Annotated in this window: 43 protein-coding genes and 1 tRNA gene (1 of these 44 running past the window's edge); 18 read left to right on the top strand and 26 right to left on the bottom strand. The window is 46.1% G+C overall.

The features are described from left to right. Positions 1-121: 121 nt before the first annotated feature. Entirely contained in the window at positions 122-1255 is a 1134-nt protein-coding gene (locus AAKU64_RS08950) for a M14 family metallopeptidase (protein ID WP_354330852.1), read from the bottom strand. 263 nt (positions 1256-1518) lie between these two features. Here AAKU64_RS08950 and AAKU64_RS08945 point away from each other — a divergent pair. Then, positions 1519-1595, top strand: a tRNA-Pro gene (locus tag AAKU64_RS08945). 577 nt (positions 1596-2172) lie between these two features. After that, entirely contained in the window at positions 2173-3003 is an 831-nt protein-coding gene (locus AAKU64_RS08940; RefSeq protein ID WP_354330854.1) for a hypothetical protein, read from the top strand. Positions 3004-3080: 77 nt separating this feature from the next. Here the strand turns inward: AAKU64_RS08940 and AAKU64_RS08935 are convergent, their stop codons facing one another. Continuing rightward, positions 3081-4088 carry a hypothetical protein gene (locus tag AAKU64_RS08935; RefSeq protein ID WP_354330856.1) on the bottom strand — a complete coding sequence of 336 codons (1008 nt, stop codon included), beginning with the start codon at positions 4086-4088 and terminating at the stop codon, positions 3081-3083. Positions 4089-4634: 546 nt separating this feature from the next. Between AAKU64_RS08935 and AAKU64_RS08930 the strand changes: the two genes are divergently transcribed. After that, entirely contained in the window at positions 4635-5843 is a 1209-nt protein-coding gene (locus tag AAKU64_RS08930; protein WP_354330858.1) for an MFS transporter, read from the top strand. Between the two features lie 339 nt (positions 5844-6182). Here the strand turns inward: AAKU64_RS08930 and AAKU64_RS08925 are convergent, their stop codons facing one another. From AAKU64_RS08925 to AAKU64_RS08910, 4 genes are all read right to left on the bottom strand, one after another. Continuing rightward, a complete protein-coding gene (locus tag AAKU64_RS08925; protein WP_354330859.1) occupies positions 6183-7340 on the bottom strand; it encodes an HlyD family secretion protein in 1158 nt (385 codons plus the stop codon). 112 nt (positions 7341-7452) lie between these two features. Then, the gene (locus tag AAKU64_RS08920; RefSeq protein ID WP_354362026.1) at positions 7453-8934 is read right to left on the bottom strand and encodes an efflux transporter outer membrane subunit; all 1482 of its coding nucleotides are present in this window, start codon (positions 8932-8934) and stop codon (positions 7453-7455) included. 85 nt (positions 8935-9019) lie between these two features. Further along, on the bottom strand, positions 9020-10600 hold the full coding sequence (locus tag AAKU64_RS08915; protein ID WP_503012697.1) for an MDR family MFS transporter: 1581 nt from the start codon (positions 10598-10600) through the stop codon (positions 9020-9022). Continuing rightward, on the bottom strand, positions 10600-11031 hold the full coding sequence (locus AAKU64_RS08910) for a MarR family winged helix-turn-helix transcriptional regulator (RefSeq protein WP_354330863.1): 432 nt from the start codon (positions 11029-11031) through the stop codon (positions 10600-10602). The genes AAKU64_RS08915 and AAKU64_RS08910 overlap by 1 nt, the downstream gene beginning before the upstream one ends. 465 nt (positions 11032-11496) lie before the next feature. Here AAKU64_RS08910 and AAKU64_RS08905 point away from each other — a divergent pair, with 465 nt between their 5' ends. From AAKU64_RS08905 to AAKU64_RS08890, 4 genes are all read left to right on the top strand, one after another. Continuing rightward, positions 11497-11931: an EamA family transporter gene (locus AAKU64_RS08905; protein WP_354362025.1), complete on the top strand. Its 435-nt coding sequence runs from the start codon at positions 11497-11499 to the stop codon at positions 11929-11931. A gap of 102 nt (positions 11932-12033) precedes the next feature. Then, positions 12034-12297 carry a hypothetical protein gene (locus AAKU64_RS08900; RefSeq protein ID WP_354330867.1) on the top strand — a complete coding sequence of 88 codons (264 nt, stop codon included), beginning with the start codon at positions 12034-12036 and terminating at the stop codon, positions 12295-12297. 90 nt (positions 12298-12387) lie between these two features. Further along, entirely contained in the window at positions 12388-13695 is a 1308-nt protein-coding gene (gene rhlE1, locus AAKU64_RS08895; protein ID WP_354362024.1) for an RNA helicase RhlE1, read from the top strand. Between the two features lie 242 nt (positions 13696-13937). Beyond that, the gene (locus AAKU64_RS08890; protein WP_354362023.1) at positions 13938-14264 is read left to right on the top strand and encodes a FlxA-like family protein; all 327 of its coding nucleotides are present in this window, start codon (positions 13938-13940) and stop codon (positions 14262-14264) included. A gap of 5 nt (positions 14265-14269) precedes the next feature. Here the strand turns inward: AAKU64_RS08890 and AAKU64_RS08885 are convergent, their stop codons facing one another. Continuing rightward, the gene (locus tag AAKU64_RS08885) at positions 14270-15160 is read right to left on the bottom strand and encodes a LysR family transcriptional regulator (RefSeq protein WP_354362022.1); all 891 of its coding nucleotides are present in this window, start codon (positions 15158-15160) and stop codon (positions 14270-14272) included. A gap of 130 nt (positions 15161-15290) precedes the next feature. Between AAKU64_RS08885 and AAKU64_RS08880 the strand changes: the two genes are divergently transcribed. Then, the gene (locus AAKU64_RS08880; RefSeq protein ID WP_354362021.1) at positions 15291-16157 is read left to right on the top strand and encodes an MBL fold metallo-hydrolase; all 867 of its coding nucleotides are present in this window, start codon (positions 15291-15293) and stop codon (positions 16155-16157) included. Positions 16158-16495: 338 nt separating this feature from the next. Here the strand turns inward: AAKU64_RS08880 and AAKU64_RS08875 are convergent, their stop codons facing one another. Beyond that, a complete protein-coding gene (locus tag AAKU64_RS08875) occupies positions 16496-21823 on the bottom strand; it encodes a hypothetical protein (protein ID WP_354362020.1) in 5328 nt (1775 codons plus the stop codon). A 78-nt stretch (positions 21824-21901) separates the two neighbouring features. Between AAKU64_RS08875 and AAKU64_RS08870 the strand changes: the two genes are divergently transcribed. The 5 genes from AAKU64_RS08870 (at position 21902) to AAKU64_RS08850 (ending at position 25292) form a co-directional block, all read left to right on the top strand. Continuing rightward, entirely contained in the window at positions 21902-22036 is a 135-nt protein-coding gene (locus AAKU64_RS08870) for a hypothetical protein (protein ID WP_322118986.1), read from the top strand. Positions 22037-22136: 100 nt separating this feature from the next. Then, on the top strand, positions 22137-22772 hold the full coding sequence (gene upp / locus AAKU64_RS08865) for a uracil phosphoribosyltransferase (RefSeq protein ID WP_354330976.1): 636 nt from the start codon (positions 22137-22139) through the stop codon (positions 22770-22772). Positions 22773-22894: 122 nt separating this feature from the next. Then, positions 22895-24064: a pyridoxal phosphate-dependent aminotransferase gene (locus AAKU64_RS08860; RefSeq protein ID WP_354330876.1), complete on the top strand. Its 1170-nt coding sequence runs from the start codon at positions 22895-22897 to the stop codon at positions 24062-24064. Between the two features lie 245 nt (positions 24065-24309). Beyond that, positions 24310-25158 (top strand): alpha/beta fold hydrolase, encoded by an 849-nt coding sequence (locus AAKU64_RS08855; RefSeq protein ID WP_354362019.1) that lies wholly within the window; start codon positions 24310-24312, stop codon positions 25156-25158. Further along, positions 25155-25292: a hypothetical protein gene (locus AAKU64_RS08850; RefSeq protein WP_503012590.1), complete on the top strand. Its 138-nt coding sequence runs from the start codon at positions 25155-25157 to the stop codon at positions 25290-25292. Before AAKU64_RS08855 ends, AAKU64_RS08850 begins: the two co-directional genes overlap by 4 nt. Positions 25293-25656: 364 nt before the next feature. On the opposite strand, the gene AAKU64_RS08845 is transcribed toward AAKU64_RS08850, so the two are convergent. From AAKU64_RS08845 to AAKU64_RS08785, 13 genes are all read right to left on the bottom strand, one after another. Next, complete coding sequence (locus AAKU64_RS08845; protein ID WP_354330882.1) at positions 25657-26106, bottom strand: hypothetical protein; 450 nt, start codon at positions 26104-26106, stop codon at positions 25657-25659. Positions 26107-26127: 21 nt separating this feature from the next. Next, entirely contained in the window at positions 26128-27225 is a 1098-nt protein-coding gene (gene zapE, locus AAKU64_RS08840; RefSeq protein WP_354330883.1) for a cell division protein ZapE, read from the bottom strand. An 80-nt stretch (positions 27226-27305) separates the two neighbouring features. Then, positions 27306-28733, bottom strand: a complete 1428-nt coding sequence (gene lpdA, locus AAKU64_RS08835) for a dihydrolipoyl dehydrogenase (RefSeq protein ID WP_354330885.1) — start codon at positions 28731-28733, stop codon at positions 27306-27308. A gap of 39 nt (positions 28734-28772) precedes the next feature. Continuing rightward, positions 28773-29108: a PspC domain-containing protein gene (locus AAKU64_RS08830; protein WP_322118993.1), complete on the bottom strand. Its 336-nt coding sequence runs from the start codon at positions 29106-29108 to the stop codon at positions 28773-28775. A gap of 1 nt (position 29109) precedes the next feature. Then, positions 29110-30378, bottom strand: coding sequence for a 2-oxoglutarate dehydrogenase complex dihydrolipoyllysine-residue succinyltransferase (gene odhB, locus AAKU64_RS08825; protein ID WP_354330887.1), 1269 nt, complete (start codon positions 30376-30378; stop codon positions 29110-29112). 105 nt (positions 30379-30483) lie between these two features. Continuing rightward, positions 30484-33339, bottom strand: a complete 2856-nt coding sequence (locus AAKU64_RS08820) for a 2-oxoglutarate dehydrogenase E1 component (RefSeq protein WP_354362018.1) — start codon at positions 33337-33339, stop codon at positions 30484-30486. A 277-nt stretch (positions 33340-33616) separates the two neighbouring features. Then, entirely contained in the window at positions 33617-34924 is a 1308-nt protein-coding gene (gene gltA, locus AAKU64_RS08815) for a citrate synthase (RefSeq protein ID WP_322118996.1), read from the bottom strand. 78 nt (positions 34925-35002) lie between these two features. Next, on the bottom strand, positions 35003-35308 hold the full coding sequence (locus AAKU64_RS08810; protein ID WP_503012591.1) for an FAD assembly factor SdhE: 306 nt from the start codon (positions 35306-35308) through the stop codon (positions 35003-35005). Between the two features lie 133 nt (positions 35309-35441). Then, on the bottom strand, positions 35442-36152 hold the full coding sequence (locus tag AAKU64_RS08805; protein WP_322118997.1) for a succinate dehydrogenase iron-sulfur subunit: 711 nt from the start codon (positions 36150-36152) through the stop codon (positions 35442-35444). A gap of 19 nt (positions 36153-36171) precedes the next feature. Beyond that, entirely contained in the window at positions 36172-37950 is a 1779-nt protein-coding gene (gene sdhA, locus AAKU64_RS08800; RefSeq protein ID WP_354330891.1) for a succinate dehydrogenase flavoprotein subunit, read from the bottom strand. A gap of 2 nt (positions 37951-37952) precedes the next feature. Beyond that, complete coding sequence (gene sdhD, locus AAKU64_RS08795; RefSeq protein WP_354330893.1) at positions 37953-38321, bottom strand: succinate dehydrogenase, hydrophobic membrane anchor protein; 369 nt, start codon at positions 38319-38321, stop codon at positions 37953-37955. Next, positions 38322-38729, bottom strand: coding sequence for a succinate dehydrogenase, cytochrome b556 subunit (gene sdhC / locus AAKU64_RS08790; protein WP_354330895.1), 408 nt, complete (start codon positions 38727-38729; stop codon positions 38322-38324). Positions 38730-38898: 169 nt separating this feature from the next. Next, positions 38899-39711, bottom strand: coding sequence for a GntR family transcriptional regulator (locus tag AAKU64_RS08785; RefSeq protein WP_354330897.1), 813 nt, complete (start codon positions 39709-39711; stop codon positions 38899-38901). 397 nt (positions 39712-40108) lie between these two features. On the opposite strand from AAKU64_RS08785, the gene AAKU64_RS08780 reads away from it, so the two are divergent. The 4 genes from AAKU64_RS08780 to acnA all read left to right on the top strand — a co-directional run bounded on the left by AAKU64_RS08780 (position 40109) and on the right by acnA (position 45524). Beyond that, positions 40109-41098 (top strand): malate dehydrogenase, encoded by a 990-nt coding sequence (locus AAKU64_RS08780; protein ID WP_354362017.1) that lies wholly within the window; start codon positions 40109-40111, stop codon positions 41096-41098. A 72-nt stretch (positions 41099-41170) separates the two neighbouring features. After that, positions 41171-42142, top strand: a complete 972-nt coding sequence (locus AAKU64_RS08775) for an HpcH/HpaI aldolase/citrate lyase family protein (protein ID WP_354362016.1) — start codon at positions 41171-41173, stop codon at positions 42140-42142. A 62-nt stretch (positions 42143-42204) separates the two neighbouring features. Further along, positions 42205-42699: a hypothetical protein gene (locus AAKU64_RS08770; protein WP_354330903.1), complete on the top strand. Its 495-nt coding sequence runs from the start codon at positions 42205-42207 to the stop codon at positions 42697-42699. 89 nt (positions 42700-42788) lie between these two features. Next, positions 42789-45524: an aconitate hydratase AcnA gene (gene acnA / locus AAKU64_RS08765; protein WP_322119005.1), complete on the top strand. Its 2736-nt coding sequence runs from the start codon at positions 42789-42791 to the stop codon at positions 45522-45524. A gap of 257 nt (positions 45525-45781) precedes the next feature. On the opposite strand, the gene AAKU64_RS08760 is transcribed toward acnA, so the two are convergent. From AAKU64_RS08760 to ltrA, 5 genes are all read right to left on the bottom strand, one after another. Further along, positions 45782-46282, bottom strand: a complete 501-nt coding sequence (locus AAKU64_RS08760) for a hypothetical protein (RefSeq protein WP_354330905.1) — start codon at positions 46280-46282, stop codon at positions 45782-45784. A gap of 56 nt (positions 46283-46338) precedes the next feature. Next, positions 46339-47505 (bottom strand): cystathionine beta-lyase, encoded by a 1167-nt coding sequence (locus AAKU64_RS08755; RefSeq protein ID WP_354330907.1) that lies wholly within the window; start codon positions 47503-47505, stop codon positions 46339-46341. 201 nt (positions 47506-47706) lie between these two features. Then, positions 47707-48228 (bottom strand): hypothetical protein, encoded by a 522-nt coding sequence (locus tag AAKU64_RS08750; protein ID WP_354330909.1) that lies wholly within the window; start codon positions 48226-48228, stop codon positions 47707-47709. 4 nt (positions 48229-48232) lie between these two features. Next, a complete protein-coding gene (rimO, locus tag AAKU64_RS08745; protein WP_354330911.1) occupies positions 48233-49621 on the bottom strand; it encodes a 30S ribosomal protein S12 methylthiotransferase RimO in 1389 nt (462 codons plus the stop codon). Between the two features lie 132 nt (positions 49622-49753). Beyond that, on the bottom strand, positions 49754-51466 hold the full coding sequence (ltrA, locus tag AAKU64_RS08740) for a group II intron reverse transcriptase/maturase (protein ID WP_354330913.1): 1713 nt from the start codon (positions 51464-51466) through the stop codon (positions 49754-49756). Between the two features lie 824 nt (positions 51467-52290). On the opposite strand from ltrA, the gene AAKU64_RS08735 reads away from it, so the two are divergent. Continuing rightward, positions 52291-52324, top strand: the 5' end (the start) of a protein-coding gene (locus tag AAKU64_RS08735; protein ID WP_354330915.1) for a hypothetical protein. Its footprint extends 266 nt past the window's final position; the window shows 34 of its 300 coding nt (coding positions 1-34); its start codon is at positions 52291-52293; its stop codon lies beyond the right edge, outside the window.

Genomic DNA, 52324 nt, shown 5'->3' with positions numbered 1-52324 from the left:
ACTTTCATCTTGCCAGAAATGGCCGCTCCTTTCTCATCTATTTTGCGCTTCTCGCAATAAAATTACTCTCCGGTGTTTCGTTTTGCAAGAACCTCCTTAGTTTTAAACTTAGTTTTAAAGCTTACTTCGTCACATTGTTTAAGGCGGTCAACATCGGCTGCAACATTGCTTCACCCAATTTCATACTACGCGCGCCATCCCAGCCGACTTCTAAATCTGGCAAATTAGCGTTGTCTTTAAATGGTAATTCCAAGGTTAGAGATACACATTTAAAAGTATGGCCGATGTATTTGGATGCCAGTTTCAATACGTCTTCATTGTATTTGCTCGCCTCGTAACCAAACTTGGTTTGGAAATCTGGGCTAGCGGCCACAAAACTATCTACAAATGCTTGCTGATCAGCCGCCTGTTTTTCACTGAAGCCCGCCAACATTTCGCTGCCAGCGACAAAGTTATATGGCAAGGCTTCATCACCATGGATATCCAAAAACAAATCACAACCAATTTCATGGATTTTATTTTTCACATGAAAAACTTCCGGACTAGTTTCTAACGATGGGGTCATCCACTCGCGGTTCAAATTAGCGCCCGCTGCATTGGTGCGCAGGTTACCGCGTACAGAACCATCTGGATTCATATTCGGCACAATATATAAAACTGCCTGATCCAAGATACGGCGCGCAATCGGATTCGCAACATCGATCAAGGCGTTTAAAGTGCCCTCTACCAGCCACTCGGCCATTGTCTCGCCCGGATGCTGACGTGCGATGATCCAGACTTTTTTAGTGGCAGCAGGATCACCGACCACGATCATATTCAAATCGCGGCCATCGACCGTGCTGCCTAAATCCTCTACACGAACCAAAGGTGATTGCTCAACGCTACCCAATACCGCCAAATGGCGTTCCCAGCTGTACGGCTCAAAATAAGCGTAATACACGCTATCAAATTCGGGGGAGTGACTGATCGTCATCACTTTACCGTCGAACTCGGTGTCCACACGGAACCAGTTCTCGCGGTCGTAGCTTGCTACCGCACGATAATTTTGCCAACCCGCCGGGTAAGTAGAGTCGCCCGCGTTCAATACACGCATCACCACATCCTGATCACGTGCCCCTTGCAACCGAAAGTAAAACCATTGTGCGATATCAGCATGCGAATCTTTACGCAACTTCAATTCAATCGCATCAGCCTGCACCGCGCTCACAACCTCAATAGCACCTGCGTCAAAGTTTTGACTAATTTTGATGGACATACTTTGTTCTACACTTTCATATTTAAAATTGATCGGCTAGGGCCGCAACATAGATGCAGCAATAAGATCACTATTGTCACAGGTTTTGCTTAAGTGTGAAAATAATTTAGTCAAATTTAGATAAATATCGACTCACGCAATAGCATGCGAGAGCATATCAAGGTAATTCAAGTCTTTACCATTCATAAACTACACCGCATAAAACGACCATAATTTTCCATGGAAAAAAACCTAAGCATGCACTATAATCCTTCGCTTAGTGTCGGGGCGTAGCGCAGCCTGGTAGCGTACGTGCATGGGGTGCACGGGGTCGAGTGTTCGAATCACTCCGTCCCGACCAATTAGAACAAGGACTACAGATTTATTTCTGTTAGTCCTTTTTTATTTTTCAATTTTTTACTCTACTTTGCCCCCAGATTGAAAAACATATGTTGAATAAGAAAAAATATTGCTCATCGATTTGACCGAGATACAAATAACCAATCTAAAACAAACCCTGCTACATCTAGCAGTCATGGACAAGTTTGTAACAAAATTCCAAAAAATAAACCAGCCAGCGAATTATTTAAAATGCATCCAGGCTGAGAAAGTTAGGTGAGCTTCCCTTAGTTTTGTGGACATTTCTTAACTCCTATCTACTCAGATTAAGGATGATTAAAATTTCAAAAACAAACAGAATCCAAAGTCGTAAAAATAATAACTTGTAAAAATTGTAAGCTGGTTTTTTTAATGTTCTTCACCGAAAGTTATAAATTCATCACCACCTCATTTAATTGCCATATTAATAATTTAAATTTAGGCCTAGACAATGTGAGTAGGGTCGAACAGTTATGTTATTATTTAGTAAATACTTATTTAATAAGCAATTATGATTAATCACATTACTCAAAAAACACTCATACAACTTCAGGAAAAATATGTTCCAAGTAAGATTTTCTAAAATAACCATTTCTATGGTTTTCAGCCTTATCCTTACCTCTTGTGGTGGTGGCAGTGACACAAAATCCCAACCAGACCCTTTTGCTCTTGTTGGAGCTGAAGGCTTATATGATGGAATGTCAATATCAGAAAAATCCAAAGTTTCCAAACTAATCTTGAACGATGGTACGTTTTATATAGTCCAATTCGCTTATCAAGATTCATCAACTATTGCTTATTTCGCTACAGGAAAAGGTAGTTTATCTGACGGCGTTTTTAGGTCAAATTATTTTCGATTCGTAAGCGTATCCGACAAGGGTTATACCCCCAACCCTGTTTATTCTTTTCAAGGATCTATAGTTACCTCAAGTTATGGCATTAATGGCCCTAGATTACTTAGCAGCTCGATAAATCATTTACCCCTTGCATTTACTGTTGATTTTGATGTTTTAAGTTATGAGCCACAATATCAACAAGTAGCTAATTTACTGGATGTCGTCGGAAGTTATAGCGGAGCTATTTCGTTTGGAAGCTCTGATTATCAAGCAACACTACCGCCAAGTAGAGATTTAACCACTCTCACAGTAGATGCAAGTGGCGCTCTCAAAGGCACAACTAACAACGGATGTACTTTCTCTGGATCTTTCGCGCCTTATCAGAGGGGAAATGTATTCAATGCAAGTATTATTTTTGACGACGTGCCATGTACTTTTGCAAAAATCAATGTTACCGGTCACGCATATTTTGAACCAAATACCAAACGCTTATATGTCTTGACCATGCAGCCCGATGGAGTCGAGGGTGCTGTATTTACAGGCTTTAAAAATTAGATTGACTTTGGAAACATCGCGCAGATATAGCGAAAAGTCAATCTCACAAATGCTCAGTACCTGAATGGGATATACAGCTACTTTTGCATTGTAGTCATTGCTCGCTGTAAGTTGGATAAATTAGTCTGTAGTGTTGGTAAAACCGGACCATTTTGAATCATATAATCTGCGATAGATTTATCATGCGCAGATCGCAGGTTCGCTATCTTTTGAACGACAGCTGGATCTAAAACTATCGTCGAACCCTCTCGAATTTGGGCCACACTTTTAGGTGAGATTAATTTAGTTGTACTTGGTCCACCTTGACCTAGAACAGAACTTTTTGACGCCGTTCTAAACGCGACAAAATTGAGGCCATTGCCTGATAATGTAGTGCCCTTGAGAAATGTCCATGTCGTTCCTTCCATTCGATTAAACCCAGTAAATTGAAAACTAAAATATTCATAGTAGTTGGTTGAAGAATCGACAAGGACACCCCAAGTTTTATTTGAAGGACTATAGCTGCATAATGCGATGTTATTAGCTCCGGAAGCTCCAGCCCGATTGCCGGACAAATAAGTGGTTCCACCAGAGTTATATACATTCTGAAATCTCATGCGTTCACCATAATAAACTGGGAAAGAAGCGTTACCCATCGTAGCTGCCCATTCTCCATAGCAAGCATTTGGATAGTTGGTATTATCACCATTTACGAAATCAAATCGCGTTATGTTAGTTGTAAATCCAAGTATGTTTAGGGTCGCATCTTTCCCACCATTAAAGTTAATTGACATTGACCCTACGTCCAAACTCTGCGGCGCTCCTTCTGAGCAGCCAAAACATGCACCGTTGACAGCTTTTACGACACGTCCTGAGTAAGAAGAATCTCCCGTCAATGTTCCTGAGCTGTAGTACCACACCGGCTGTTTATTTGAATCATATGAATAGGCGGCAAAAAACAATTGATTATCTTGAATTTCTATTGAGTACCCTCTGCCGCCTTCAGCAGGATTCCACCACCAACCTGACTCAGGGGAGTTTGCCCGAGCAATTCCCGTGAAAAGGCTAAAAAAAACAAGCACCATGTAAAAATGTTTAAAACGCATCTAGTTCTCCGAAGGCTTTGTTATGTAAAGTTGCAATTGTACAATAATAAAATTTATCACTTTAATTCGCTAATATTTGGCCTTTAAATCTTACTCAACCTATTATTGCGCTAGATGAAATACTTAGGAGCAAAATTATATTGAGAGTTAATTTCAATTATTGAAATTTCTTCATCCATGCCTAGGTCGGCAAAGTATTTTTTTATCGTCCGAAGAGGTACTTTTGAGTAGGCAAAATTTTGTTTGCTCAAAGTTATGCCGCTAAGTCATCTGCATTCTGAAAAAAGCGATATCGCATAAGTGATCATAAAATTTTGTAGGTACTATAAAAATCATCTTATTTAGTTAGCAATGACCACATAACTATTTCACAATTTTTGCAGGGCAGTTCTGTAACTGACCAGTCAACGCCAAATTGCTGATTCGAGTATTCTAGAGTGCATTGAACCAGTTGCGTTCTAACTCTTTTTTGTAGGACTGATGCAAAGCTGACCACATGGCTTTGCATCAGTCCTACATTTTTATATCAGACATATCGGCACTTCCATGACCAGCTCATCGTATTCTTCCAACCAAAACACGCCCGTTAAACCAGTACTGACCAAAAATTTAGTGATGTTCTTCGCATTCTGTTGTGGTGCGATAGTCTCTAATATTTATTATTCTCAACCGTTGATTGAGCTGATTGCGCCAGAAATCGGCTTGACCGATAGCGTTGCCAGCTTGATCGTATCTCTGACGCAAGCAGGTTATGCGCTTGGGATGTTGTTGCTGGTACCGCTCGGTGATTTGCTGGAAAACCGTAAGCTCATGGTCAGCACTTTGGTCGTTGCGATGGTGAGTCTGGTGGGTGCGGCGACCGCACATAGCCCCAATGTTTTTTTATTCTTTTCTATCCTCATCGGATTTAGCTCCGTGTCGGTGCAAATGATCGTACCGCTGGCGGCGCATATGGCGGATGAATCTACCCGTGGTCGCGTGGTCGGTAGTGTCATGAGTGGCCTGTTGTTCGGTATTTTGCTATCGCGTCCAATTGCGAGTCTGATCGCTGATCACTTCGGCTGGCGCGCCGTATTTTTGATGGCCAGCGTATTAATGGTGCTGATTGTTGTGTTGCTGCTGGTGACAATGCCTAAACGCCAGCCAGCACATTCTGCCACTTACTTTCAGTTATTGCGCTCTTTACTGACACTATTTCGTTACCAGCCGGTGTTGCGACAAAGAGCGTTTTATCAAGCGAGCATGTTTGGCTCTATGGCCTTATTCTGGACGGTTGCACCGGTGGAGCTGGCGCGTCACTTTAGTTTTTCTCAAACGCAGATAGCCCTGTTTGCTTTGGTAGGCGCTGCCGGTGCATTTGCTGCGCCGTTTGCTGGCAGGCTTGCAGATGCGGGACATGGGCGCATCGGTAGTTTGATGGCGATGATCGGTGCCATTTTGAGTTTTTGGCCTTCGCTTATGATCCCCGCTTTAGGTGTGATCGGATTGGGAATCACTGCCGTATTGCTGGATCTATGCGTGCAAATCAGTATGGTGATTGGTCAGCGGGAAGTGTATGCGCTAGACCCGGCTAGTCGAAGTCGCATCAACAGTATTTACATGACTTGTATTTTTGCCGGTGGTGCAACCGGATCGGGTATTGGCAGTAGCTTGTACGTTAACGGTGGCTGGATGTGGGTCGGCACCGTCGGCAGTTTGATCGCCAGCATTGCGTTGATGAAGTTTTTATTTGATCAGCGTAAAAGTAAATCGTAGTTGAAACTGCCGGTTGAATCGAAGGTGAGAATAGTAGGAAAATCAATATACTCCCCCTAATTTTTTAATAATATGTCTTATTGTCCAATGATTATATGGACAATTAAATATACTTACCCTTAGTATATTTAACGTCATCAATTGAACTCTGATTAGCCTGCGAGCTTTACGGTTGGCAAACTCTTGGTAAGCTCAATGTAAAAACGCAGACCATAGAGGACTTTTCCTATGCACTGCGCTCTGCTATTTCAGCTTGATACTAAGATTGGTCTGCATATTCAACACCGACCGACTTCGGTTAAATCGCTTCCGATCATCAAGCTGATCTACGGCCTTGATTTACTTCGCCAAATTCTTTTTGATAATCGCGTCGGCGGCGGATTCTGCCTCTTGCACAGGCTGACTTAACGTTTGGGTCGCATATACCGGCGCTGCGGGCATTGGTGCGCCTAATGTTGCGCCATCGAGATGACTCACATCCAAAGTGACCAACGTTGATAAGCCGATGCGCAAAGGGTGTTCTGCCAATTCTTTTGGATCCAGGGAGATACGCACTGGTACCCGCTGGACGACTTTAATCCAGTTGCCCGTGGCATTTTGTGCAGGCAGCAAGGAGAAAGCGCTGCCAGTACCTGCGGATAATCCAACCACTTTGCCGTGGTACACCACTTTGCTGCCATACACATCTGCCTCGATCCGGGCAGCTTGTCCCAGACGGATATTTTGCAATTCTGATTCTTTAAAATTGGCATCAACCCATAGCTGATCCAGCGGCACTATCGACATCAATGTTGTACCCGGAGTGACGCGACTACCCACTTGAACACTGCGTTTGGCAATGTAGCCAGTAACCGGCGCTAGTACCGCGTTGCGGCGAGCCGCGAGCCAGGCTTGTACATAATCCGCTTTTGCAGATAAGACGCTAGGATTATCCACCAGACTCACTCCGGCGACCGCAGCACGGCTGGCATCTGCCTGCTTGATTGCTACGTCGAGCGAAGCTTTCGCGTTATCGACAGCTTGCTTTGCATGTGCGACTTCTTCACCGGACAAGGTATGGTCAGCGGCCAAAGGCTGGCGACGCGCCAGATCATCTGCTGCATCTTTTAAGCTCAACTTTTTAAGCTCGATAGTCGCCTCGTATTGCGCCACATTGGAATACCGTTCACGCAGCTGTCTTACTGTCGTACCAAGGCGAGCTTCTGCCTGACTCAGTGCGACATTGGCGTCAATCGGATCGAGCTTTAATATCTCTGCGCCTGCTTTCACCAACTGGGTTTCATCTGCACGAATCTCTTGCACATTGCCCGTGACTTGCGAAGACAGCGTGACCAAATTGCCGCCGACGTAGGCGTTATCGGTATCTACTTCTTTCGATAAAACCAAAGTGTAATAAATGGCGTAGGCAATACCTGCCAAAATAAAAAATAAGGTGATCCCTAATAAAACGAACTTACGTTTATTAGAATTCGGTAGATTGTCGTTGTCGGTCGTCATGGCGAATATTCCGTTGATTTCTGTTGATTTTGTTAGTTACAGTGAGTGCTGATCTGTTTTACTTTGGGCTAATTTTTTAAAAACATTTGACTGAAGAGTAATGACTTATGTATCAATGACTCTGAGCCGCTTGCTGATGGAAGTTTGTATTCAGCGTTACTGGATCAGCCTGATAGCCGCCACCCAGTGCTTTAATCAAAGACACCTCTGCCTGCAGTTGCTGATTTTTCAGTTGCAACATATCGTCCTGCTGCCTTAACAAGGCAAGTTCTGCGCTGATGACTGTTCCGCGCTCTGCTAGACCTTGTTTTAACTTAGCCTGCGCTGAGCGGAGCATTTCTGCATTGGTCTGTACTATTTTTTGCTGTTGTTGCAGCTTGCTATCGATGCCGCGCACATTGATCGCTTGTTGTGCAACGTCACGCACAGCAATGAAAACGCTTTGGTTGTAATCGGCAATCACCTCATTGCGTTGCGAACGACTGGCACCAAGCTGGGCCTGAATACGTTCGCTATCAAACAACGGCAAGGATATGGTCGGACCAATGTATAAAGTGCGGCTGGCAAATTTCAGCAAATCGCCTAGCGATAAAGAATCTAAACCTAAGGAACCGGTTAAATTGATATCTGGATAAAACGCCGCCTGCGACGCCTCTACCCGGCTCAAGGATGCTTCGACACGCCAGCGCGATGCTTGTAAATCCGGTCTTCTGGCTAATAAGTCCATGCCTAATTTAGCGGGTAGCGCGTGAGAAATATCATGCAACTCTTGCGGTTTTAAATCAGCTAATGCTGTGCTATCGCCACCAATCAAAGCGCGCAAAGCTTCGCGTTCTCCGCCAATTTGCGCTTCGATCTGTGCAATCTGTCCATTCATACGACTGAGTTCTGCATCGGCCATCCGCTGGTCATCCGCGGTTGCCAAACCATGTTGAACACGCTTCGCTTTATCTGCCACGATGTCGCCTTGTTTAGCGACGCTTTTTTGCATGCTGGCGAGCAGCACCCATTGACTTTGCAAGTTGAAATAACTTTGCGTAATCGCTGTCGCTAAAGTTAACTCAGCTTGCGCATAATCGGCACGACGCGCATTGACTTCACCCACTGCCGCGACGATTTGTGCCCGATGCTTTCCCCACCAGTCAAAGTCATATCGCGCCTGCACTTGTAGAATCGTTTCCGTGTAATAGCTGCCACCAATCGGTTTTGGAAACAAGCCATTGGAGGAATAACGTTGCCGGGTTTCCTGTCCGTTAAAATTAATCTCGGGTGCCAGATCAGCACTATTGATCTTCAACGCTGCGTTGGCAGAACCAATACGCGCGGCAGTCATACCCAGACTTGGACTATTGGTCAGGGCTTGGGTAATCAGGCGATTTAATTGTGCGTCGCCATACTGCGTCCACCATTGCTTGTCCGGCCACCCTTCGCTTGCCAATTTAATGTCTGATGCCAGCTGCGCGCTTGCGATATCTTTTTGCGGAAACAGATTTTGATCTGGTGGAATACTGGCACAGCCAGCAATAGCCCACATCAGCGCAAGCGGCGCAGCTCTTTTGAGTAAAAAAGAAGTTTTCACAGTCGTATTTTTCACGATTTGAGATGAGTTAAAGCAGATTGTTAATCTGGTTTGAAAATAAGTGATTGCCATTTTTTTAGCAGTGTTCATCGCCATGTCCTTAGTCCATCGCCGCGTGATCAATCTCTATCGGCGCATTCTTTTTCGGCGGACGAATCAAAATTAAAAGTGGGATCACCATCAGGGTCATGATCATCATCAACCAGTAGTCATTGACGTAAGCGATCATCGATGCTTGCCGCGTGATTTCGCCGTTTAATGTCGTCAGGCTGGTGGTTGTCGCCAGGTTATAGACCGAGGCGACTGTGCTGTCCTGAAAAGCCGCACTCGTGCTGGTGACTTTTTCGACCAGCGAAGAATGGGCGATTTGGGTATTGCGCACTAACAGCGTTTGCACCAGAGCGATGCCAATACTGCTGCCGATATTACGAACCAAACTATAAATCGCGGTACCGTCAGCGCGCATTTCTGGCGTAAGTGTGGCAAAAGTCGCGGCACTCAAAGGCACGAATACCAAGCCCAGTCCAATCCCCTGAATCACGCCGGGCCAGACAATATCGCTTTGCGATAGCACCAAGGTATAACGGGTCATTTGCCATAGCGAGAATGCGGTGATGGAGAAGCCAACACCCAATAAAATTCGCAGATCAACTTTGCCCACCAGGCGCCCTACGATCATCATCGCCAACATGGTGCCAAGACCGCTAGGGGCGGTAACAAGGCCTGCAATTTTGGCGGGGTAATCCATCAGGCCTTGCAACATAGATGGTGCCAGAGCCCGCGTTGCAAACAGCACCATACCAACGATAAAAATAAATAGCAGGCCCGTCACATAATTAGGATTTTTTAGCAGCCGATAATCGAGGAACGATTTACCCGCCGGCCGTAACGCGGCATGCGCTACAAAATAGCTAAAACTCATCGCCAGAATAATCGCTTCTACCCAAGTCTCGGTAGAAGAAAACCAATCGTTCTGCTCGCCTCTGTCCAACAGCATTTGCAAAGAACCAATCGCGATACTCAAGGTGGCAAAACCAAACATATCAAAACTCATGCGGCGTGCTGCCGGCGTTTTGTGGATGTATTTCCAGATACCGTAAAACGCCATCGTGCCCAGCGGCACATTGATAAAAAACACCCAGCGCCAGTTATAACTATCCGTCAGCCAGCCACCCAACGTCGGGCCAAGAATCGGCCCTATCATCACACCCATGCCCCAAACGGCCATGGCAGAACCATGCTTTTCGCGCGGATTAATATCCAGCAAAACCGCTTGCGACAGAGGCACCAGCGCTGCCCCAAATACCCCCTGTAACAAGCGTGCAGCAACGATCTGCCCTAGCGAACCGGACAAACCACACAAGACTGAGGCGAGCGTAAAACCAGCGACAGAAATCAAGAAAATATTCTTTTGACCAAAGCGATCACACAACCAGCCAGTCAAAGGCGTAGTAATGGCGACCGCTACAATAAATGAGGTTAATACCCAAGTGATTTGATCTTGCGACGCTGATAAGCTGCCCTGCATATGCGGTAACGCGACATTGGCAATGGTGCCATCCAGCGCCTGAATAATCGTCGCCAGCATGATAGAAATCGTGATCATGAAACGATTGACGCTGGGATCGTCAACTGCGGGGATAGTCGCTCCGCCCGAGGCGGCAGAAGATGCACTGCTCATTACGCCAACTCCGCCGCCGCTTGCAATGCTTCTAATAATTCGGTCGCAGCGATCAGTTTTTCCTGATCAATCTTAGACAAAAATTCAGCCCGAAACGCGTCCGCTTCGGCTTTCACTTTCAGATAAATCTCATTACCGGCATCGGTTAGTACCACTTGCTTTACCCGCCGATCAGTTTGCGATGGCACCCGATTGACCAAACCTGCTTTGACCAAGCGATCAATCATCGCAACCATGGTCGGATCTTCCACGGCCAGCAAATTGGCTAACTCGGTTTGCGATAAAGGCTTACCGGCCTTGGCGATACTCGCAATCGCCATCCAGCTTGCTTGGCCAACACCCAAATACTTTAAACGCCGGTCCAGCGCTTGCCGCCAAGTACGCGCTGTATTGTGTAGTGCGGCGGAAAATCGTTCTTCGATAGAGGGCATAAGATAAGTAGACTAATAGTTAGATAGCGAACTATAAGATAGCACATGTTTTGCAGTGCGGCAAGGTGAAATGTTTGGGAAATGTTTAGGAAATGTCTTCGGGTTTGGCGTTGGATGAAGCTAAATACTTTGGTCTGATTGAGTCATGCTGCGTACATGCAGATTACCAATGTAGGTTAAATCAATCTCTGTAAATAAATATACTCATAGTAAGTATATTTTAATTGTCCATATATTCTTTGGACAATCAGACATTTTTAATAAATTTTATGGGGAGTATATTGCTAGCAACTATACTCAACCAGTATCCATCTTATTTGGACTGACGCCCTGATTATGCTTGGCGTGAAGAACGGGTTCGCTAAAACGTCTTACTTTCCTTGCCCTAAATGAGCGGAGTAATTTTTTGTCAATGCTGCGTATGGTTTAGATTTATGATGGATAAACCTTTAAAAGGAGAAAAACATGGCCTCATCCACAGGCTGGTTCTATTGGGCGATCCTCTCCGCTGTATTTGCGGCATTGACCGCTATTTTTGCGAAGATAGGCATTCAGGGGGTGGATTCTGATCTGGCCACATTAATCCGCACTGCGATCATCATTGTTGTACTAACCGCATTCGTCGCCTATACCGGCAAATGGTCAAATCCCTTTGAGCTGTCCTCGAAAACCTGGTTATTCCTGATTTTGTCTGGCCTCGCTACTGGCGCATCCTGGGTATGTTACTTCCGGGCGCTAAAAATAGGCGACGCATCCAAGGTCGCGCCGGTTGATAAGTTGAGTCTGGTGTTAGTGGTTGTTTTCGCATTTATATTCCTGGATGAACGTCCTTCCCTGCGCGAATGGGCAGGTATTACCATGGTCGCTGGCGGAGTTTTACTGCTGGCTTTTAAACGCTGATCTAGGCGGCAATATCAAGATTGGAATATCAAATCAAAACAAACAGCCCGCCCCACCACATACTGCGTAAAATGCGTCCTTTAAATTAACAAGGCAATCAAAGTGAAAAAAACTGGAATGGCAAAGAGCGATGCCAAAAAATTGATGGGTAAGATGGACGCGCCGGGTGCTGCTTTTGGCAAAACCGATGCGGTCGTTATCGATAAGCGCGAACAGCGCAAACTTGATCAGGCTTTGGGTCTGGTGCCATTCGCCGTCAAGCTCAATAGCGATCTGGTCGCACAATTACATGCGTTGGCAAAAGAGCGCGACGTTGGTTTGAACGAACTGGTCGCCAGTATGTTAAGTAAGGGCATGGCAGCATAATCAACCTGAGTCTGGCTTTGATTGTATGCCTCGCCAGATCCTTGTTCGGCGACGTCCTTTAGTCACCACGAGTAATTACTATTTTCTTCTATGACTTTTGCTTCCCTCGGCTTAATCGACGCGCTGCAAAGCACGCTCGATACTCTCGGTTATAAAACCCCTACTCCGGTTCAGGCGCGGGCTATTCCTGCTGTGTTAGCCGGTCGTGATTTGATGGCAGCGGCGCAAACCGGCACGGGTAAAACCGCAGGCTTTGCACTGCCGCTATTGCAGCGACTGACCATGGAAGGCCCGCAAGTTGCCAGCAATTCTGTGCGTGTTTTGGTACTCGTGCCCACGCGTGAACTGGCCGAGCAAGTGTATGAAAGCTTTTGCGATTATGGTAGCAGTTTGCCATTACGTATGGCAGTCGCTTATGGCGGTATCAGCATCAATCCGCAGATGATGAAGTTGCGTAAGGGGCTGGATGTCTTAGTGGCGACGCCGGGGCGCTTACTAGATTTACAAAGCCAAAACGCAGTGAAGTTTGATCAACTGCAAACCTTGGTACTGGACGAAGCAGATCGCATGCTGGATCTGGGATTTTCGCGCGAATTAGATGCCATCATGGCGACGCTGCCAAAGCGCCGCCAGACTTTGCTGTTCTCTGCCACATTTTCAGACGCTATTCGCACCCTAGCAAAAGGCTTGCTGAACGATCCACTGAGTATTGAAGTCAGTCCGCGCAATACCACAGTAAAAAGTGTCAAGCAGTGGATGATCCCAGTCGACAAAAAACGCAAGGCGGAATTGTTTTGCCATCTGCTCAAAAAGCGGCGCTGGGGTCAGGTGCTGGTCTTTGTCAAAACCCGCAAAGGTGTGGATGAACTGGTCGATACTTTAATCGCCAAAGGCACTAAAGCAGATGCCATCCATGGCGACAAACCACAACCTGCCCGCCTCCGTGCCTTAAACAGTTTTAAGGCCGGCGAGATACAAATCCTGGTAGCAACCGATGTCGCAGCACGTGGATTAGATATCGACGACTTGCCACAAGTCGTCAATTTTGATTTACCGACGGTAGCAGAAGACTACATCCATCGCATCGGCCGCACTGGCAGAGCTGGCGCCACAGGCGAGGCGATTTCTATCGTCTGCGCGGACGAGGTGGAGCTACTGGCAGCGATAGAAATACTGACGAAAAATACCTTACAGAGAATAGAAGAACCAGGCTTTGAAGCCGAGCACCGGGTACCCGTCACCAATACGGCTGGACAGGTGTTGAAAAAACCGAAGAAGCTAAAAAAACCTAAAGTATTTACAAATCTCGTCGCTAAAACTCCAATAAAGACTAAAGTAAAAAATCCGGCCAATAATAATGGTGGACGCAATGCGGGTAATGGCAAACGTAAGGTATAAAAACTAATATTGCTGATCAACAGGACTTACGCAAAACCGCCCAGCTTTGTCGCTAGCCTTACTGGGACAATTTTTCGCAAGTCCCAATCAAGATTAAAAAGCTAGATTCGGCCAAAATTGCGTTTTTTAAAATAGGTATGATTTTTTGCTCTCGCGTATAGGTATAGTTCAGCACTAACAATGGTGTTTGATATCAATGAATATGAATGGGGACGCACATGGTCAGATCGGTGGGATCGGGCATGATAACGGCCGCAGCTGGCAACGGTTCGGATAGCAGTAGCGCGATTGCGGCGCTACAAAAGCGGCTTGTCGGTCTCATGAAGGAATTAAGAGGTGTGTCCCAAGATACCACCCCAGGAGCGAAGGAAAAGCTGAAGCTATTGCAGATACAAATACAAGCAGTAGAAATGCAGATCCAACAATTGCAGGCGCTCGATGCACAAAAGGCTGCATTAGAACAACTTAAACGCCAGCAAGAACCGGAGACAGCCAATTCAGCATCCGATTCCGATAGGACAAAATCTCGCAACTCCACTTTGGGCCTTGTGGTTGATACCAGCGCTTGACTTGACTACCAAGGCACCGTCGCAAACCGCTCCACCAAAAAATCCAGAAACGCCCTCACCGCTGGCGACAAATGCTTACGTGAAGGATACAGCGCGTAAACCGCCATTTCTGGCAGATTCCAGTCGGGAAGCAGCGCTTGCAAACTGCCGTCAAGCAGATGCGGGTTTGCTAAATATGTAGGCTGTAGTGCAACGCCGCCACCGGCCAAAGTAGCACGCAATAAGGCGGTGGCCTCATTGGCGCTGAAGTAGCTGCTTAAACTGACCTGAACTTGCTCCTCACCACGACTCAGCTTCCACACACTTTTACCGAAGTTGGCATAACTTAGGCAGCGATGCGCAACCAAATCTACGGGAGCTTTCGGTGTGCCATTGGCAGCCAGATACGCGGGTGATGCCACCAGTACCGAGATGCAAGTTGCTAACCTGCGACCAATCAATGTTGGGTCAGGCGCTGCACTGATGCGGATAGCCAGATCGATGCGTGCTTCTACCAGATTAAGCGAGCCTTCGCTGGCATTCAGGTCAATTTTGAGCTGTGGATAAAGCTTCAAAAAATCGACCACCGCAGCAGCCATCTGCGCATAAGCAAACGAGACACTACAGGTGATGCGCAACTGTCCGCGCAAAGTGCCATCGTGCTCACCGGTCTCTTCTTCCACGTTTTCCATCAAGGCCAACATTTGCTGGCTGCGACGCAAACAGTTCTCACCAGCATCGGTCAGCGTGACGCTACGGGTGGTGCGCTGTAACAGACGTGCATCCAACCAACGCTCAAGCTCACCCACATAGCGAGTCACCATGGCACGGGACATGTCGAGCTTGTCGGCCGTAGCGCTAAAACTACCGCTATTGGCGACCTCGACAAATACTTGCATTGCGGTTAATCGATCCATAATTTGCTCGATTTAAGAAACAGTAATGGGCGGATTATCCCATTTATCTGCTCATTTTTAGCAACTATAGTGTAATCCAACGCTACCAGGCGTCCCATTCAATGATTCATTTATTCGACAGGAGTTCACCATGATCCGCACTACCGTTATCGCTGCCTCGCTCGCTATTAGCTTCACTTCAGCTCAAGCGGCACAAGCTCTCACCGTCAAGGTGTACAACGCCGACGGCAACAGTTTTAATGTTAACTCCACGCTCGTTTATGGAGAAAAAGAGGCAATGGTGATTGATGCGGGCTTCACCCGCGCCGACGCACTGCGTATCGCCGCTAACGTGCTCGACAGTGGTAAGCAACTGACCATCATCTACGTGAGTCAAGCTGATCCTGATTACTACTTTGGAGTAGAGACACTGAAAGAATTTTTTCCACAGGCTGACGTGGTGACGACGCCTGCCGTTCTGGAGAAGCTCTCATCCAAGATAGCCGGTAAGCTCGCATTCTGGGGGCCAAAAATGGGAGCAAATGCGCCGCGCAAGCCAGTAGTACCGCGTGCACTGGAAGGTAATATATTGAAGCTGGAAGGTCAGACAATTGAAATACGTGGCACCACCGGTATTCTGGCGCACCGCCCCTACACCTGGATTCCATCGATCAAGACGATCGTCGGCAACATTGGTGTATTCGGCAATATGCATGTATGGACGGCAGATACGCAAACCGCCGCTGAACGCGCTGCCTGGATAGCACAGTTAGATGAAATGTCTGCACTGAAGCCAAAGCTGGTAGTCCCTGGTCACATGAGTGCTGGAACTAAGGTAGATGCCAGCACAATCGCTTTCACTAAAAGCTATCTGCAGACTTTTGAGAAAAATCTGGCCTCCAGTAAAGATAGCGCAAGCCTGATCAACGCCATGAAACAGTCCTATCCACAAGTGACGGATGGCGGTATGTCGCTGGATATCGGTGCCAAGGTCAACAAAGGCGAAATGAAGTGGTGATACTAATATCTAAGCTTAAATACCTTCGCTGAGATTCATCTATTGCCGAATAGCATAATTGCTCGCCCGCTTGCTGTCGGGGCGATGTAAATTAACAATAAAAAAATAGACCGTTGCTGGTCTATTTTTTCTTTTAATTTATAAAAAATTAAGGGAGATTCTATATACTCCCCTATATTTTTTAAATTTACGCCATATAGTCCATTGATTACCTGGACAACTAATATATACCTACCCCAAGTATATTTACATCCACCATGAAATAATTTACTAAAAGCTTCAGCAGCAATCTGATCGTTATCCCGGTAGTTCTCCCAAAACCTGACGCTGGCTTATGTTTACTTTGCTGCTTTATCTACGCTCGCAATTTGATACGACATACGCAAAGACGCATCCGGTTTTTGTATTTTTTGTGCTAACTGACTGACTTGGCTAGTTTGGCGGGTTTGGCTAACCACCGGTGCATTATTTTTTACTACTGCCGCTTGTGACGTTTGTTGAAAACTGAGCGTGCCCCAAGTCGCTGCAGTTGCAACTCCAGCGAAAGCCAATACGCCTGCCACAACAGAGGTGCGTAAGCGGAACGGTGGCAATGTTTGGCTCGGCGCTGCTGCCATCTCCGGCATGACAACAGCAACTGGCGCTTGCAACAACATCTCTTGAGCGCGCTGACGCCACACTGCGCTGGTCGCCTGATTTTGCGATAAACGGCTGATCAGTTCATTGGCTACTATTTCTGCCTGTTGATGCTCTTGCTGTAATTGCAGGCGCAGTTGTTCTGCTTGCTGCTCGGTTAATTGTTCAGCCAGTTGCAACTCTTGTTGAAATTGCTCTTTGAGTAAATCAGCGTCGGCCTGTGCTTGTTGCAGACGTGTTGCCACTAGCTCTGCCGCTTGCTGCACTGCTTGTTGCGCCTGAACAGCGGCAGCATCAGCGATGATCGTAGCCTGATTTTCAGCCATCAATTTCTCTTGAAGCAAGTCATTGGTTTTTTGTTCTTGTGCAATCCGACGCAGCATTTTTTGATGCATTTCTTCATTAATGGCTTGCTGACTTTGTAGTGCCTGGTCAATCGCCTGATTTTCTTGCATCAACTCTTGCAAACGATTTTGCTCTGCCTCGACCAATTTTGCATCCAACTCAGTTTGCAAGCTGGTTTGATGATTCAACTCAGCCTCAAGATTGGCACGTGCGTTGATGATATCTTGTGCCGCATGGCTCAATGTTTGTTCCATTGCTAGTTTTTCTTGTGCGGCGATACTAGCAGCTTGCTCTAAGGCGACTCGCTCTGCACTTTGCTGACACAATTCTTGTTCGATACGAAGACGTTGCTCTGCCTCTGCAGCGAGTACTTTTTCAAATTCCATTTTTTGGCTGATGGCCTCCATTGCCAATTGATTTTGTTTGATGGTGACTGCTTGTAATTGCGCTTGCTCTTCCATTGCCAGCAATTTAATTTGCGCCAGCTCTGCTGCTTGTAATTCTGCATGCTGCAAAACCAATAATTGGTCAGCATGAGCTTGCGCCAGGTTGGCATTGTGTTCTTGTGTTCTTGCATATTGCTGCGCAAATGTAGCGGCTTCTTGCTCTGCTTCTTGTTTTGCCTGTATTGCAGCTTTTGCCTCTTGTTCTGCCAAGGCTTTGGCAGTGCACAAGGCCAAGTAGGTTTGCTCGATTTGCACTCTTTGTGCGGCTTCGTCCGCAGCGATTTGTTCTGCTGCACGTTTTTGTTGGATCAGGCTTAATGCCAGCAATTCGTTGGCGGCTTTTTCATTTTCTAAACGAGCTAACTCGCTAGCTTCCTGCGCTTTTAATTCTGCGGTACGGACTGCTTCACGCTGCGCATCTGCGTGATCAGCAGATGCGGCAAACAACGCCTGCTGAGTCGCCAGTAATTGTTGTACCTCTGCTGCGGCCTGGGCTTCTTGTTCTGCAATATCAATGGCTGTTTGTGCCAACTGTGCTTCTGCTTGCAGTCGTTGTTGTACAAAAACATGCGCCTGTTGTTCTGCCTCTAATTTTTTCTGTAGCTGTTGTGCTAGCTCGCGCTCTGCCTCTAAACGTACTTGCTCTGCTGCGCTGGAGTCAATCAGCAATTGTGTTTTTTCATGTAAGGCAGTAGCAGCCTGCCGCTTGACCATTGACTCTTCTACCGAGATTGTCAGCCATTGTTTTTCATGGAAATTGAATTGCTCTACGCTGAGCTTGGCCTCTTGCTCTGCTTGCAAACGTGCTTGTACTAAGACATTTTTTTCTTCTTCCGCCAACTGGCGTTGCTCTGCGATGAGCAACACTTGTATCTCTGCATCTTGTCTTTGCTGGATAGAGATTTGTGTCGCTTGCTCTGCTGCCTGACGTTGTGCGATCAGTGCAGATAAAGCTTGTTGTTCTTGCAGATTTTGTTCAGCGAGTTGTTGTACCAACTGTTGCGCATCGGCCTGAGCGGCAGCCTCCTGATACAAGAGTTGCGTGGTGATCAAGTTGGCTTCGATAGCGGTTCTGGCGAGATTTTCTGCCTCTTGTTTTGCCTGTGCAAACTGAGTCAGGGCTTGCTCTGCATTGTGCCTGGCGGTAGTTTCTTGCAAGGCCTGTTGCTCTGTTTGTATTTTTGCTTCAGTTGCTGCTACCAGTGCTGCATCTGCTTCTAGCCGCTGACGTGCAACGTGCTCTAAGTCAGATAGTTTGCGCGATTTTTCTATAGTAAGTTGATGTGCTTTGTGCTTGGTATCGGCATAGATTCTGACATTTTCATGCAGCTCTTTTTCTGCCTGCAAATTAGCTTCTGCCAATTCTTTTGCTTGCTGTTCTGCGATCACTCTGGCTTGCGCCAGCACATTGGCCTGGCGCTCTGCTTCTGCTTTTGCGATTGCGGCTTCGGTGGCGATTTTTTCTGCAGCGAGGCGATCTTGCTGCAATTGCTTTTCTTCTTGTACTGCTTTGGATTTTTTCTCTTCTAAAATCAGTTTGTCTTGCAGCGCAGCCAAAGCACTTTGTTGTGCCAGAGCTTTTTCTTTTTCTAAACGTGACAAATGAGTTGCAGCAACGGCACGCGCCTCTGCGGCAATGGCGGATTGTTGCTCTGCCTCTGCTTGCGCCTTCGCTTGTACTAATTGTTCTTGTTCGGCTTTGGCTTGTGCTTCTATTGCTATTTTTGCTTGTTGCTCTGTTTGCAAACGGGCCGAGTGCGCTTCTTTTTGCTCTTGCTCTAGTTTGATTTTGGCATCAATTTCAGCCAATAATTGTTTTTCTACCTGTAATTTTTGTTGCACGATATCCAGCGCTTTTTGCTCGGATTCTGAACGTTGCTGCAAGGTTTTTTGCAGCTCGGCTAATTCAGCCACTTTTAGTTGTGCATTGGCAGCGGTCTGTTTTTGTAAGGCAGCGTGTTCAGTGATTTTTTGTAAGCGTAACTGCTCTGCCTCGATCAATGCCTGACGTGCTTCACGCGCTTGCACTTCTTGCTCCTGACGCGCTTGTAACAAGGACGCATGCTGGCGATCGGCGCTGGCACGGGCAATGATTTCTTCTGCAGTTTTTTTCTCGGCTTCGAGTTTTTCTTGTGCTGCTAATGCGGCGTCGCGTTCTGCTTCAAAACGGATTTGTTCAGCCTTGGTTTGCTCTACTACCTGGCGGGTTTTGACCAGCGCAATTTTGGCCGCCTGGCGTTGCATTTCCGTTTGTACACGGACTTGTTCTAACGCATATTTTTCTGCTGTAGCAGATGCTTCTAAGGCCAGTCGTTGCTCGCGCTCGGATTGTTCTTTGGCTTGCGCTACGGCTTTGGCTTCTTGTTCTGCGCGTATGCGTGATTCTGTCTCAATCTGGGCGACCTGTTCAATTACTAATTTTTCTTGCGTCAGCTTTAATACTTGCTGAACTGCGTCAGCACGTTTGCGCTCGACGATGAGTTTTTCTTGTACTGCATCGAGTGCTTTTAGCTCGTTATCATTGCGTTGCTGTTGAACCCGAACCAGCTCGCTGGCTTCTTGTTCTTTTTTGAGATTAACGGCAGCAAGCTGTTGTTGCAAGGCGACTTGTTCCATGGTTTTTTCCAAGGTTAACTTCTCTGCCGTGCAGCTAGTCTCTGCCGCAATACGGGCAGTTTGCTCGGCTTCTTGCTGCATGATTAAAATAGCGGCGCGGGCTTGCTCTGCTTGCGCACGGGCATTGGCTGTTTCTATTTTTTGTTGCTCTGCCTGGAGTTTTTGCTGCAACGCCAAGGCTGCTTTTTGTTCGGCATCTGCTCTTAATTTTTCTGCCTGCGCCAATTCCAATGCACTCTTGGCTTTTTGCTGCGCGACGACATAGGTTTGCTTTAAGACGGTGGCTTGAAACGTTGCTGCCTTCAACGCTTGTTGTTCTGCATCGGCTTGTTCGCGGGCGAGTTGTTCAGCTTGCTGGTCAATGCTGGCGCGCTGTTTAGCCAACATGACGGCACGCTGTTCTTCTTGCATGCGTTGCTGGGCTAACTTGGTGGCATGCAGTTCTGCAATACGGCGCTGTTTGGCCTGTTCGGTCGCTTGTGCTTCTGCTTCTAATCTGATGCGGTTTTCTGCATCGGCTTGTTGCTCTTCTTCGATACGGATCAGGGCCTTGGACTGTAGCTCTTTTTCGGTTTGTATCCTTTGTTGGGTAACTTGCTCTATCCGTTCTTCCGCATCACGACGGGCTTGGGCTGTGGTGGCGGCGACGACTTCAGTTTGCTCCCTTCTGGCGGACGCATTACGCAATTCCAGCTCGGATTGCATGCGTAATTGTATGGCTGCAGTGGCACGCCGATCTGATTCTGCTCGGGCTTGGGCAATAGCTTCATGCTCTTGTTCTACGGCGACGCGGGCAAGTGCATCTTCGCGTGCGCGGACTTCTGCCGGAGCACGGTTGATGGCAAATTCGAGCGCCATGGCTTCTGCTTGTTCGCGCTCTTTGCTGACTTGCAGTGCTTCGCTACGGACTTTGGCGAGCATTTCTGTGGTTTCGCGTGCTTCTTTATCGCGCCGCTCACGCTCACGAGCTAGCTCGACCATCCGCGCATCGGCACGTGCACGTTCTTCGGCCTCGTTTTTAGCTGCCTGGGATGCGGCAAAACGTTCTGCCGCCCAGTTGCGAGCATTTTGGCTTTCTTTGGCTAATCGTTCTGCAGCTGCTTTGGCTTTGGCGTTAATTTCGGTATCGGCTTGCAATTGTTCGCTGGCGCGTTGTGTGGCTTCTAGCTCTAGCTTAGAACGCTTTTCTGCTTGCTCGCGCGCCAGGGTATCTAATCTGGTGCGCTCTTGCATGTCTTGTGTTTCTTGGCTATCGGCGGCAATTCTGGCCTGACTGGCGGCACGCGATTGACGCTCTGCCTGCAAGCGGGCATGGCTACTGGCACTGGCTTCTTCTTCTAACTGTAATTTCTCTTGCGCCAGATTGGCTGACTCTGCCTCGGCTTCGGCACGGGCTTCTGCCAGCGCGCGGGCGCGGGCTTCGGCTTGTGTCCTTGCCTCCGTAGCGACGGTGGCTCTAGCTTCTGCCTCTACGCGGGCGATGGCTTCGCGTATGCCTTTTACGTCGATGCGAGAATGCGACTCCAGCGCGGCATCCGAGGTATGGAAATCGTCTCGTTGTCCAGCGTCCATCGGGTACGACCCTAAGGATAATCTGTTTAACAATGTTTGATTTGCGTCCATGCCATGCTCCTGATTGTCTGACCGCTCCTTTGGCACTGTGGATAGCGCCCTACCGGAACTTCTTAACATGGATTATCAATGAACGATTTGCAAACAATTGCCGGAGTAGAAGCGGAAAAGTCCTTCATTTCCAATTTTTACGAAGGCGGGATCAAATCAGAGCTAGTTATTGATGAAGATAAACAGAAACAATTCCATTGCCGGCGCCCATGAATGCGCTTGGGGACGTAAAATAACGGCTGGTTCAATTTGGACACGCTAGGGTCTGTCATCTGTGACTCAACTCAGACCCCCGACCTCATTACGGAGAATTATCTTGTCAGACTATGTGACCGAAATCAGACACCCTCTGATGCAACACAAACTCACTCTCATGCGCAGCAAAGAAACGACCACGGATAACTTCCGCCGTCTGTTGCGTGAAATTAGCCAGATGCTGGCGTATGAAGTCACCCGCGACTTGCCCTTAGAAAAAGTGACGATAGAAACCCCGATGGCGACCATCGAGGCGCCGACTATCAGCGGCAAAAAGCTGTGCGTCATCTCAGTACTGCGCGCTGGTAACGGTATTTTGGATGGCATGCTGGATTTGTTACCGGCGGCACGCGTTGGTCATATTGGTTTGTACCGCGACCCTGAAACATTGGAGCCGGTCGAGTACTACTTTAAAGTGCCAGAAGATATCGCAGAACGTTTAGTGATCGTCGTCGATCCTATGCTGGCAACCGGCAATTCGGCAGCAGCGGCGATCACTCGCATCAAACAAAGTGGCGCGACGTCAATCAAATTTGTTTGCTTGCTGGCTGCACCCGAAGGCATCAAAGTGATGCAAGCGGCGCATCCTGATGTGTCTATCCTGACAGCATCGATAGACGATTGCCTGAATGAACATGGCTACATCATCCCTGGTCTTGGTGATGCGGGTGATCGTTTATTCGGAACTAAGTAAATTTATTCAATGCAATATTAAGAACACTAAACTAGTCTAATTTAGTACCCAAGAGCAATGCCGCTAACTAATCTGACTAGTTGGTATTGCTCTTCTTGATCACACCTTTCAATCTGATTCAGATGACTTCTTTCAATCCCACATTGCAACTCAGCTCTAAATTGCCCGACGTCGGCATGACGATTTTTTCGATTATGTCGGCTTTGGCTGCGGAGAAAAATGCGGTCAATCTGGGGCAAGGCTTTCCTGATTTTGATTGCAATCCCGCTTTACTGGATGCAGTCAGTAGTGCGATGCGTCATGGGCATAATCAGTACCCTCCAATGCCTGGTCTGCCGCTATTACGAGCCGAAATCGCTAAAAAAATCCACACAATTTATGGCCATAGCTACGATCCGGTAACAGAAATCACCGTCACTGCGGGTGCAACTCAGGGCATATTGACGATTTTTCTGGCTTGCGTACACGCCGGTGACGAAGTGATCGTGATTGAACCTGCCTATGACAGCTATGTGCCAGCCATCCGCTTAGCTGGTGGCGTGCCGGTATTGGTGTCAATGGAACTAGGGCCGGACGGTTACAGCATTCCCTGGGACAAGCTAGCTGCCAAGATCACGGATAAAACCCGTCTGATTATGCTGAACTCGCCGCACAATCCCACCGGATTTGTACTGAGCACGACCGATATTGAATCGCTGACAGCAATAGTGCGCAACACCAAGGTGCTGATTGCATCGGATGAAGTGTATGAGCATATGGTATTTGACGGCTTGCGTCATGAATCACTGGCGCGTTACGAAGAACTGGCGGCGCGCAGCTTTATTATCTCCAGCTTCGGCAAAACCTATCATGTCACTGGCTGGAAAGTAGGTTATGTCACCGCCCCGGCCGCACTGATGCAAGAATTCCGCAAAGTGCATCAATTTAATGTATTCACTGTCAATACGCCAATGCAGTTGGGACTGGCGCACTATTTGGCAAATCCTGCACCCTATCTGGACTTGCCTGCGTTTTATCAGCAAAAACGGGATTTTTTCCGCGACGGTTTAAAAAACTCCCGCTTTAAGTTGCTGCCAGCACAAGGAACTTACTTCCAATGTGTCGATTATTCAGCAATTTCTGATCAGTCAGAGCTAGATTTTGCACGCTGGCTGACTAGCGAAATAGGTGTGGCAACGATTCCACTGTCCGGCTTTTACCAGCAAGCAAACGAATCCGGCATAGTACGGTTTTGCTTTGCTAAGCAAGAGCAGACCTTGCATGCCGCATTGCAACGCCTGCAGGAAATATAAATACTTAGATAGAGTATATTTACGGCACCTAGTATATACATGGACGTAGGTGCTATATTTAACCATACTCCCTATTTTTTTAATTCCTCTTCTATTTCCCTTTAGCTTTTCTGCTGGTTTTCACCAATACGGGCTATCGGTCAAATATTGCATTTCATCCCGAAGATTTTGTGCTTTGTCGCTTCACATCTAATTTCAAATTGTCATTCGTATAATCTCAGGATTTTCAACCTGTGGATTCAATTATGCTATTACGCTTAACTCTCGCTTTCGTCGCATTCGCCATATCACTCAATACATATGCACAAAGCAGAATCGAAAAGATCAACAATCACAATATTGAAGTGTTGCAGATTGAGACTACCAAATCCAAAGCCATCGTCGTATTTGAAAACGGATCACGCGAAACTCTGGATAAGTGGAGCAAAGTTATTGAAGATATTAAAAACGAGGCGACCATATTTGCCTACAACCGTCCCGGCTATGGCAAAAGTGATGAAACGGAAGCGCTACGTGATGGCCGAACGATTGTGGAAGAACTACGCAAGACTTTGCAACACCAAGGCTTAAAACCACCTTATCTGCTGGTTGGTCATTCATTAGGCGGGTTGTACATGCAACTATTTGCCCGGATGTATCCCCAGGACGTTGCGGGTGTTGTTCTGGTTGATGCCGTCTATCCTGGCGTCATCAAAAAAACTGCCGACTTCCCGCTTTATACCAGAATTGCCAAACGGATCTTTTTTAGTAAGGTAATTAATCAAGAGATAGACCAAATCTTCAATACCGGCGAAGAAGTTCTTGCATTACCATGGGCAAATAAAATTCCTGTAGAGCGACTGTTTAACGTCCCCAAATCAGCAGGCGCAATTGCTGTCGATTTCGGCGTTACTGATTCTGGCTCCAAACTAGCCGCTATGGTCGAGGGACTTTACCCAAACGCCAACACGACTATCGTCGATTCTGACCATCAAATACAAGTCGCCAATCCAGAGGTCGTTGTAGCAGCCATTCGTAGAATAATGACTGCAAAAGCGATCAAGGAACCGATTGTCAAAACACAGTTAAACGGCACCAGAATCACCGTCTATTGAGTAATCGTGATGTGACAGCAATTCTGCTATCGGGCTTTTACCAGCAAGCAAACGAATCCGGCATAGTACGGTTTTGCTTTGCTAAGCAAGAGCAGACCTTGCAAGAGGCGCTGACTCGTTTGAGTGAGATTTGAATTTGCGCCTGAATTTGCGCCTGAATTTGCGCCTGAATTCGCACCTGAATTCGCACCTGAATTCGCACCTGAATTCGCACCTGAATTCGCACCTGAATTCGCACCTAAGTTAGCATTGAATTAAACATTAGATTGGCGCTATAGCTGACGCCTAAACCGGCGTTTAGACAGCACATATACTTACCCATAGTATATTTTAACGTCCATGTTTATTATGGACATTGAGACTATTTTTGGCACATACTCCCCTTTTTTTAGATATTTTAGGGGATTTATTTATATTGATCTCGCTATTTAAGCAGCGCAACAATAACGCGGTATTCGGTGCCAACCCGGCAACACCATGCATTGCGCATTATCATTGCTATTGCTTTTTCTGCTCGTCCAACTGTTTTTGCTCATTTTTTAATTTCAACTCAGCATCTAGTTCTTCAATATGCTCTTTGCGTTTATAAGCTTTTGCTTCTACTGAGATACGCTGCAAAATAACAGAATGCTTGCGGCGACTAAGCTTGGCGTTGTCCAGACAAGAGTTGACGAAAAAACGTTCGTAACAGGTGTGTTGAGTGCGAATATACCAAGCTTGCAATTGTCTTTGGGTTGGCTCTACTTGGGCTAATGCGGCATCGGCAGCTTCGACGGTTTGAATGGCTTTTGGTGCATACGTCTGATCCAATTTTCCGACAACACTAGCCAACTCATCTAGCGTCAAAGGTGGATCTTGTATCTGAGCAGAGGATACTGAGCAAAAACTGAATAAACCAATAGCCAGGACAGACGACAAATAAGTAAATCTGCGGTGAAACGGTGTCATAGATCAAGCTTTCAGAATAAGTTAAGTAAGAGTATCAGTACTGTGCCGCTGATCGGTTTCCATGTATTCACGCGATTGCATCTCGATAATACGCGATACGGTGCGGTGAAACTCATTCGATAATGTACCTTGTGTGTACAACTCTTCTGCAGGCACTTCAGCCGACATAATCAGCTTGACCTTGTTATCGTAAAACACATCAATCAACCAGGTAAAGCGACGTGCCTCAGACGACATTGCTGCCGACATGCGCGGAACCGAGGACAATATCACGGTATGAAAACGGCTGGCAATTTCAAGATAATCATTCTGCGAACGGGGGCCGCCACAAAGCGTGCTGAAATCAAACCACACCGCAGTACCGGCACGACGTAAGGCTTTGATGTCCCTGCCCTCAATATTGACTCTGGAGTCCTCATCTGCGGTGTCTGCCAGTTTGGCAAATGCTGTCCGTAACGCTTTATCGGTCGCTGCATTGAGCGGTGTAAGATAAGCATCAACCTGTTCCAGCGCACGCTTGCGGTAATCGTTACCCGAATCGACATTTAAGACATCCAGCTTGTCTTTCAATAACGCAATGGTGGGTAACATACGATCGCGATGCAGTCCGTCTGGATATAAAGTGTCGGGCTGATAGTTGGATGTCATGACAAATGAGACACCGTTTTCAAACAAGGCGTTCAGCAGATTGTATAGGAGCATGGCATCAGCCACGTCGGACACGTGGAACTCATCAAAGCAAATCAGACGGTATTTTTTAGCAATGCGACGTGCGACTTCATCCAGCGGATCTGCTACACCAGTCAACTCATCCAATTGCCGATGGACTGCACGCATAAATTCATGAAAGTGCTGACGAGTTTTACGCACAACTGGCACGACAGAATAAAAGCTATCCATCAAAAACGATTTGCCACGCCCTACCCCTCCCCACATATACACGCCGCGTGGTACATCGGGACGGGTGATCAAACGGGTGAACTTGTTGGCGCGCTTGGATTTGTATTCCACCCATTCATCATAGGATTGTTGCAGCCGATCGACTGCGAGTTGTTGTGCAGCATCCGCTTGAAAACCACGCTTGGTCAGGGCTTCTTGATAAAACTCTAGAACATTCATTTTTTACCGCTTAGGAATAAATACGCCGCTGAGAGGATATTTATCCCATCAGCGGCGTCATGTTCAAAAATCGTTCTGGACTAGAAGTTCAACGAACGTTTGTCTACTGCCAACGCCGCCTCTTTAGTCGCTTCCGACAAAGAAGGATGTGCGTGACAAATACGGGCGATATCTTCTGATGAGGCTTTAAATTCCATTGCTACAACAGCTTCTGCGATCAACTCCGATGCCATTGGACCGACAATGTGTACACCTAAGATTTCATCCGTCGTCGCATCCGCCAAGAATTTGACCATCCCGGACGTATCACCTAAAGCACGGGCGCGACCATTAGCCATAAATGGGAATGTGCCAGCTTTGTAAGCGACACCATCTGCCTTCAACTGTTGCTCGGTGCGACCAACCCAGGCGATCTCAGGTGAAGTATAAATAACCCAGGGAATCGTATTAAAGTTGACATGACCATGCTGACCAGCGATGCGCTCAGCAACTGCAACGCCTTCCTCTTCTGCCTTGTGTGCCAGCATAGGGCCACGCACGACGTCACCAACCGCCCAGACATTTGGCAAATTAGTTTTGCAATCACCATCAACCGCGATAAAACCACGCTCATCGAGTTTCAAACCAACGCCATCCGCATTCAAGCCGTTAGTGTTAGGTGTACGACCGATAGAGATGATCAATTTATCGAATACCGCTACATGTACAGTACCTTTGTCATCACTGTAATTGACGGTAACGTCGTTCTTACCTTTGACGATCTCGCCAATCTTTACGCCGAGATTGATGGACAAACCTTGTTTCACAAACAGTTTGTGCGCTTCTTTTGCGATTTGCTCATCCACTGCACCAAGGAAGGTTGGCAAAGCTTCTAACACAGTCACATCAGCACCCAGACGACGCCAGACGCTACCCATTTCCAAACCGATTACACCGGCACCGATGACGCCCAGTTTTTTCGGTACTGCTGGCAACTCTAAGGCGCCAGTGTTGGACAGAATCAATTCTTCATCAAACTCCGCACCCGGCAAAGCACGTGCATTAGAACCCGTCGCCAGAACGATATGCTTGCCAACGATGCTCTCTTCTGTTTTACCTACGACTTTGATTTCATAGCCGCCTTCAACTGCCTTGGTAAAAGACCCGTGACCGTGGAAAAACGTTACTTTGTTCTTCTTAAAGAGATACACAATACCGTCATTATTTTGCTTAACGATGGTGTTCTTACGTGCCAGCATTTGGCCGATGTTAAGCGCCAGGCCTTTGACTTCGATACCATGATCTGCAAAGGAATGGCCGGCATGCTCATAATGCTCGGATGATTGCAGCAAAGCTTTGGAAGGAATGCAACCAACATTGGTGCAGGTGCCGCCTAATGCTGGCGTACCTTTATCAGTACTCCATGCATCGATACATGCGGTGGAAAAACCGAGCTGTGCTGCACGGATCGCTGCTATATAGCCGCCAGGGCCGCCGCCGATAACGACGACATCAAATTGTTTACTCATGAATATTTTCCTGATGTGTTCAGATTGTGTTCGCTCTATTTATTCTTCTTCCGGGATAAATATCCATGCAAGGATATAAGCCACCAGACCAGAACCAAAATAGAAAGTGAACATAACGAAAAGCAAACGCCAGATCCAGGATTCGACTCCGGTAAGTTTGCCAAGACCACCACAAATGCCACCTAGCCATTGATCTTTTCTGGACCGGCGGAACTGATTTAATTGATTGATCGTTTGATCAGTGCCAGACCATGATTGTTCAGCACTTTCATTCGACGCCAGCAACTTAGCCTTGGCTTGCGCGAATTCGGCATCAGTCAGTGCGCCCGACTGATGTAGTTCGTGCAGACGTTTGATTTCGTCAGCGAAGTTCATATTACAGATCTAGCAACAAGCGAGCTGGATCTTCCAATGCTTCTTTCATTGCGACCAAACCTAAAACTGCTTCGCGGCCGTCAATGATACGGTGGTCGTAAGACATCGCAAGATAGTTCATCGGGCGGATTACAATTTGACCGTTTTCAACAACAGCACGGTCTTTAGTTGCATGCACACCTAAGATTGCGGATTGCGGTGGATTAATAATCGGTGTGGACAACATCGATCCGAAAGTACCACCGTTGGAGATGGAGAACGTACCGCCAGTCAAATCTTCCAGTGTCAGTTTGCCGTCTTTGGCTTTTGCACCAAATTCACCAATTTTCTTCTCAATCTCAGCAATCGACATTTGATCCGCATTGCGCAAGATAGGTACCACTAAACCACGTGGGGAACCGACTGCAATACCGATATCAAAATAGCCGTGGTACACGATGTCATTGCCATCAACAGAAGCATTAATAACCGGATATTTTTTCAAAGCAGCAACGGCAGCTTTGACGAAGAAAGACATAAAACCCAGCTTAACGCCATGTTCTTTTTCAAATTTGTCTTTGTACTTATTGCGCAATTCCATGACTGGTGCCATGTTGACTTCATTGAAGGTCGTCAAAATTGCATTCATCGATTGAGATTGCAACAAGCGCTCTGCAATACGGGCGCGCAAACGGCTCATTGGCACGCGCTCTTCAGGGCGATCACCTAAGTTCATTGCCGGCGCATTGACTTGCTGCAAAGCTGGCTTGCTTGCAACCGGTGCTGCGATTGGCGCAACTACTGGTGCGGTCGCTGCAACGGCAGGTTTTGCAACTGCGGCTAAGGCGTCGCCTTTGGTAACGCGACCGTCTTTGCCTGTGCCATCAATTGCACTGGCAGACATATTGTTTTCAGAGAGAATTTTTGCAGCAGCTGGCATTGCAACACCGGCAGATTTAGCAGCAAGACTATTGATTGCATCAGTTACTGGATCAGTTGTTAAAGCAACTGGGAGTGCGGTGACTTGGAGCGGACTAACCTTGGCAGATGCGTCAGTATCCAAAATGGCGATGATTTCACCAGCGACGACGGTACTACCGTCTGGTTTGATGATTTGAGTAATGATACCGGCTTCTGGCGCAGGTAACTCCAGAACAACTTTATCCGTTTCTACATCAATCAAATTCTCGTCACGCTCGACGGACTCACCAACTTTTTTATGCCATGTGAGCAAAGTTGCCTCTGCAACTGACTCGGATAACTGCGGTACTTTTACTTCGATAATTGCCATGTTTTTTCTCCGTTTCGGATATCTGTTGGGCGCAGCAGCTTCTGCTGCGCCACGGATCACTAATTGATTTATGCGTAATGAATATGCACAGTCAATACAAGATCGTTATTTAGTCAGGACGTAGCCTTTGAGTTTAGAAAATGCCGTATCCAGCAATGCTTTTTGTTGTGCGTAGTGCTTGTCGTAGTAACCTACAGCAGGCGATGCGCTAGCTGGACGACCGGCATATGCCAGTTTTTGACCTTCATCCAGACTTTCAAAAATATTGTGCTGAATCTGGAACCAAGGTCCCTGATTTTGCGGCTCATCTTGTGCCCAAACCAATTCAGCCAATTGTGGGAATTTTTTCAACTCAGCTGAGAAGCTCTTATGTGGGAACGGATATAACTGCTCCACACGGATAATCGCCGTATCAGTCTGACCACGCTCTTTACGTGCATTGACCAGATCGTAGTAAATCTTGCCTGAACAAGCGATCACACGCTTCACTTTTTTGGCATCGATCTTGTCATCCACTTCGCCAATCACTGTATGGAAACTGCCTTTTGCTAATTCAGACAACGGAGACCCCGCATCTTTATTACGCAGCAAGGACTTCGGCGTCATGATGACCAAAGGCTTACGGAACTGACGGATCATCTGACGACGCAAGAGATGGAAAATTTGCGCAGCATTCGTCGGCTGAACTACTTGCATATTATTGTCAGCGCACAACTGTAAGAAACGTTCAGGACGTGCAGATGAATGCTCTGGACCTTGGCCTTCGTAACCATGCGGCAACATCAGCACCAAACCAGAAGCACGACCCCATTTCACTTCGCCGGAGCTGATGAATTGGTCGATAACAACTTGAGCACCGTTAGCGAAATCGCCGAATTGCGCTTCCCAGATTGTCAATGTATTTGGTTCTGCAGTGGAATAACCATATTCAAATGCCAATACAGCTTCTTCTGACAATACAGAATCAATCACGACGAATGGAGCTTGCTTGTCTGAAATGTTTTGCAAAGGAATATAAGTACCTGCATCCCAACGCTCACGATTTTGATCATGCAAAACCGCGTGGCGATGTACAAATGTACCGCGACCGGCATCTTGACCCGTCAAACGAATTGCATAACCAGACGCAACTAAAGATGCATAGGCAAGATGCTCGCCCATACCCCAGTCAAGATTTAATTCACCGCGACCCATGGTTGCGCGGTCGCCCAGAACTTTTTCAACCAGACTATGCGGCTTGAAGCTTTCTGGTACCGTCGTAATACGCTCAGCTAAACGCTTCAACTCAGAAAGAGGTACTGCTGTATCTGCTGCATCAGTCCATTTACGGTTTAGGAAAGGAATCCAATCCACTGCATATTTGTTCTTGAAGTTGGAGATGACCGGATCAACCGTATGCTTACCTGCATCCATAGCATCACGGAAAGCCTTGACCATCGTATCGCCACCATCAGCTGGGATCGTACCTTGCGCTGCCAATTTATCGGCGTACATTTTACGAGTACCAGGGTGCTGAGCAATTTTTTTATACATCAGAGGCTGCGTCAGCGCTGGTGTATCTTGCTCGTTGTGACCTAGCTTGCGGTAGCAAATAATATCAACAACGACATCCTTCTTGAACTCCATACGGTAGTCCAAAGCGATCTGCGTTGCCAGAACAACGGCTTCAGGATCATCTGCATTGACGTGCAATACAGGTGCCTCGATCATTTTTACGACGTCGGAACAATACAAAGTAGAACGGGAATCGCGCGGATCAGATGTGGTAAAACCAATCTGATTGTTGATCACGATATGCACCGTTCCGCCAGTACCATAACCACGTGTTTGCGCGAGGTTCAGCGTTTCCATGACAACGCCTTGCCCTGCAAACGCAGCATCACCGTGGACTAAGATTGGCAAAACTTGAGAACCATCCTTGTCGCCACGACGCTCCATACGCGCCTTAACCGAACCCTCAACTACTGGATTAACGATTTCAAGATGGGATGGATTGAATGCAAGGGACAAATGGACTGGTCCGCCCGGAGTGGAAATATCTGATGAGAAGCCTTGGTGGTATTTAACGTCACCTGCTGGCAGATCGTCACCATGTTTGCCTTCAAATTCAGCAAACAAATCTTGTGGCATCTTACCCAGAGTATTGACCAGCACGTTCAAACGACCACGATGCGCCATACCGATAACGATCTCTTCAACACCACGTTCACCGGCACGTTGAATAGTCTCATCCATGGAGGCGATAAAACTCTCACCACCTTCAAGTGAGAAACGTTTTTGACCAACGTAACGAGTATGAAGGTAGCGCTCTAAACCTTCTGCTGCGGTCAAGCGATCAAGAATATGTTTTTTCTTTTCAGCGGAAAAACTTGGAGTCGAACGAATGGACTCCAGCTTTTGTTGTAACCAACGCTTTTCAGTTGGGTCGCTGATATACATAAATTCAGCACCGATCGAACGACAATAAGTATCGCGCAAAGAATTCAGCAAATCGCGCAATGATGCGGTTTCTGGCCCAAAATAAGTATTGCTAATATTGAACTGGATATCCATATCAGCGTCTGTAAAGCCATAAAAACTAGCTTCAAGTTCTGGGATATTAGGGCGTTCTTGGCGTTGCAAAGGATCCAAATTCGCCCAGTGGCTACCTAAGAAGCGATAGGCAGCAATCAATTGCTGTGCAGCGACACGTTTACGACCCATTTCGGCGTCGGCACTCGCACTGACTGTACGAATAGGACCTTGTTTGGCTCGCTCAGCAAACGAAGCAATCACAGGTGCGTGCGCTACGTCCGGTTTACTTGAGCCATCGACCGCAGGAACGTTTTGCATCGCGTCAAAATACGCGCGCCAGTTATCAGGAACAGATCCGGGATTGTTTAGATACGCTTCGTAAAGTTCTTCTACGTACGGCGCGTTGCCGCCGAACAAATACGAGTTAGCGTTATATTGTTGCATCATCTTGCTCACCTTTCTTCGCGTTTCGCGAGATTAGCGGGTTAATCTAACCTTCCGCGACACGGCCTGACCGGTTAGCGGATTGCACATCAAGTTGTGGGGAAGGGCTGGTTTCTAACTACTCCACTTTTAAATCAAAACTGTCATTCGTATATTTAAAAAAATAACTTTTTTGAATTAAAAATGAATTTACATCTAAAAATCTATTTACTAATTGAAGCATAGCATATTTAATGTAAAAAAAAACGAGTCTAGCTGACTCGCTTTTTTTCAATACCAACTATCCACGCTGATCAATGGGCAATACGGTACGCGTCTGAGATCCGACAAATAATTGACGTGGTCGACCAATTTTTTGCTCTGGATCAGAAATCATTTCTTTCCACTGCGCGATCCAGCCAACTGTACGAGCCAAGGCAAAAATACCCGTAAATAAGGACGTCGGAATACCGAGTGCACGTTGGACGATGCCGGAATAGAAATCGACATTTGGATACAATTTACGAGAAACGAAGTATTCATCTTCCAGCGCAATTTTTTCTAACGCCATCGCAAGTTTAAACAATGGATCATCTTGCAAACCGAGTTCTTGCAGTACTTCATAGCAAGTTTCACGCATTAATTTAGCACGTGGATCATAGTTTTTATAAACACGATGACCGAAGCCCATCAACTTTACACCAGAGTTTTTATCTTTTACTTGGGCGATAAATTCAGAAATATTATCAACGCTTCCAATCTCTTCTAGCATGCTCAAAGCTGCTTCATTAGCACCGCCGTGTGCAGGGCCCCACAAACAAGCAATACCAGCAGCGATACACGCAAATGGGTTTGCTCCAGACGAACCCGCTAGACGAACTGTGGAAGTAGATGCATTTTGCTCGTGATCAGCATGCAATATCAAAATACGATCTAAAGCACGAACCAAAACTTCATTTACCTTATATGGCTCACATGGCGTAGAGAACATCATGTGCATGAAGTTAGCGCTATATGACAAGTCATTACGAGGATAAACAAAAGGCTGCCCAATGGAATACTTATAAGCCATAGCAACCAGAGTTGGCATTTTTGCGATCAAACGAATTGCAGATACTTCACGGTGACGCGGATTATTAATATCGAGGGAATCGTGGTAGAACGACGCTAAAGCGCCTACTGTGCCCACCAGAACAGACATCGGATGTGCATCACGACGGAAGCCGCGGAAGAAAAATTGCATCTGCTCGTGCACCATAGTGTGATTCGTTACAGTAGCAACAAATTCAGCCTTTTGCTCAACTGTTGGCAACTCACCGTTCAATAGCAGGAAACAAGTTTCTAAAAAATCACCACCATTAACCGCTAGTTGTTCAATGGGGTAGCCGCGATACAGCAGTTCGCCTTTGTCGCCATCAATGTAAGTAATCGACGAGTTACATGCTGCCGTTGACATGAAGCCTGGATCATAAGTAAACATCCCTGTTGCGCCATACAATTTACGGATATCGATTACGTCAGGACCAACTGTACCTTTGTAAATTGGCATTTCTAATGATGCAGAACCATCAGAGAAAGATAGTGTGGCTTTTGTTTCAGAATTCGTCATGGCTCTTCCTTCAACATAGAGTTGAGTCGTTAATCAAAAAAACGAGAGAAAATTTTTATCAATAAATCTCTATCAACATCAGGCAATCTGCAAGCGAGCCAAAAGTGCGTGCACGTGCGGCAAATCAACTTCAGCTTCTGGTTGCTTTTTAGCCAGAATAAGGTCCATCAAAGTATTATCAGGCAATTCCATCAATCGACCAAAAGCATCCACTTCATCATCTGTAAGAGATGTCTCATGTAAATCTAAAAAACGAGTGAGTATGAGATCATTTTCCAAAAGACCGCGTCTGGAGCGCCACCTTAGGCGAGCTCGTTTTACGGGGTCACTTTGATGGGATACGATTTTAGTTTCAGACATAATTGCTTTCAATACTGAATTCATATTTCATGCAATTCTTGAGACTGCCGTTTGAAGCAAAACAAAAATTACATAAAATAAGAGCTCCAAATTCAACATTCGTGGAACAACGAACTTGTAGCTCTCGATTGTTTTACTCGATTAAATTCTGCAACGACTAGACAGCTCGCCTAACCATTAACTCTTTAATCTTGCCAATCGCCCTGGTCGGATTAAGACCCTTAGGGCAAACATCAACGCAATTCATGATCGTGTGGCATCGAAACAAACGATACGGATCTTCTAGGTTATCCAAGCGCTCATTTGTCGCCTCATCGCGTGAATCTGCGATAAAACGATAGGCTTGCAATAAACCGGCAGGGCCAACGAATTTGTCTGGATTCCACCAAAACGAAGGGCAAGATGTAGAGCAGCAAGCACACAAAATGCATTCATACAAGCCATCTAATTCTTCACGTTCTGCAGGCGTTTGCAGGCGCTCTTTTTCAGGCGGAATCGACTCGTTCATCAAATATGGTTTGATGGAGTTGTATTGCTTGAAGAATTGCGTCATGTCCACGATCAGATCACGAATGACTGGCAAACCGGGTAAAGGACGCAAAACAATAGGCTCAGTCAACTCGTTCAAATTAGTGGTACAAGCCAAGCCATTTTTTCCATTAATATTCATTGCATCTGAACCACACACACCTTCGCGGCATGAACGACGCAAGGCAAGAGAATCATCAACGTCAGCTTTGATGCGTTGCAATGCATCCAGCAACATTTTGTCTGTGTCTTGCAGCTCAACTGTAAGGTCTTGCATGTAAGGCTTTGCATCCTTGTCAGGATCGTAGCGATAAATTTTAAATTTGAGTGTACGTGCCATTTTATTCTCTTCGCAATTCTTAGAAAGTACGTGCTTTAGGCTTGAAGGTCTCTACAGTCAGCGGCTTGGTAACAACTGGTTTGTAATCCAGACGATTAGCCTCCGAATACCATAGCGTGTGTTTCATCCAATTTTCATCGTCGCGCTTCTCATAATCACGATGCGCATGAGCACCACGCGACTCTTTGCGTGCAGCAGCAGATGTGATAGTTGCTTTTGCGGTTTCAATCAAATTATCCAATTCTAAGGCTTCAACACGCGCTGTATTAAACACCTTAGATTTGTCTTTGAACGAGACGTGCTTACGACGTTCATCCAACTCCATGATTTCCTTGACGCCCTCTTGCAGCAACTCATCAGTACGGAATACGCCACAGTGGTACTGCATTGTTTTACGAATCGCATTCGCGACGTCCTGTACACGCTCGGTACCCGTGCTAGTTTCCAGTTTGGCCAAACGAGATAATGCAAGATCTGCTGCATCCGCTGGCAGATCCTTATTGCTGCGAGCCTTCAAATTGCTGGCAACGATATGATTACCTGCTGCGCGACCAAATACTAGTAAGTCCAACAGCGAATTGGTACCTAAACGATTAGCGCCATGCACTGAAACGCATGCACACTCACCAATCGCATATAAACCATTCACTATTTCATTAGGGTTACCGTTTTTAGGGGCAACAACCTGACCGTAAATATTAGTTGGAATACCACCCATTTGATAATGGATAGTTGGCACTACCGGGATCGGTTCTTTGGTCGCATCAACGTTAGCAAACTTATGTGCGATCTCCAGAATCGATGGCAATCGTTTCTGAATGGTATCCGCTCCGATATGACGCAAATCCAGCATAACGTGATCTTTATTTGGACCGCAACCGCGACCTTCTTTTATTTCCTGATCCATAGAACGGGAAACGAAATCGCGAGGAGCAAGATCTTTTAGTGTCGGTGCATAACGCTCCATGAAACGCTCGCCCTGGCTATTGACCAGAATACCTCCTTCACCACGGACGCCCTCTGTAATCAAAACGCCAGCACCGGCAACACCAGTTGGATGGAATTGCCAGAATTCCATATCTTCCAGAGGCAAACCAGCGCGTGCGGCCATACCCATACCGTCACCAGTATTGATAAATGCATTCGTTGAGGCAGCCCAGATACGACCTGCACCTCCGGTTGCAAAGATGGTTTGCTTGGCTTCTAACATCATCACTTCGCCAGTTTCCATTTCCAAGGCAACTACGCCCAAGACATCTCCATCAGCATCACGAATTAAATCAATTGCCATCCACTCGACGAAGAAATGAGTACGAGCACGAACGTTACGCTGATACAAAGTGTGCAATAACGCGTGACCAGTACGATCTGCAGCCGCACATGCGCGCTGTACTGGTTTTTCACCGAAATTTGCAGTGTGGCCGCCAAACGGGCGCTGGTAAATAGTGCCATCAGCGTTACGATCAAATGGCATACCGAAATGTTCTAACTCATAAACTACTTTAGGTGCTTCACGGCACATAAATTCAATTGCATCTTGGTCGCCCAAATAATCTGATCCTTTTACGGTATCAAACATATGCCAGTACCAATTATCCTCGGACATATTACCTAGTGATGCGCCAATACCACCTTGTGCCGCAACTGTGTGCGAACGCGTCGGAAATACTTTAGACAATACAGCGACGTTCAGGCCAGCTTCTGCCAATTGCAAGGAAGCACGCATGCCAGAGCCACCTGCGCCAACGATCACCGCATCGAAGCGGCGGGATGGAATTGCGGGTTTGATTGCTGCCACGGTTATACTCTCCACAAAATCTGTGCCGCATATCCGACACAAGCGATCAGCCACAAAATAGTGGCGACTTGAAACACCAGACGCAATGCAACGCTGTGCGTCACATAATCCATCCAGATATCACGCATACCTACCCAAGCGTGATAAAACAAACACATAAAGACAGCAAAAGTCGCCAACTTAAACCACTGTTGCGCGAAAATACCTGCCCAGCCTGCATAACTAAAGTCGTTTGCCGTTAAAAACAACCCAAGTAACAACAGGGTATAGAGCGCCATTACGATAGCTGTGACACGTTGCGCCAACCAATCGCGCAAACCATAATGCGCACCAGTGACAAACCGATTAGGCCCAATATTGTTATTTGCCATTTAAAATACTCCAAATAATTTAAGAGCAATCAAAGCAGCCAAAGACAGGCTCACCGCGAATACACCAACGGCAGATTGACGTGCAGAGTCTTTATTCAATCCAACATGAAAATCCATGAACAAATGACGAATACCAGCACAAAAATGGTGCAAATAAGCCCACGACAGCGCCAAAATAATCAATTTAACAAAAATACCCGAAGTGAAATTTTTAAGCACTGCAAATGACAGTTCTGAAGTAATGCTTTTATCCAATAAATACAAAATGAATGGTAAGAGCAAAAACATCAGCATTCCGCTTGCGCGGTGCAGAATAGAAACGAATCCAGCTAGTGGCAGCCGATATCCTGTGGCATCAATCAGCCGCATCACCCCGTAGCGAGGTTTGGCTTTTACTACTTCAGACATAAATAATCTCCCCATTAACTAGTCTGTACATGAACTTTATAATTTTCGCCTATTTTGGTGCATTGCACCAACCAAAAAGACATTTTGCTACAAAATAGTCATATTTTACTGCGAAATCTGAATACGTATTTTGACACGTAATGCCAATAATCGTCTTAGATGACCCGCATTAACTCAGTTCATTACGATAATGGTGCTGGTCGGTCAGATAGAGCCCACGTCGTAACTCGACAGGCTTATCGCCATAGGTAAACGAAATTCGTTCCACCTTTAACAAAGGTGCACCAACATCTAACTGAAGCAAATTAGCGGAAACCTCATCAGCACAAACCGCTCGAATTTCTTCGGACGCTCGGATCATGTGAGTACCAAACTCAGTTTCAAATAAACCGTACATCGGGCCTTTGTATTCATTAAGGCGCTCAGCAGTCAATCCCTTAAAGATCACCCCTGGCAACCACAATTCATCCAAAATGGTGGGTACGTTAGAAAAAGATTGAACTCTGCGGATAAACACAACAGAGTCACCTGACTTGATATCTAGTGCACGCGCAACATCAGCTGGTGCACGGAGCCGCTTGACCTCGATAATTCTGTTCTCAGGATAATGTGGAATGCCAACATCTGGCACCAAGCGCAAAAAACGGAATTGGGAACGCGCCTCATGATGAGTTGCGACAAATGTACCCTTCCCCTGTCTGCGTACAACCAAATTTTCTGCAGATAGCTCATCGATCGCCTTGCGAACAGTACCCTGACTTACCTTAAAACGACTAGCCAATTCCATCTCACTAGGGATCAACTCACCAGGCTTCCACTCGCCCGACTGCAAACTCTGTGTAATCAAAGCTTTAATTTGCTGATATAAAGGGCTAAAAGTAGGAGATGCGCCAGATGTCACATAACCAGGCGCAGCAACACCTACAGTCGAGCTATTAGGATTATTACCCTGATTATTGGCGGTTGGCACAGTAGAATTCATAGACCACAATTTCACCACAGAAAGTAGCATTCCGTCCACAACAAATTAACAAGTAATATGTCTTATATAAGACATAAGATATTGATTGACACTTCGTTCCAGCCAACCTAAACTCCCGTACGAACGAGTTGACAAGAACCAACACCAAAGTCGTCAAGCAGTATTAGTTCTTATAGATTCAAAGTAAAGTAGAAATCCACAAACACCGTAGATTGATATAAAGATTGAAGCTTAATATTGATAGATTAAGAAATTAGAGGTCGCTTGTGAATTTGGCTGACGCGCCCTACTTTCAACGGTATCATTGTGTGCTTTTTATGCCTAATAATCGAGTTTGAAATAATTGATTATAAAGCGTTAAGTCGACATAATTTTCACACCACTTCGGAGATGCATCATGGCAAAATCCCCTATGCGCGTAGCTGTAACAGGCGCTGCTGGCCAAATTGGCTATTCCCTTTTATTCCGCATTGCCAATGGCGACATGCTTGGCAAAGACCAACCGGTTATTCTGCAATTATTAGAGATTCCTGACGAAAAAGCGCAAAAAGCACTTAAAGGCGTCATGATGGAAATCGACGATTGCGCATTCCCATTGCTCGCCAGCATGACCGCTCATAGTGACCCGATGACTGCGTTTAAAGATATCGATGTTGCCCTGTTAGTTGGTGCGCGTCCACGTGGACCGGGAATGGAACGCAAAGATTTGTTGGAAGCGAATGCACAAATTTTTACAGTTCAAGGTAAAGCATTAGATGCAGTTGCTTCGCGTAATGTAAAAATCTTGGTGGTTGGTAATCCTGCAAACACTAATGCGTACATCGCAATGAAATCGGCACCAAGCTTACCGTCCAAAAATTTCACTGCAATGTTGCGCTTGGATCACAACCGTGCGTTGTCACAAGTAGCCGCAAAAATTGGTAAACCAGTTGCCGCAATTGAAAAGCTTTGCGTATGGGGTAATCATTCACCAACCATGTATGCTGATTATCGCTTTGCAACTGCTGATGGCGCATCGGTTAAAGATTTGATCAACGATCAAGAATGGAATAAAGACGTATTTTTGCCAACAGTTGGCAAACGCGGTGCAGCCATCATTGAGGCACGGGGCTTGTCTTCTGCTGCATCTGCGGCAAACGCAGCGATCGATCATGTTCGTGACTGGGTACTTGGCACTAACGGCAAGTGGACAACGATGGGCGTTCCTTCCGATGGATCTTATGGGATTCCTGAAGGTACTATGTTTGGTTTTCCTGTCACAACAGAAAACGGCGAATACAAAATTATTCAAGGTTTAGAAATCGATGCATTCTCTCAAGAACGTATCAACCTTACGCTTAAAGATTTGCAAGAAGAGCGTGACGGCGTAAAACACCTGGTTGGCTGATTTTTATCAGAGGCAAGTTGGTCGTAGTCTATGTCCAACTTGCCAAATCACTTCCTCTCTCATAGCGTGAAGATGCACCCTTCCCAAGTTTTATTTCAGGATCAGGAACAACCGACATTTTTGCCGGTATGTGATCACTATGCCGGATCTGAAAAACTCATGCTTAAGTCTATGGCGCTGCAAAATGCGCTGGGTGCTGTATTTGATATTACATTTGATTGTGAAGATGGCGCCGCAGCAGGCAATGAGGTCGCACATGCAAAACTTGTTGGCAATCTGATTGCATCAGAGAGTAATTATCTGCAGCGAATTGGCGTACGCCTACATGATGTCAACAGCCCTTATTTTGAACAAGATATTGATCTGATTGCACCTGTTGCCGCAGAAAAAATTGCCTATTGGGTACTGCCAAAAGTTGATGGCGTAGAGCAAGTCATCAAAGCCATACAGAAAATTAACCAGTACGCGACGAGTTCTCGACAAAGTCCCGCACCCATTCACGTCTTAATAGAAACTCACGGCGCGTTGGCCAACGCTCATCAAATTGCCGCTTTACCTCAAGTCGAGTGCCTGTCATTTGGCATTATGGATTTTATTTCATCGCATTATGGTGCTATTCCGTCTAGTGCAATGCGATCACCAGGACAGTTTACGCATCCATTAGTCATGCGCGCAAAGTTAGAGATTGCCGCAGCTTGCCATCGTTTCGGCAAAGTAGCGTCACATAATGTAACCACTGAAATCAAAGACACTGCAATTGTCGCAGGTGATGCTAATCGTGCAGGCATCGAATGTGGTTACACTAGAATGTGGAGCATACATCCTGATCAAATTAAGCCCATCGTCAAAGCATTGTCACCAAGAACTGCAGAAATTAACGAGGCAATTACAATTTTGATTGAGGCTCAACAGAATGACTGGGGACCGATACAGATCAACGGACGACTACATGATCGAGCCAGCTACCGATATTATTGGACTTTGTTAAAAAAAGCCCAGCGCTGCCAGTTAGCATTACCAGATTCTGCGCTGATATTATTGTGATTTATCGTAATCGTTATAAAACTCAACAACGTTCCAAGAACTTATGTAATCAGGAGATATGAATGAAGAAAATTATCTACATCGTCAGCTTTATGGCGCTCACGTCCAGCATTTTGTGTTCGCCACTTTTGTCACAAGCGCAAACAACAAGTACCAGCAAAAAAGCAACTGCCAAAACAAATAAAATTGCGGAAAAACTATCTCCAGTAAAAGCTGTACCTGATGAAGATGATTTAGAACCAGACATCACCGAAAATAAAACTTTCGATTACAAATGTGAACTCGGCAATTTCTTCACTATTTATACCAACGCAGACGATGATAAACACGTTGCGATACGTTGGAAAAAACGTCTATATCGTCTTAGCAGAATTGATACGACAACCGGTGCTAACCGGTTTGAAAATAAAAAAGCTGGATTTGTATTTATCGGTATTCCGTCTAAAAGTATGTTGTTAGATTCACGTCATGGCCAACAGTTAGCCAATGAATGTAAAACACCAGATCAAGTTGTAGCAGAAACCGAACGACTCTCGACCGCATCGCAAGCGAAATAAACAAGCGTTTTGTACATTTCGTATTTAACTGAAGTGATTTAATAAGTAGATTTTTTTGATCATTGATTTTTGTAAAAAAAGGAATAGCCATGAGCCAAAATGCGTATAAAGATGCATTCAAAACCCTGAAAGATTTCAAGATTTCAGATTCTAAAAAAGGCAAATTCTACTCATTGCCAGCACTAGAAAAAAATCTGGGTGTAAAGATTTCGCGCTTACCAATTTCCATCCGTATTGTGCTGGAATCTGTCCTGCGCAATTGTGACGGCAAAAAAGTCACTGACGAACACGTTAAGCAGCTCGCTAACTGGAGCGCTACTGGCGACCGTACTGACGAAATTCCTTTCGTCGTGTCTCGTGTAGTTCTGCAAGACTTTACCGGCGTCCCGTTGCTGGCTGACTTGGCAGCAATGCGTAACGTCGCTGCGAAACAAGGTAAAAATCCAAAAAATATCGAGCCTTTAGTACCAGTTGATTTAGTAGTCGACCACTCTGTTCAAATTGATCATTTCCGTGAAAAGAAAGCCTTGGATCTGAACATGAAATTGGAGTTTCAACGCAATAACGAGCGTTACCAGTTCATGAAATGGGGTATGCAAGCTTTTGATACCTTCGGCGTTGTACCTCCAGGTTTCGGCATCGTCCATCAAGTTAACCTGGAATACTTGGCACGCGGCGTACATAAAGTAAAAGACGCAAAGAAAAATGATATCTACTATCCAGACACACTGGTAGGTACAGATTCACATACAACAATGATCAACGGTATTGGCGTCGTTGGATGGGGTGTGGGCGGCATTGAAGCTGAAGCGGGCATGCTTGGCCAGCCAGTTTATTTCCTGACGCCAGACGTAGTTGGCGTCAACCTGACAGGCGCGTTGCGTGAAGGTTGCACCGCAACCGATTTGGTATTAACTATTACAGAATTGCTACGTAAAGCAAAAGTTGTAGGCAAGTTTGTTGAGTTCTTTGGCGAAGGTACACGCACATTATCTCTGACAGACCGTGCAACTATCGCCAACATGGCACCAGAATATGGCGCGACAATGGGTTTCTTCCCTGTTGATGAAGCAACGATTGATTACTTTAAAGGTACTGGTCGTACTAAAGCTGAGATCGATGCATTTGAAGGCTATTTCAAAGCCCAGAAAATGTTCGGCATTCCTAAAGCTGGTGACATTGATTACACAACGGAAGTATCGTTGGCACTGGACACCGTTGCACCATCTTTGGCAGGTCCAAAACGTCCGCAAGATCGGATTGAAATCGGTAACGTCAAATCAACCTTCGCTGATTTGTTTGCTAAACCAACCTCAGAGAACGGCTTCAATAAAAAAGCTGAAGATCTGGATGCGGTATACACCAATGCAGACGGCGTTAAAGTAAAAAACGGCGATATCCTGATTGCCGCAATTACGTCTTGCACAAATACCTCCAACCCAAGCGTACTATTGGCAGCTGGTTTGTTAGCTAAGAAAGCTGTCGAAGCTGGCTTGAAAGTTGCTCCACATATTAAAACATCGCTGGCACCAGGATCGCGTGTTGTTACCAAGTATTTGGAAGCCGCGGGTCTGTTGCCATATCTGGAAAAACTCGGCTTCGGCGTAACAGCTTATGGCTGCACGACATGTATTGGTAACGCTGGTGATTTAACACCAGCCATGAACGAAGCCATCGTAGCAAATGATATCGTGGCATCTGCAATTCTCTCCGGCAATCGCAACTTTGAAGCCCGGATTCATCCGAATATTCGCTCCAACTTCTTGGCTTCCCCTCCTTTGGTTGTTGCCTATGCAATCGCAGGCAATATGACCAGAGATTTGATGACTGAACCAGTTGGCCGCGTAAAAGGTAAAGATATTTTCCTTGGCGACATCTGGCCAACCAGTGCAGAAATCCAGAAGTTAATGAAGTTCGCGATGAACTCAAAAACATTCAAAGAGAACTACGCTGACGTCAAAGGTGCACCTGGCAAATTGTGGGAAAACATCAAAGGTGTGGCAGAAGGTCAAGTCTACGACTGGCCAACCTCTACCTACATCGCCGAGCCACCGTTCTTCGCTGACTTTACGATGGAGCCAAAAGCTGCTGCTACTGGTATTACTGGTGCACGTGCATTGGGTGTGTTTGGTGATTCAATTACAACCGATCATATCTCCCCTGCCGGTTCAATCAAAGAATCTAGCCCAGCAGGTATTTGGTTGAAAGCAAATGGCGTACTGAAAGCAGATTTTAATTCCTACGGCTCACGTCGCGGCAACCACGAAATCATGATGCGCGGTACTTTTGCCAACGTGCGTATCAAAAACTTGATGATTCCAGCGAAAGAAGACGGCTCTCGTGTTGAAGGTGGCGAAACGCTGTTCCAGCCAACTGGCGAGCCAATGGCGATCTACGATGCCGCGATGAAATATGTTGCTGAAGGCACGCCAACGATGATCTTCGGTGGCGAAGAGTATGGCACGGGCTCATCCCGCGACTGGGCAGCTAAAGGCACGCAATTACTGGGCGTTAAAGCTGTAATCGCTCGTTCATTCGAGCGTATCCACCGCTCTAATCTGGTCGGCATGGGCGTATTGCCATTGCAGTTCTTGGGTACTGACAGCGTTGATTCTTTGGGTATTACAGGCACAGAATCCTACGACCTGAAAGGTATCGAAGATGACATCAAGCCACAACAGCAAGTGACACTGGTGATTAACCGTGCCAATGGTGACAAACAAGAAGTCAAAGTCTTGTTGCGTATCGATACACCAATTGAAGTTGACTATTACAAGCATGGCGGCATCTTGCCATTTGTATTGCGTCAACTGTTAGCGGCTTAAGGGTTGAGAAACTGATATTCATCACCTTAGTTACCGACTTAGGCCGGTAACTAAGGAGTGAAATGAAAAGAGGGCTGGATCAAAATCCAGCCCTCTTTTTTTGCGTAGTCAAAAATCAAACAAGCTACAATTGGACTAGGGAGTTTCATATACTCCCTATTTTTTATACTAATTATGCCCGATCACCCAAAGAATCATTGGACAACTAAAATATACTAGCCAGCAGTATATTTAAAATAAATACTGAAAATCAATCATTACTCGTCGATTTGCGGTAAAGCAATACTCCGTAATTGAAAGCGGCCGTCATCATTAAACAACCAAGTTTCAATAATTTCTAAGCGTCCATTACGCACCAGATGTGGTAGAGGCTTGGGGAATGGTGCACTGACTCGCAGACTATTCAAAGCAGTCGCCTCTGTCACTTTGTCGTGATTACTGCGCATAATTTCGCTTTTGATCAACTTACCATCTGACGCCAAAATAAATTTTAAAACGATGACAGACCGCAACAACGCTTGCGGCTGCTCTGAATACGATTTATCCGCATTGTGCTTTGTAATATATTGAGCAAGATCGCGTTTGTATCCATTGATCGTAAAAGCAGTCGAAGAACTGGGAGCGGTCACAGGTTTTGGGGCCGCGGCTTTGCCTGCGTCTGGAGTTTGACCACGCGGGGCTGGCTCTTCTAACGAGCGCGTAGCACAGCCGGTCAATACAAATACAACGAGCATGACCAGTTTTGATTTTTTCATCATGGATACGCCTTTCCAGCAGAATTTACGTCTTTTAAATAATTGAGAAAAGCTGAGTGCTATAAAGCAGACATCGCTTGCGCAATATCAGCAATTAAGTCATCGGCGTCTTCCAATCCAATATTAAAACGCACCAGCACACCTTGATTTGGCCATGTCGTCCGCATCTGCTGAATACGATAGGGTACGCATAAACTATTCGCACCGCCCCAGCTAAAGCCAATTTTAAACAGCTTCAAGGCATCGACAAAGCGGTCCGTTTGCTGCTCGGTATAAGCGCTATCAAATAACACAGAAAACAAACCGCCAGCACCACTAAAATCGCGCTTCCAAATATGATGTCCGGGACAGTCTGGCAAAGCTGGATGCAAAACCTTATCGATCTCCGGACGAGTTGATAACCAAGTCGCGACTTTACGGGCGCTGGCATCATGCGCATCAAAACGTAATTTCAAGCTAGGCAAATTACGCAATATCAGATAGGCATCATCCATACCGACGCCAAAACCCAAACGCATATGGGCTGATTGCAGACGTTGATTCAATAATTTGTCTTTGGTAATAACAGCACCCATCAAGACATCAGAACCGCCACTTTGATATTTGGTTAATGCCTGCATAACAATATCCACACCATGCGCAAAGGCGGGGAAAGCCAATCCACCAGACCAGGTATTATCTAGCGCCACCACCACACCTTGCGCATGCGCTGCGGCACAAATGGCTGGGATGTCTGGCACTTCCATCGATACAGAACCCGGCGCTTCGGTCCAAATCAACTTGGTATTTGACTTGATTAGTGCCGCAATACCAGCGCCAATGAGCGGATCGTAGTAACGTACACTCAACCCAAAACTACTTGCCAGCCAATCACCTAATTCACGATTGGGATTGTAGACATTATCTGGAATCAAAACGTCGTCACCGCTTTGCAACAAAGCCAGATCGATCAGCGTAATTGCAGCCAAGCCACTAGGTGCCAGCAAACAATGGTCGCCCTGCTCTATCTCAGCTAATCGCGCCTCTAAAGTAAAACTTGTGGGCGTTCCATGCAGACCATATGTATAGGCTGATTTATCTTGCCAACTGCGAGCACGCATTGCAGCAACATCTTTAAATAACACCGTAGAAGCGTGATGAATCGCCGTAGGAAAAGCCGCAAATCCATCTGGTGCTACATAATCAGAATGAATTAATGTCGTGTTTGTACCTGGGATTGTCATCATGAACGCTCGCGGAAATTTAGATAGAAGCGCCCAGAGATTAATATAAACTCTGACGCGATGTTGAACCTATTGTTACAGATCACGCGATTACTTGGAAGCACAGCAAGAGACAATTTTATAAGTCCGTTATCTGAGGCTCAGTGCTGGGCAATGCAAATTTTAATATTCTGAGCAGACAGGAAAGCCAGCTTTGACTAGGAATTATTGTGCAGTCTTCAAATGCAACGGAGATGCTCTCTTAGATTTACCAGCCTTACTTACTGCTGGCGGCATTAATTCGAGAATAAAATCTTTGATAGTCTTACCGTCATCGGACTGCCATTTGCCACGCAGAATTTTGCCCTCTAACTTACCATCCCATTGACCAGAAACGTCGACACCATCTTCAGATTCTTCCATAGTCAAGGTGGTCCCATTGACCTCGCCGGCCAACAAGATTTTATTGCCTTTATTTCTGTTTCCACCAAAGACAATGTAGTCACCTTCGACACTGTCAATATCTTCTAGCTTAGGCTGTAGGCGCATTTCAACAACATCTTCTCCCAACTTACCACGCCATCTTTGTGCTTCTTTAAAAATGGACGTGGTAACTCGTGTAGCTGCCGCGTTGGTGACCGTATTAGCAACGTCTTGCTGCGCGTGAACAACAGAGACTGATAAAAACAGCGGCACAAACACTAAGGCTAGGGATAAAGTTCTAAATTGAATATGCAGAGCCGGCATAGATTTAAATCGCCTCGCCCCACAAATCGTGAGCATCAGCTGCCGTGAGTTTGACATCGACAAAGTCACCTACTTTAAGTTTGCGATGTGGCTCGAATGGCGGTTTTACATAGACTACACCATCGATCTCTGGCGCATCTGCAGAGGAACGTCCCACACCACCACTACGATCAAGAGAGTCAATCAACACGCGAATCGTTTTACCAACTTTCGCTTGCAGACGTTTTTTGGAGATACCTTCTTGTAATTCCATGACGCGACGACGACGATCTTCACGGATATTTTCTGGAACTGGATTCGCCAGTTCATTCGCAGTAGCGCCGTCTACGGGCGAATAGGCAAAGCAGCCTAAGCGATCAATCTCAACTTCTTTTAAGAAATCTAACAGGTATTCAAACTCTTCTTCAGTTTCGCCAGGAAAACCGGCGATGAAAGTTGAACGTATTGTAATTTCAGGACACATTGCGCGCCATGCTTTAATCCGCTCAATATTTTTTTCACCGCTAGCCGGGCGCTTCATGCGTTTTAGCACGTCTGGATGGGCATGCTGTAATGGCACATCAAGATACGGTAAAACATGTCCGTTGTTCATGAAGGGAATAATTTGATCAACATGCGGATAAGGATAAACATAATGCAAACGTACCCAGGCATCATATTGTTTTGCCAAATCACCCAATGCCTCGACTAACTGTGTCATATGGGTTTTGACTGGTTTGCCATTCCAAAAACCAGTACGAAATTTCACGTCTACCCCGTAAGCACTGGTATCTTGTGAAATAACGAGTAATTCTTTTACTCCGGCTATGAACAGATTTTCTGCCTCCAGCATAATGTCGGCAATCGGACGAGATACCAGATCACCACGCATGGATGGAATAATGCAGAAACTGCAACGATGATTGCAGCCTTCAGAAATTTTGAGATAAGCGTAATGCTTAGGTGTCAGTTTAACACCTTGAGCCGGTACCAAATCAATAAAAGGTTCGTGTGGTTTAGGCAAATGCAAATGGACAGCATCCATCACTTCACCCAAGGCATGTGGCCCCGTCACCGCCAATACTTTGGGATGGATAGACATAATCATGTCGTTACCATTGGCGTCTTTTTTGGCCCCTAAGCAACCTGTGACGATAACTTTGCCATTTTCGGCCAGTGCCTCGCCAATTGCATCCAGAGACTCTTGAACTGCGGCATCAATAAAACCGCAGGTGTTTACGATCACCAGATCGGCGCCATCATAAGATTTAGCGGTATCGTAACCTTCGGCACGCAATTGCGTTAGGATTTGTTCGGAATCAACCAGCGCTTTTGGGCAGCCAAGAGAGACGAAACCGACCTTAGGATTAATTGCTGAAGGTTTGGCGGAAGTGATAAGAGTATCTGTGGACATAATAAAAAGAGGTACAAAGGAGGGTAGGAACAGGTCATTACTGACCCATTCCCCCCTAAGAACCGTGCTTGCGACTTTCATCGCACACGGCTCAAGCCTACTATAAAAGTTCCCTAGAAAGGAAACGCTATATTACAAAGCAACCCATAAGGGAGCCGGCTTTACTACTTTCAAACTCTTGCTATGCACTTGGGCATGACAGTTTGGGTGCAATAATACGCGATTTCCTAGTGCATCAGAACCTCCATGCACACGATATTCTATGTGATGGTCATGCCAGCCTGTCGCTTTGGTCATCTTGCATTTGCACACAGCACAAAGTCCCCCCTGATCAATGTACATACGAATAAATTGCTTTTTGTGACGCATATTTTCCAACATGCGTTCCTGTTGCAACTGCTCGCCATACATCTCCCATTCGGGATCAAAAGGGTTATACGCCCCTTTAATTTTCTTATGCCGCTTAATTACTGTACCTGACAACTGGTACAGTTCTATCAAGTCTTTACTGCCTTCATCGCTTACTACAGGAACCGCAAACACCCAATTTCGTTCGCCTATGGTATGGAAATATTTCTTCCTAATCCATCCAGTATTCTTCTTCGGATGTCTCCGTTTAGACCACTGCCATAATGCGTCAAAAATTAAATGTTCCATTCGGCTATACGTCATTTTGGCTACTACAGGACTGTGATATTGCGCCCAGCCTCGTAATATCGGATTCAACAAATAAATTAAGTCCATTTGTTTTATCGTCTTATGTTTGTTGATGATTTCCTTTACCTTGCGATAAAACGTTTGCACGTTTTTCTTACTTGGTTTGATGAGTAGTTTCTCCTGATATTTACGGAAATTCCACCCCAGAAAATCAAAGCCTTGATCCATGTGAACAATGCGCGTCTTTTCCTCCGATAGTTGTAGTCCCCGAACTGCAAGAAAATTTTCTACCCAAGGCTTGATCTCATTTTCCAGTATCTCTTTCGAGCTACCTGTAATAACAAAATCATCCGCATATCGAACTACATTTACTTTCAGCCTGAGAGCTTTCGTCGCACCAAACTTCATACCTAAGTATTCAATCAAGCCAGACTCAAGTCCATTCAACGTTACATTCGCCAATGTTGGAGAGATAATTCCTCCTTGCGGCGTACCAGCTTCTGTCTCCTGAAACTGACTTTGATAAATCAAGCCAGACTTTAACCATTTATGAAGAACCGACTTATCCATAGGAACATTGTCGCTCAACCATTCATGGTTAATGTTATCAAAACAGCCTGCTATATCTGCTTCCAATATCCATTGTGCCGAAGCCTTACTGGACAAAGAAACAAACAATTGGGACATCGCATCTGCAGTCGAACGATTACTTCTAAACCCATAAGAATTCGGGTCGCTCGTCGATTCAGATACAGGTTCCAATGCTAACAAGAATAAAGCCTGCATAGCCCGATCTCGCATAGTGGGTATCCCTAAAGGGCGTTTTTTCCCATTCGCTTTCGGTATATAGATTCTTCGCAAAGGCAAAGGTCTATATCCACGCTGCTCCATCCTGCTAACTGCTAACCATTTCTTTTCAGGTGACTCCCACAGCTCACCATCTACACCTGCCGTGCGTTTACCTTGATTTTCAGTAACACGCTTCACCGCCAATAACTTTGCGGATAACGTGCGGGTCAACATCCGTTGCAGGGCTTTCACCTTGCGCCATTTGCCTTCCCGTGTTGCCTTCGCAATTCGTATCTGCATCCCTTTCACGTTCCGTTCAACTTGTCGCCAACTTACAGCGTGCCAGTCTTGCGGTACATGAGAAAGCGCAGACACATCCGTATGGATATGCACTTTCATGCTGCTTTCCTCCTTGTAAATTGAAATTAGAACTTCAATTTCCCAAGTGAAAACTCATAACGCTCCTTGTGGGAGCGTCCATAGCTCCCACAAGTAAAAATATCCGTTCGGTAAGTACCATATCTTGATACTTACCCTTCATCTCATCCAAGATAAAGGGTTGGTCAGCCGTCTTGCGACGATAGACCAGATAGAAGTCTGCCCGCTTTCACGTGGAATAATGTTTCAATTCCTATCTGAACCATTACAGCCCAGCATTCGCTTTCTCTATCCTCCCATGCCCACACCGCCTACAGTGTTCCTTACGGTTCACCTGCCCGACTACAACAACTTGGGCGACGATTTGGGTTTTCCACGTTCCCTACTTATCACACGACTGGGTTAGGGTCTGTCTTTTCTCCGATGGTCTGATGACGACGTATTTCGAAATTGCAACGAAATATCCGACCATACACCTTTTGGTTAATGCCTAACAGCAGTTTTGGCATTTCAATAGTCACGAAGTTTATCGACAATTCACATATGTTACCCATACCAATCAGCCTAGCCTCTCAACCCCATCACCGCTAGGAGTCTCCATACTTTATCTCACGATAGAAGCACGCCCATTAATGGGGAGATACATTGTCAGGAGAGCTTCACACGCTGCCGTTACCAGCAACGCATGTCTCCTTAGGCTACTGTTAGCCGTATAACAGGTTCACTATTCACCAAACCTTACGGCATGATGAATCGAACAATGACAAATAGAGCTTTTTGTCCCTTTACAACTGAACTCAACATCGATAAATTGATGCTTCCCTTCTTTGACAATATCCAATCAAATGACTTCAAGTACAAACTTAAACCACTTACCTT

The sequence above is a fragment of the Undibacterium sp. GrIS 1.8 genome (genome assembly GCF_040544445.1).
Lineage (GTDB): Bacteria > Pseudomonadota > Gammaproteobacteria > Burkholderiales > Burkholderiaceae_D > Undibacterium.
The sequence above is the reverse complement of the archived record's forward strand: the minus strand, read 5'-3'. Positions and strand labels throughout refer to the sequence as shown.

Excerpts from the sequence above, each read along its gene's own strand:
- AAKU64_RS08915 (WP_503012697.1), bottom strand. The coding sequence starts at position 10,600 with ATGAGCAGTGCATCTTCTGCCGCCTCGGGCGGAGCGACTATCCCCGCA.
- AAKU64_RS08820 (WP_354362018.1), bottom strand. The coding sequence starts at position 33,339 with ATGATGCAACAATATAACGCTAACTCGTATTTGTTCGGCGGCAACGCG.
- AAKU64_RS08860 (WP_354330876.1), top strand. The coding sequence starts at position 22,895 with ATGACTTCTTTCAATCCCACATTGCAACTCAGCTCTAAATTGCCCGAC.
- sdhD (WP_354330893.1), bottom strand. The coding sequence starts at position 38,321 with ATGGCAAATAACAATATTGGGCCTAATCGGTTTGTCACTGGTGCGCAT.
- AAKU64_RS08855 (WP_354362019.1), top strand. The coding sequence starts at position 24,310 with ATGCTATTACGCTTAACTCTCGCTTTCGTCGCATTCGCCATATCACTC.
- AAKU64_RS08930 (WP_354330858.1), top strand. The coding sequence starts at position 4,635 with ATGACCAGCTCATCGTATTCTTCCAACCAAAACACGCCCGTTAAACCA.
- zapE (WP_354330883.1), bottom strand. The coding sequence starts at position 27,225 with ATGAATGTTCTAGAGTTTTATCAAGAAGCCCTGACCAAGCGTGGTTTT.
- AAKU64_RS08875 (WP_354362020.1), bottom strand. The coding sequence starts at position 21,823 with ATGGACGCAAATCAAACATTGTTAAACAGATTATCCTTAGGGTCGTAC.
- lpdA (WP_354330885.1), bottom strand. The coding sequence starts at position 28,733 with ATGAGTAAACAATTTGATGTCGTCGTTATCGGCGGCGGCCCTGGCGGC.
- sdhC (WP_354330895.1), bottom strand. The coding sequence starts at position 38,729 with ATGTCTGAAGTAGTAAAAGCCAAACCTCGCTACGGGGTGATGCGGCTG.
- AAKU64_RS08880 (WP_354362021.1), top strand. The coding sequence starts at position 15,291 with ATGATCCGCACTACCGTTATCGCTGCCTCGCTCGCTATTAGCTTCACT.
- ltrA (WP_354330913.1), bottom strand. The coding sequence starts at position 51,466 with ATGAAAGTGCATATCCATACGGATGTGTCTGCGCTTTCTCATGTACCG.
- AAKU64_RS08940 (WP_354330854.1), top strand. The coding sequence starts at position 2,173 with ATGTTCCAAGTAAGATTTTCTAAAATAACCATTTCTATGGTTTTCAGC.
- odhB (WP_354330887.1), bottom strand. The coding sequence starts at position 30,378 with ATGGCAATTATCGAAGTAAAAGTACCGCAGTTATCCGAGTCAGTTGCA.
- AAKU64_RS08870 (WP_322118986.1), top strand. The coding sequence starts at position 21,902 with ATGAACGATTTGCAAACAATTGCCGGAGTAGAAGCGGAAAAGTCCTTC.
- AAKU64_RS08755 (WP_354330907.1), bottom strand. The coding sequence starts at position 47,505 with ATGATGACAATCCCAGGTACAAACACGACATTAATTCATTCTGATTAT.
- AAKU64_RS08770 (WP_354330903.1), top strand. The coding sequence starts at position 42,205 with ATGAAGAAAATTATCTACATCGTCAGCTTTATGGCGCTCACGTCCAGC.
- AAKU64_RS08810 (WP_503012591.1), bottom strand. The coding sequence starts at position 35,308 with ATGAATTCAGTATTGAAAGCAATTATGTCTGAAACTAAAATCGTATCC.
- AAKU64_RS08785 (WP_354330897.1), bottom strand. The coding sequence starts at position 39,711 with ATGAATTCTACTGTGCCAACCGCCAATAATCAGGGTAATAATCCTAAT.
- AAKU64_RS08780 (WP_354362017.1), top strand. The coding sequence starts at position 40,109 with ATGGCAAAATCCCCTATGCGCGTAGCTGTAACAGGCGCTGCTGGCCAA.
- AAKU64_RS08925 (WP_354330859.1), bottom strand. The coding sequence starts at position 7,340 with ATGACGACCGACAACGACAATCTACCGAATTCTAATAAACGTAAGTTC.
- rhlE1 (WP_354362024.1), top strand. The coding sequence starts at position 12,388 with ATGACTTTTGCTTCCCTCGGCTTAATCGACGCGCTGCAAAGCACGCTC.
- acnA (WP_322119005.1), top strand. The coding sequence starts at position 42,789 with ATGAGCCAAAATGCGTATAAAGATGCATTCAAAACCCTGAAAGATTTC.
- AAKU64_RS08845 (WP_354330882.1), bottom strand. The coding sequence starts at position 26,106 with ATGACACCGTTTCACCGCAGATTTACTTATTTGTCGTCTGTCCTGGCT.
- AAKU64_RS08905 (WP_354362025.1), top strand. The coding sequence starts at position 11,497 with ATGGCCTCATCCACAGGCTGGTTCTATTGGGCGATCCTCTCCGCTGTA.
- AAKU64_RS08805 (WP_322118997.1), bottom strand. The coding sequence starts at position 36,152 with ATGGCACGTACACTCAAATTTAAAATTTATCGCTACGATCCTGACAAG.
- AAKU64_RS08830 (WP_322118993.1), bottom strand. The coding sequence starts at position 29,108 with ATGAACTTCGCTGACGAAATCAAACGTCTGCACGAACTACATCAGTCG.
- AAKU64_RS08890 (WP_354362023.1), top strand. The coding sequence starts at position 13,938 with ATGATAACGGCCGCAGCTGGCAACGGTTCGGATAGCAGTAGCGCGATT.
- AAKU64_RS08885 (WP_354362022.1), bottom strand. The coding sequence starts at position 15,160 with ATGGATCGATTAACCGCAATGCAAGTATTTGTCGAGGTCGCCAATAGC.
- AAKU64_RS08775 (WP_354362016.1), top strand. The coding sequence starts at position 41,171 with ATGCACCCTTCCCAAGTTTTATTTCAGGATCAGGAACAACCGACATTT.
- AAKU64_RS08950 (WP_354330852.1), bottom strand. The coding sequence starts at position 1,255 with ATGTCCATCAAAATTAGTCAAAACTTTGACGCAGGTGCTATTGAGGTT.
- AAKU64_RS08935 (WP_354330856.1), bottom strand. The coding sequence starts at position 4,088 with ATGCGTTTTAAACATTTTTACATGGTGCTTGTTTTTTTTAGCCTTTTC.
- AAKU64_RS08910 (WP_354330863.1), bottom strand. The coding sequence starts at position 11,031 with ATGCCCTCTATCGAAGAACGATTTTCCGCCGCACTACACAATACAGCG.
- gltA (WP_322118996.1), bottom strand. The coding sequence starts at position 34,924 with ATGACGAATTCTGAAACAAAAGCCACACTATCTTTCTCTGATGGTTCT.
- AAKU64_RS08760 (WP_354330905.1), bottom strand. The coding sequence starts at position 46,282 with ATGATGAAAAAATCAAAACTGGTCATGCTCGTTGTATTTGTATTGACC.
- AAKU64_RS08750 (WP_354330909.1), bottom strand. The coding sequence starts at position 48,228 with ATGCCGGCTCTGCATATTCAATTTAGAACTTTATCCCTAGCCTTAGTG.
- rimO (WP_354330911.1), bottom strand. The coding sequence starts at position 49,621 with ATGTCCACAGATACTCTTATCACTTCCGCCAAACCTTCAGCAATTAAT.